General features: G+C 71.1%; 54 protein-coding genes (1 of these 54 cut by a window edge). 9 read left to right on the top strand and 45 right to left on the bottom strand.

The features are described from left to right. Positions 1-212 precede the first annotated feature (212 nt). Positions 213-1,910 carry a flavin monoamine oxidase family protein gene (locus QC385_RS39400; protein WP_279546223.1) on the bottom strand — a complete coding sequence of 566 codons (1,698 nt, stop codon included), beginning with the start codon at positions 1,908-1,910 and terminating at the stop codon, positions 213-215. Between the two features lie 46 nt (positions 1,911-1,956). Beyond that, positions 1,957-2,745 carry a carbon-nitrogen hydrolase family protein gene (locus QC385_RS39405; protein ID WP_279546224.1) on the bottom strand — a complete coding sequence of 263 codons (789 nt, stop codon included), beginning with the start codon at positions 2,743-2,745 and terminating at the stop codon, positions 1,957-1,959. A 308-nt stretch (positions 2,746-3,053) separates the two neighbouring features. Here QC385_RS39405 and QC385_RS39410 point away from each other — a divergent pair, with 308 nt between their 5' ends. Further along, positions 3,054-3,641 (top strand): Repetin, encoded by a 588-nt coding sequence (locus QC385_RS39410; protein WP_279546225.1) that lies wholly within the window; start codon positions 3,054-3,056, stop codon positions 3,639-3,641. On the opposite strand, the gene QC385_RS39415 is transcribed toward QC385_RS39410, so the two are convergent. Then, the gene (locus QC385_RS39415; RefSeq protein WP_279546226.1) at positions 3,610-4,806 is read right to left on the bottom strand and encodes an MFS transporter; all 1,197 of its coding nucleotides are present in this window, start codon (positions 4,804-4,806) and stop codon (positions 3,610-3,612) included. The two genes, QC385_RS39410 and QC385_RS39415, sit on opposite strands and share 32 nt — an antisense overlap. Positions 4,807-5,101: 295 nt before the next feature. On the opposite strand from QC385_RS39415, the gene QC385_RS39420 reads away from it, so the two are divergent. Then, entirely contained in the window at positions 5,102-5,575 is a 474-nt protein-coding gene (locus QC385_RS39420) for a hypothetical protein (RefSeq protein ID WP_279546227.1), read from the top strand. 198 nt (positions 5,576-5,773) lie between these two features. Here QC385_RS39420 and QC385_RS39425 read toward each other — a convergent pair whose 3' ends face one another. The 7 genes from QC385_RS39425 to rpe all read right to left on the bottom strand — a co-directional run bounded on the left by QC385_RS39425 (position 5,774) and on the right by rpe (position 12,256). Further along, positions 5,774-6,226 carry an Lrp/AsnC family transcriptional regulator gene (locus QC385_RS39425; RefSeq protein ID WP_279546228.1) on the bottom strand — a complete coding sequence of 151 codons (453 nt, stop codon included), beginning with the start codon at positions 6,224-6,226 and terminating at the stop codon, positions 5,774-5,776. Positions 6,227-6,236: 10 nt separating this feature from the next. Next, the gene (locus tag QC385_RS39430; RefSeq protein ID WP_279546229.1) at positions 6,237-7,706 is read right to left on the bottom strand and encodes an amino acid permease; all 1,470 of its coding nucleotides are present in this window, start codon (positions 7,704-7,706) and stop codon (positions 6,237-6,239) included. A gap of 167 nt (positions 7,707-7,873) precedes the next feature. Beyond that, complete coding sequence (locus QC385_RS39435) at positions 7,874-8,440, bottom strand: GNAT family N-acetyltransferase (RefSeq protein ID WP_279546230.1); 567 nt, start codon at positions 8,438-8,440, stop codon at positions 7,874-7,876. Between the two features lie 78 nt (positions 8,441-8,518). Then, a complete protein-coding gene (locus QC385_RS39440; RefSeq protein ID WP_279546231.1) occupies positions 8,519-9,961 on the bottom strand; it encodes a GuaB1 family IMP dehydrogenase-related protein in 1,443 nt (480 codons plus the stop codon). 132 nt (positions 9,962-10,093) lie between these two features. Continuing rightward, positions 10,094-10,423: a barstar family protein gene (locus tag QC385_RS39445; RefSeq protein ID WP_279546285.1), complete on the bottom strand. Its 330-nt coding sequence runs from the start codon at positions 10,421-10,423 to the stop codon at positions 10,094-10,096. Positions 10,424-10,447: 24 nt separating this feature from the next. After that, positions 10,448-11,491, bottom strand: a complete 1,044-nt coding sequence (locus QC385_RS39450; RefSeq protein ID WP_279546232.1) for a sugar-binding transcriptional regulator — start codon at positions 11,489-11,491, stop codon at positions 10,448-10,450. A gap of 78 nt (positions 11,492-11,569) precedes the next feature. Continuing rightward, on the bottom strand, positions 11,570-12,256 hold the full coding sequence (rpe, locus tag QC385_RS39455) for a ribulose-phosphate 3-epimerase (protein WP_031138926.1): 687 nt from the start codon (positions 12,254-12,256) through the stop codon (positions 11,570-11,572). Positions 12,257-12,321: 65 nt separating this feature from the next. On the opposite strand from rpe, the gene QC385_RS39460 reads away from it, so the two are divergent. Beyond that, positions 12,322-14,463 (top strand): MMPL family transporter, encoded by a 2,142-nt coding sequence (locus tag QC385_RS39460; protein ID WP_279546233.1) that lies wholly within the window; start codon positions 12,322-12,324, stop codon positions 14,461-14,463. Here QC385_RS39460 and QC385_RS39465 read toward each other — a convergent pair. Both QC385_RS39465 and fmt read right to left on the bottom strand, forming a co-directional pair. Further along, positions 14,444-15,871, bottom strand: coding sequence for an RsmB/NOP family class I SAM-dependent RNA methyltransferase (locus QC385_RS39465; protein WP_279546234.1), 1,428 nt, complete (start codon positions 15,869-15,871; stop codon positions 14,444-14,446). The genes QC385_RS39460 and QC385_RS39465 overlap by 20 nt on opposite strands. A gap of 69 nt (positions 15,872-15,940) precedes the next feature. Then, complete coding sequence (gene fmt / locus QC385_RS39470; protein WP_279546235.1) at positions 15,941-16,873, bottom strand: methionyl-tRNA formyltransferase; 933 nt, start codon at positions 16,871-16,873, stop codon at positions 15,941-15,943. A 323-nt stretch (positions 16,874-17,196) separates the two neighbouring features. On the opposite strand from fmt, the gene QC385_RS39475 reads away from it, so the two are divergent. Next, complete coding sequence (locus tag QC385_RS39475; protein WP_279546236.1) at positions 17,197-17,742, top strand: hypothetical protein; 546 nt, start codon at positions 17,197-17,199, stop codon at positions 17,740-17,742. Positions 17,743-17,856: 114 nt separating this feature from the next. Here the strand turns inward: QC385_RS39475 and QC385_RS39480 are convergent, their stop codons facing one another. The 14 genes from QC385_RS39480 to pyrR form a co-directional block, all read right to left on the bottom strand. Further along, complete coding sequence (locus QC385_RS39480; RefSeq protein WP_279546237.1) at positions 17,857-20,022, bottom strand: primosomal protein N'; 2,166 nt, start codon at positions 20,020-20,022, stop codon at positions 17,857-17,859. 157 nt (positions 20,023-20,179) lie between these two features. Next, positions 20,180-21,388 (bottom strand): methionine adenosyltransferase, encoded by a 1,209-nt coding sequence (gene metK, locus QC385_RS39485; RefSeq protein ID WP_086599754.1) that lies wholly within the window; start codon positions 21,386-21,388, stop codon positions 20,180-20,182. A 237-nt stretch (positions 21,389-21,625) separates the two neighbouring features. Then, positions 21,626-22,828, bottom strand: coding sequence for a bifunctional phosphopantothenoylcysteine decarboxylase/phosphopantothenate--cysteine ligase CoaBC (gene coaBC / locus QC385_RS39490; RefSeq protein ID WP_279546238.1), 1,203 nt, complete (start codon positions 22,826-22,828; stop codon positions 21,626-21,628). Positions 22,829-22,942: 114 nt separating this feature from the next. Beyond that, complete coding sequence (gene rpoZ, locus QC385_RS39495; RefSeq protein ID WP_030247008.1) at positions 22,943-23,215, bottom strand: DNA-directed RNA polymerase subunit omega; 273 nt, start codon at positions 23,213-23,215, stop codon at positions 22,943-22,945. A 71-nt stretch (positions 23,216-23,286) separates the two neighbouring features. Continuing rightward, positions 23,287-23,880, bottom strand: a complete 594-nt coding sequence (gene gmk, locus QC385_RS39500) for a guanylate kinase (RefSeq protein ID WP_150479760.1) — start codon at positions 23,878-23,880, stop codon at positions 23,287-23,289. A gap of 58 nt (positions 23,881-23,938) precedes the next feature. Beyond that, positions 23,939-24,262: an integration host factor gene (locus QC385_RS39505; protein WP_003977346.1), complete on the bottom strand. Its 324-nt coding sequence runs from the start codon at positions 24,260-24,262 to the stop codon at positions 23,939-23,941. 277 nt (positions 24,263-24,539) lie between these two features. Further along, complete coding sequence (gene pyrF / locus QC385_RS39510; RefSeq protein ID WP_279546239.1) at positions 24,540-25,385, bottom strand: orotidine-5'-phosphate decarboxylase; 846 nt, start codon at positions 25,383-25,385, stop codon at positions 24,540-24,542. After that, positions 25,382-26,488, bottom strand: coding sequence for a quinone-dependent dihydroorotate dehydrogenase (locus tag QC385_RS39515; RefSeq protein WP_279546240.1), 1,107 nt, complete (start codon positions 26,486-26,488; stop codon positions 25,382-25,384). The genes pyrF and QC385_RS39515 overlap by 4 nt, the downstream gene beginning before the upstream one ends. Before the next feature lie 71 nt (positions 26,489-26,559). Next, positions 26,560-29,868, bottom strand: coding sequence for a carbamoyl-phosphate synthase large subunit (carB, locus tag QC385_RS39520; protein ID WP_279546241.1), 3,309 nt, complete (start codon positions 29,866-29,868; stop codon positions 26,560-26,562). After that, positions 29,861-31,003, bottom strand: a complete 1,143-nt coding sequence (gene carA, locus QC385_RS39525) for a glutamine-hydrolyzing carbamoyl-phosphate synthase small subunit (RefSeq protein ID WP_279546242.1) — start codon at positions 31,001-31,003, stop codon at positions 29,861-29,863. Before carA ends, carB begins: the two co-directional genes overlap by 8 nt. Next, the gene (locus QC385_RS39530; RefSeq protein ID WP_279546243.1) at positions 31,000-31,569 is read right to left on the bottom strand and encodes a PH-like domain-containing protein; all 570 of its coding nucleotides are present in this window, start codon (positions 31,567-31,569) and stop codon (positions 31,000-31,002) included. The genes carA and QC385_RS39530 overlap by 4 nt, the downstream gene beginning before the upstream one ends. Next, positions 31,566-32,879, bottom strand: coding sequence for a dihydroorotase (locus QC385_RS39535; protein ID WP_279546244.1), 1,314 nt, complete (start codon positions 32,877-32,879; stop codon positions 31,566-31,568). The genes QC385_RS39530 and QC385_RS39535 overlap by 4 nt, the downstream gene beginning before the upstream one ends. A gap of 5 nt (positions 32,880-32,884) precedes the next feature. Continuing rightward, positions 32,885-33,862, bottom strand: a complete 978-nt coding sequence (locus QC385_RS39540; protein WP_279546245.1) for an aspartate carbamoyltransferase catalytic subunit — start codon at positions 33,860-33,862, stop codon at positions 32,885-32,887. Between the two features lie 100 nt (positions 33,863-33,962). After that, the gene (pyrR, locus tag QC385_RS39545; protein WP_059420843.1) at positions 33,963-34,529 is read right to left on the bottom strand and encodes a bifunctional pyr operon transcriptional regulator/uracil phosphoribosyltransferase PyrR; all 567 of its coding nucleotides are present in this window, start codon (positions 34,527-34,529) and stop codon (positions 33,963-33,965) included. 266 nt (positions 34,530-34,795) lie between these two features. Between pyrR and bldD the strand changes: the two genes are divergently transcribed. Next, on the top strand, positions 34,796-35,299 hold the full coding sequence (gene bldD / locus QC385_RS39550; RefSeq protein ID WP_014671524.1) for a transcriptional regulator BldD: 504 nt from the start codon (positions 34,796-34,798) through the stop codon (positions 35,297-35,299). 191 nt (positions 35,300-35,490) lie between these two features. Here the strand turns inward: bldD and nusB are convergent, their stop codons facing one another. The 17 genes from nusB to QC385_RS39635 all read right to left on the bottom strand — a co-directional run bounded on the left by nusB (position 35,491) and on the right by QC385_RS39635 (position 52,158). Next, positions 35,491-35,925: a transcription antitermination factor NusB gene (nusB, locus tag QC385_RS39555; protein ID WP_150479769.1), complete on the bottom strand. Its 435-nt coding sequence runs from the start codon at positions 35,923-35,925 to the stop codon at positions 35,491-35,493. A 2-nt stretch (positions 35,926-35,927) separates the two neighbouring features. Next, positions 35,928-36,494 carry an elongation factor P gene (gene efp / locus QC385_RS39560; protein WP_010046444.1) on the bottom strand — a complete coding sequence of 189 codons (567 nt, stop codon included), beginning with the start codon at positions 36,492-36,494 and terminating at the stop codon, positions 35,928-35,930. A gap of 49 nt (positions 36,495-36,543) precedes the next feature. Beyond that, positions 36,544-37,653, bottom strand: a complete 1,110-nt coding sequence (locus QC385_RS39565) for an aminopeptidase P family protein (RefSeq protein WP_279546246.1) — start codon at positions 37,651-37,653, stop codon at positions 36,544-36,546. A gap of 249 nt (positions 37,654-37,902) precedes the next feature. Beyond that, on the bottom strand, positions 37,903-38,766 hold the full coding sequence (locus QC385_RS39570; RefSeq protein WP_279546247.1) for a Pro-rich N-terminal domain-containing protein: 864 nt from the start codon (positions 38,764-38,766) through the stop codon (positions 37,903-37,905). Positions 38,767-38,931: 165 nt separating this feature from the next. Further along, a complete protein-coding gene (aroB, locus tag QC385_RS39575; protein ID WP_279546248.1) occupies positions 38,932-40,023 on the bottom strand; it encodes a 3-dehydroquinate synthase in 1,092 nt (363 codons plus the stop codon). Then, positions 40,020-40,532 (bottom strand): shikimate kinase, encoded by a 513-nt coding sequence (locus QC385_RS39580; RefSeq protein ID WP_279546249.1) that lies wholly within the window; start codon positions 40,530-40,532, stop codon positions 40,020-40,022. The genes aroB and QC385_RS39580 overlap by 4 nt, the downstream gene beginning before the upstream one ends. Continuing rightward, the gene (aroC, locus tag QC385_RS39585) at positions 40,529-41,713 is read right to left on the bottom strand and encodes a chorismate synthase (RefSeq protein WP_279546250.1); all 1,185 of its coding nucleotides are present in this window, start codon (positions 41,711-41,713) and stop codon (positions 40,529-40,531) included. Before aroC ends, QC385_RS39580 begins: the two co-directional genes overlap by 4 nt. Positions 41,714-41,856: 143 nt before the next feature. After that, a complete protein-coding gene (locus QC385_RS39590; protein ID WP_279546251.1) occupies positions 41,857-42,252 on the bottom strand; it encodes a hypothetical protein in 396 nt (131 codons plus the stop codon). 51 nt (positions 42,253-42,303) lie between these two features. Continuing rightward, complete coding sequence (locus tag QC385_RS39595; protein ID WP_279546252.1) at positions 42,304-43,131, bottom strand: shikimate dehydrogenase; 828 nt, start codon at positions 43,129-43,131, stop codon at positions 42,304-42,306. A gap of 25 nt (positions 43,132-43,156) precedes the next feature. Next, on the bottom strand, positions 43,157-44,902 hold the full coding sequence (mltG, locus tag QC385_RS39600; protein ID WP_279546253.1) for an endolytic transglycosylase MltG: 1,746 nt from the start codon (positions 44,900-44,902) through the stop codon (positions 43,157-43,159). Positions 44,903-45,023: 121 nt separating this feature from the next. Beyond that, a complete protein-coding gene (gene ruvX, locus QC385_RS39605) occupies positions 45,024-45,488 on the bottom strand; it encodes a Holliday junction resolvase RuvX (protein WP_086601147.1) in 465 nt (154 codons plus the stop codon). A 15-nt stretch (positions 45,489-45,503) separates the two neighbouring features. Further along, positions 45,504-48,176, bottom strand: a complete 2,673-nt coding sequence (gene alaS, locus QC385_RS39610; RefSeq protein WP_279546254.1) for an alanine--tRNA ligase — start codon at positions 48,174-48,176, stop codon at positions 45,504-45,506. Continuing rightward, positions 48,176-48,547, bottom strand: a complete 372-nt coding sequence (locus QC385_RS39615; RefSeq protein ID WP_279546255.1) for a hypothetical protein — start codon at positions 48,545-48,547, stop codon at positions 48,176-48,178. The genes alaS and QC385_RS39615 overlap by 1 nt, the downstream gene beginning before the upstream one ends. A 9-nt stretch (positions 48,548-48,556) precedes the next feature. Next, complete coding sequence (locus QC385_RS39620) at positions 48,557-48,997, bottom strand: DUF948 domain-containing protein (protein ID WP_086855479.1); 441 nt, start codon at positions 48,995-48,997, stop codon at positions 48,557-48,559. A 178-nt stretch (positions 48,998-49,175) separates the two neighbouring features. Continuing rightward, the gene (rpsD, locus tag QC385_RS39625; protein ID WP_010046470.1) at positions 49,176-49,790 is read right to left on the bottom strand and encodes a 30S ribosomal protein S4; all 615 of its coding nucleotides are present in this window, start codon (positions 49,788-49,790) and stop codon (positions 49,176-49,178) included. Positions 49,791-50,092: 302 nt separating this feature from the next. Then, on the bottom strand, positions 50,093-51,445 hold the full coding sequence (locus QC385_RS39630) for a replication-associated recombination protein A (RefSeq protein WP_279546256.1): 1,353 nt from the start codon (positions 51,443-51,445) through the stop codon (positions 50,093-50,095). 56 nt (positions 51,446-51,501) lie between these two features. Continuing rightward, positions 51,502-52,158: a vitamin K epoxide reductase family protein gene (locus tag QC385_RS39635; RefSeq protein ID WP_279546257.1), complete on the bottom strand. Its 657-nt coding sequence runs from the start codon at positions 52,156-52,158 to the stop codon at positions 51,502-51,504. 142 nt (positions 52,159-52,300) lie between these two features. On the opposite strand from QC385_RS39635, the gene QC385_RS39640 reads away from it, so the two are divergent. From QC385_RS39640 to QC385_RS39655, 4 genes are read left to right on the top strand one after another with little or no spacing between them, the layout of a single operon-like run. Beyond that, positions 52,301-53,173: an ABC transporter ATP-binding protein gene (locus QC385_RS39640; protein WP_279546258.1), complete on the top strand. Its 873-nt coding sequence runs from the start codon at positions 52,301-52,303 to the stop codon at positions 53,171-53,173. Continuing rightward, positions 53,170-54,015, top strand: coding sequence for an ABC transporter permease (locus QC385_RS39645; RefSeq protein ID WP_279546259.1), 846 nt, complete (start codon positions 53,170-53,172; stop codon positions 54,013-54,015). The genes QC385_RS39640 and QC385_RS39645 overlap by 4 nt, the downstream gene beginning before the upstream one ends. Beyond that, complete coding sequence (locus tag QC385_RS39650) at positions 54,012-55,199, top strand: sensor histidine kinase (RefSeq protein WP_279546260.1); 1,188 nt, start codon at positions 54,012-54,014, stop codon at positions 55,197-55,199. The genes QC385_RS39645 and QC385_RS39650 overlap by 4 nt, the downstream gene beginning before the upstream one ends. Then, a complete protein-coding gene (locus QC385_RS39655) occupies positions 55,196-55,822 on the top strand; it encodes a response regulator transcription factor (protein ID WP_279546261.1) in 627 nt (208 codons plus the stop codon). Before QC385_RS39650 ends, QC385_RS39655 begins: the two co-directional genes overlap by 4 nt. A 54-nt stretch (positions 55,823-55,876) precedes the next feature. Here QC385_RS39655 and hisS read toward each other — a convergent pair whose 3' ends face one another. Further along, positions 55,877-57,139: a histidine--tRNA ligase gene (gene hisS / locus QC385_RS39660; protein ID WP_279546262.1), complete on the bottom strand. Its 1,263-nt coding sequence runs from the start codon at positions 57,137-57,139 to the stop codon at positions 55,877-55,879. Between the two features lie 11 nt (positions 57,140-57,150). Beyond that, on the bottom strand, positions 57,151-57,343 hold the end of the coding sequence (locus QC385_RS39665) for an MBL fold metallo-hydrolase (RefSeq protein WP_279546263.1). The gene runs 515 nt beyond the window's last position; the window shows 193 of its 708 coding nt (coding positions 516-708); its start codon lies beyond the right edge, outside the window — the gene reads right to left on this strand; its stop codon occupies positions 57,151-57,153.

A 57,343-nucleotide genomic window follows, 5' to 3' on the forward strand; every position in this document is an offset into this window, starting at 1 on the left:
GGTGAGCGGGGCCTGGTGCGTGCGGCTGCAAGGCGGAGGAGGGAGTCAACGCGATGGGGGCACCGCCCGCGCGAGCGAAGCCGAGCGTGGGGGAGTTGGCGACTGACGACAACGCCGCAGATGCGCGCACCAGGCCCCGCGTCTGCGACCTGATCCAAACGACAGGCCCTAGGTGGGCGTGTCCGGACTTTATGGACACGCTCCAGGGGCCCTCAGTCCTCCGGCAGTTCGACGGGTGCGATCTCGTCGTAGACGTCGCCGGGCCCCGGGTTCGCCGGGTCGGTCGTGCCGCCGAAGTGGTGCATGACGCCCCAGACCGCGTTGAGGGCGGTCTGGACGGCGCCCTCGGCCCAGCCGGCCGTCCAGGAGATGTCGTCGCCGGCCAGGAAGATGCCGCGCTTGTCCTCGGGCAGCCGGTCCTGCATGAAGTGCGTGAACAGGCGCCGCTGGTAGCGGTAGTGGCCGGGCAGGTTGGCCTTGAACGCGCCCATGAAGTAGGGCTCGTTCTCCCAGGAGACGGTCACCGGGTTGCCGATGATGTGCTTGCGGATGTCGACCTTGGGATAGATCTCGCCGAGCGACTTCAGCATGACCTCCATCCGCTCGTTCGCGGACAGCGGCAGCCACTTGAGGCTGTCGTCGCACCAGGTGTAGGAGAGGCAAATGACGGCGGGCTGGTCCGGGCCGTTGTCGAGCAGGTAGGTCCCGCGCGTCATGCGGTCGGTGAGCGTCATCGACATGACGTCCCGCCCGGTCTCCTCGTCCTTGTCCAGCCAGAACGGCCGGTCGACCGGCACGAAGAGCTTGGAGCTCTCCATGTAGTGGGTGCGCTCGATGGCCGTCCAGTGGTCGATCGGGAAGAGCGAGTCGTCGCAGTCGATCTTCGACAGCAGCATCCAGGACTGTGCGGTGAAGATCGCCGCCGGGTAGGTGCGGATGTCGCCGTGGGCGTCGGTCACCGTGATGCGGTTGCCGGCGGTGCGGTGCAGTCGGGTGACGGCCGGGCGGGGCTGACGGTTGTCGTGGAGGCTCGCGAGCGAGGTCCCGTAGGCCCAGTGGACGATCTTCTCCGGCTCGCGCTCCCAGAGGCGGAGCGGCAGTTGCTGGGAGCCGCCGACGATGCCGCGGTGGTGGTCGTCGGCCTCCGTGTAGACGACGCGGAGGATCTCCAGGATGGAGTTCGGGAAGTCGGTGTCCCAGCCGCCCGTGCCGAAGCCGACCTGGCCGAAGATCTCGCGGTGCCGGAAGGACTTGAACGCCTCGGAGTCGCACAGGAAGCCGTAGAAGGTCTGGTTGTCGAGCTTCTCGACGAGCCGGGACCAGATCTCGCGGATGCGCGGCACGTCCCGCTCGCGCAGGGCGCGGTTCATGTCGGAGAAGTCGGCGCCCTCCTCCAGGCAGCGGTTCCAGGCCTCGGCGACGTCCCGGTAGACCTGGGGCAGGTCGGCGACCGTCTCGGCGTAGTGCGACTCGCCCTTGAGGTCGACGACGGTCGACGGGGTCGTCTCCGCCAGGGGGTTGGGGAAGGGCCGCGTCTGAAGGCCGGCCAGGTCGATGTAGTGCTGGAGGGCGGTGGAGGACGGCGGGAAGCGCATCGCGCCCATCTCGGCGGTGAGGGAGTCGTCGCACCCCTCGAAGCCCACCGTCCGCAGCCGGCCGCCGATCCGGTCGGCCTCGTACACGACCGGCTTGAGGCCCATCTTCATCAGCTCGTACGCGGCGACGATGCCGGACAGGCCGCCGCCGATGACCGCGACCTCCGTGCCGTGCTCGGTCGCGGGTATCTGCCCGAGGCCCGCCGGGTGGGCGAGGAAGTCGTCGTAGGCGTACGGGAAGTCCGGGCCGAACATGGTGATCGGCGGCTGCTGCGCGTCTGCGTGCTCGACGGCGTTGGGCACGGTGGACGTCATGGGGTACGGACTCCTTGCAGAAGAAACAGGCAGGTGCGGGGGGAGATCAGACGAGCGGCCCGTAGAGGCCCGGGCGCCGGTCCCGCAGATACGGATTGGCCTCGCGGGACGCGGCGAGGAAGGCGGGGTCGGCGTCGGCGAGGACGAGTTCCTCGGCGCGCCCGGCCCGGGTACGGGCGACCCCGTCGGGCCCGGCGAGCGTGGACAGCCCCACGAACTCGAACTCGCCCTCCCGGCCGACCCGGTTGACGTACGCGACGTACATCTGGTTCTCGAAGGCCCGCACCGGGATCATCGACTCGGCGACGAACTGGAACGGGTGCATCTGCGCGGTCGGGACGACCAGCAGGTCGGTGCCGGCGAGGGCGTGGGCGCGGACGTTCTCCGGGAACTCGACGTCGTAGCAGATCAGGAGCCCGACGCGCAGACCGTCGAGCTCCGCCTGGACGACCGGCTGGTCCCCGGCCGTGAAGTGATCGCGCTCGAAGCAGCCGAAGAGGTGCGTCTTGCGGTAGTTGGCGAGACGGGTGCCGTCGGCGGAGATCAGCTGGGCGGAGTTGAACACGGCGTCGCCGGCCCGCTCGGGGTAGCCGTAGGCGATCGCCAGTCCGTGCCTGGTCGCGGTCTCGGCGATGGTGTCCGCGCAGTCGCCGTCGGCGGGCTCGGCGAGCCGGGCGATGTCGTCGCCGATCGCGTACCCGGTCAGGAACATCTCCGGCGCGACCAGCAGCCCGGCGCCCGCGGCGGCGGCCCGGCCCGCGGCCTCGTCGAGGACCTTGAGGTTCTCGACGGTGGAGCCGGGTCGGCCGGAGCTCTGGAGCAGGGCGGTGCGCATGCGTGTTCCTCACCGGTACGCGGGGGTTTCGGGGGGCCTGATAGACGGTACGGTCGGCGGCTCCGGCCGGACAAGGAGCAGCCGTTGCGCGTCCGTGAGCGGATCATTGCGTTCGCCCCCGGATCCGCGGCGATTCGTTGCGGCACCTCCGGTCGTACGTCCGGTCCACCCGTAGGCGCAGGCCCGGGCGGGTTTCCCCGCCGGGCGGCGGAGACGGGGTCCCGTCCCCGGTGCGATGTGGTGCGGGAGCTGCGCCGGGACAGTGGTGAGCGTCCAGTTGACGTGCGTCACCTGCGGAAAGGACCGCCATGAACCGCCGTACGAGGACCGCCTTACTCGGCTCCGCGCTGCTGCTCACCCTCGCCGCCGCGGCCGGCTCCGCCGGAGCCTCCGCATCCGACGAGAGCAAGCGTGAAACCGTTCCCGCCGGAATGTCCGCCCCCGGCGAGAGCAAGCGTGAGGCCGCCGCCCTCACCGGCAAGGCCAAGCTGTACCGGTCGGCCGGGGACGACATCACCTTCTCCTTCGACGCCCACCTGGCCGCGAAGGACAAGGCCGACCCGATGAAGGCCACCGGCACCTTCGAGTTCAGCCACTACCTGAACGGCGAGGGCGCCCGGGCGAAGGCCAAGGTCGACTGCCTGTTGACCGGCGGGAAGGTGGCCGTCGTCTCCGGTGTGATCACCGACTCCGACCTGCCGGGCGCCGAGGGCAAGCGGGTCGGCATCACCGTCCACGACGCCGGCCGGCACGACCGCCTCGGCTACAGCTGGGCGTCCACGGGCAGCCCCGTCGAGACGAAGGACCTGCCCAAGTGCGTGGGCTCCGCCCCCTTCGAGAAGGTCAAGAAGGGGACGGGCGACTTCACGGTCGTGCCCTGGCAGCCCGAGCTCTAGCCAGCGCCAGCGCTGTCACCAGATAGGGGATCGCCAGCACGGCGAAGACGGTGCTGTGCGCCATGTCCGTGCCGAGCAGCGCGTACACGCCGAACGTGGCGACCGTCGCCAGCTCGGTGCCCAGGCTCGCCACGGAGGTGAGCGTGGCCCGGCGGGACTCGTCGATACGGTGCTGGAGGCGGGCGTCGGCCAGCACCTCCGCCAGCTGGAATCCGGCGAAGGCGAGGCTCACGAGAGCGATGCCGGCCAGTGAGCGGGCCGCGGCTCCCACGGCCAGGGCGAGTGCGGCGCCCGCGAGCAGCGTGGCGAGGCCGGCCGGGCCGAGGCGTTCGGCCGGCCCGGTCAGGAGGCTGCCGACGGTGACGCCCGCCCAGATCAGCATGATCAGGTAGGGCACCGTCGCCTCCGCGACGCCGATGTCCCGGACGAGCAGCGGGGTGTACTCGTCGAGCGCGCCCCACACCGCGGCCACGGCCGGGATCAGCAGCAGGGCGCCGCGCACCGCACGGTCCCGGCGGACCTCGGCGAGCCCGGTCCGCAGGGTCGTCGCCCAGCTGTCGCCTGCGTCGTCCGGCCGCGCCCGGTGCTCGGGGAACCGGGTCGCGGTGACGGCGGTCAGCACACAGGCCAGGAAGCTCGCGGCACCGACCGCGGCGTAACCGCCCTGGGCGAAGACGGGCCCCGCGAGGCCGAGGGAGGCCACGGTGCCCACCAGCCGCGCGGCCCGGGCCCGGCCCATGACCCGCGCGTACCGGCCGGCGGCGCCGAGCCGGTCCAGCTCGTCGTACACCAGCGCCTCCAGCGCACCGGAGCCGAGCGCCCCGCCCGCGCCCCACAGGACGAAGCCGGCCGCGAAGGCCCAGTACGACGGCACGATCACCCACAGCGCGAAGCCTGCGGCGGTGAGCAGCGGGCCGATCCACAGCAGCCTGCGGCGCGACATGGCGTCGGCCCAGGCACCGGAGGGCACTTCCAGCACCACCGAGGTGATCGACCACAGGGCGAACAGGGAGGAGATCTGCCAGAGCGACATGCCGGTGTCGGCGAACAGCAGCGCGTACACCGGGTAGAGCAGGACGAAGTCGTCGAGGAACGCGTAGCCGTACAGCGTGGTCGTCAGCCGCCGTACACCGGTGGCGGGCACGCGTGCAGGTGAGATTGTCATGAGGCCTTCCCGCAGGGACGGATCGGATGCCGGGGGTACGGCGTCCGAGGCGGTCCTCGGGAGGCGCGGCTGGTGGATCAATGTCGCCAGGTCATGACACCGATGGTAGGCGGGCCGGGGCCCGGAGCACAGCGAGAATGCGCTCGGGGGCGTCCTCCGCCGGGAGGAGGGCGGGCGCCGCCCGTCTCCGCCGAGCGGCGATGGATGTCCGCACGCCGCAGGAGGCCCCCGCACGGACGGCCGCGCGAGACTGGCTGGGCAGGCCGGACCCGACCGGCCGACGAAGGGGGTCTTCATGGGCGCCGCCGCACTGCTCTCCCTGCCGTACGTCGACGAGCACACGACGGTCGTCGACGCGGACGCCGAGGTCGTGTGGGGCGCGCTCGGTGAGGTTCTGGACCGCTCCTTCGGGGGTGGCCGAGCGGTCGCATACGCGCGCCTGGTCGGCTGCGCCGACCGCACGGCCTCCGGGCCCCGTCCCTTGGAGGAGGGCTCGACGATTCCCGGTTTCCGGGTGGCTTCCGCGGTTCCCGGAGCGGAGCTCGTCCTGATCGGGCGTCATCACTTCTCGACGTACGCCCTGCTCTTCCACCTGGACGAGGCCGGCCCGGGACGCACCCGGCTGCGCGCCGAGACCCGGGCGAGGTTCCCCGGCCCGGCCGGCGCCCTCTACGGTCGTCTCCTCATGACCACGGGCGGACATGCGCTCGGCGTTCAGCGCCTGCTGACGGCGGTGCGCAGAGTCGGCGACGCAGCCGGCACCCTCTAGGGGGTGTCCGCAAAGTCCCGTCGTCCGCCCGGAGGGCGGGCCTCGCGGCGTCCGGTGCGTGCTCTGGGGGTCCCCCCGGCCGAAGGCTGGGGGAGTGCCGGGCGGACGCCCGCGTACTGGTTGTACGTGGGTGTTCGCCCGGTGCGGCGAGAGGGCGTGCCGGGCGTCGCGGGGCAGGCGGGACTTTGCGGACACGCCCTAGGTCGGCGATCCCGACGAGAAGCGCCGCAGCAGCGGCGACAGTACGAGCACGGACTTGGTCCGCTCGACGAACGGCTCTCCGGCGATCCGCTCCAGGACCCGTTCGAAGTGCCGCATGTCGGAGGCGAAGACCTGGACGATCGCGTCCGCGTCCCCGGTGACGGTGGACGCGGCCACGACCTCCTGGTAGCGCTCCAGGCCCCGCTGGATGGTCTCCGGGGAGGTGTTGCCCCGGCAGTAGATCTCGACGAACCCCTCGGTCTGCCAGCCGAGGGCACCCGGGTCCACCCGTACGGTGAAGCCGGTGATGGCACCGGTGGCGCGCAGCCGGTCGACGCGCCGTTTCACGGCGGGCGCGGACAGGCCGACGATGTGGCCGATGTCGGCGTAGGAGCGGCGGGCGTCCTCGGCGAGGGCGTGCACGATGCGTTCGTCGAGATCGTTCAGCACAGTGGGTCGGTCACTTTTCGGATGGTGCGAGTCGGGAACGGCGATAGCCGTACACGAAGTAGAACACGAGCCCGGCGGCCATCCAGACACCGAAGACGACCCAGGTCACGGTCGGCAGGCTGCCCATCATCCAGACGCAGAAGGCGAAGCCCAGCGCGGGCAGGACCGGGGAGAGCGGCACCCGGAAGGTGCGGGGCATGTCCGGCCGGGTCCGGCGCAACACCACGACGGCCACGTTGACCAGCGCGAAGGCGAACAGGGTGCCGATGCTGGTGGCGTTGGCGAGCTCCCCGAGCGGGATCGCGGCGGCCAGGACACCGCAGAACAGGGAGACGATGAGGGTGTTGGCGCGGGGCGTGCCGGTCTTCGGGTGGACCTTGGCGAACACCTTCGGCACGAGGCCGTCACGGGACATGGCGAAGAGGATGCGGGTCTGGCCGTAGAGCACGGTCAGCACCACGCTCGCGATGGCGATGACGGCGCAGAAGGCAAGCAGCGTGCCCCAGAACGTCTGCCCGGTGACCTCGCGCATGATCTGGGCGAGGGCGGCCTCGGAGTCGGTGAAGTTCTCCCAGGGCTTGGCGCCGACCGCGACGGCGGCGACGAGGACGTACAGCGCCGTGACGATGACCAGTGACAGCATGATCGCCCGCGGCAGGTCGCGCTGGGCGTTCTTCGCCTCCTCGCCGGCGGTGGAGGCGGCGTCGAAGCCGATGTAGGAGAAGAACAGCGTGGCACCGGCGGCGCTGACACCGGCCATGCCGAGCGGCATGAAGTTCTCGTAGTTGCCGGAGCGGAAGCCCTGGACGCCGATGGCGCAGAACATCACCAGCGCGGCGATCTTCACGATGACCATGACCGTGTTGGCGCGGGCGGACTCGCGGGCGCCGCCCAGCAGGAACGCCATCGCGAGCAGGACGACGATCAGCGCGGGCAGGTTGAACACGCCGCCGCCGTCGCCGGGCGGTGCGGACAGGGCGGCCGGGATGGTGACGCCGACGGTCCCGTCGAGCAGTTCGTTGAGGTACTCGCCCCAGCCGACGGCGACGGCGGCGACCGACACGCCGTACTCCAGGACCAGGCACCAGCCGCAGATCCAGGCGATCAGCTCGCCCATCGTTGCGTACGCATACGAGTAGGAGGAGCCGGAGACCGGGATGGTGCCCGCCAGCTCGGCGTAGGACAGGGCCGAGAACAGGGCGGTCAGGCCGGCTATGACGAAGGAGAGCGTGACGGCCGGGCCCGCCTTGGGGACGGCCTCCCCGAGCACGACGAAGATGCCGGTGCCGAGGGTGGCACCGATGCTGATCATGGTGAGCTGCCACAGCCCGAGGGTGCGCCGCAGCGAGCCTCCCTCGCCCTGGCCACCCTCCGCGACCAGGTTCTCCACCGGCTTGCGACGCATGAGGCGCGCACCGGGACCGGGGGACGGCGGGGCGGTCTGACTACTGCTGTGCGGGGGTGCGCCTTGGTCGAGCACGCGCTGACTCCTTCGTCACTGCCGGTCTGGGGTGGCAGGGACGGCAGCGCCCCGCCCGACAGCCGGGACCCACCGAGCGGGGTCCCCGCCACGCCACGTACGAGGCGACAGCCTACGAGCAGGGACGTTGCCCGTGTAATGCAGCAACCTTGCGCGTGCCCGCAAGATCATTGCGTTCCTCGTGACTGGCCGGAGGTTCGTTGCACGGCTGCGTTCGTCCGTTGCACAGGACTTGTCCGGACCAGCTCTTTCACCAGAAACGTGAGCTCCTCGACACACTCGTGCGTGACGCCGTCGTGGTCCTCGTAGGACCAGCGGCCGACGTAGGGGGCGAGGGGCCGGTAGCCGAGCCGGGCGTAGAGGGCCGCGGCCCGCGGGTTGTCGTCGGCGACGCCGAGGCCGATGGCCGTGCGGCCCCGCTCCCGGGCGCGCTCCTCGGCTGCCCGGACCAGGGCGCTGCCGATGCCGCGCGAGCGCAGCGTCTCGGGCCACACGGAAAGCGCGTTGATCTCCGGGCAGCCGGGCCGTGCCGCCCGTACCGTCGCGTCGTCGCAGCCGCCCCAGCGCAGCTCCGCGTGCCCCACGGGCCATCCGTCGAGCCAGGCGACGAGATACGTGCTCTGCCCCCGCTCCTGGCGCTCGAAGCGGCGCGCGTGGAAGGAGGTGGCTCCCGGGGAGCCGATGTACTGGTCGAGCAGCGCCACATCGGCGGCCCGGCAGACTGTGATCTCCATGGCGTACGACGGTAGGGCGCCCGTACGCACGAGGCCCCCGATTTTTCATCGGGGGCCTGGGACGAGGCGTGGGGACTGTCAGTTCCAGCTGGCGTGCAGCGGCTTGCCCTCGGCGTAGCCGGCGGCGCTCTGGATGCCGACGATGGCCTTCTCGGCGAACTCCTCCAGGGAGCCCGCACCGGCGTACGTGCAGGAGGAGCGGACGCCGGCGATGATCGAGTCGATCAGGTCCTCGACGCCGGGGCGGGCCGGGTCGAGGAACATGCGGGAGGTGGAGATGCCTTCCTCGAACAGCGCCTTGCGGGCCCGGTCGTACGCCGACTCCTCGGACGTGCGGTTGCGCACGGCCCGGGCGGAGGCCATGCCGAAGGACTCCTTGTAGGCACGCCCCTGGGCGTCGTGCTGGAGGTCGCCCGGGGACTCGTAGGTGCCCGCGAACCAGGAGCCGACCATCACGTTGGACGCGCCGGCGGCGAGCGCCATGGCCACGTCGCGCGGGTGGCGGATGCCGCCGTCGGCCCACACGTGCTTGCCGTACTTCTTCGCCTCGGCGGCGCACTCCAGGACAGCGGAGAACTGCGGCCGGCCGACGCCGGTCATCATGCGCGTGGTGCACATGGCGCCGGGTCCGACACCGACCTTGACGATGTCCGCGCCCGCTTCGATCAGGTCGCGCACGCCCGCGGCGGCCACGACGTTGCCCGCGACGATCGGCACCTGCGGGTCGAGGTCGCGCACCAGCTTCAGTGCGCTGATCATCGATTCCTGGTGGCCGTGCGCGGTGTCGATGACGAGCGTGTCGACGCCCGCGTCCAGCAGCTGCTTGGCCTTGCCCGCGACGTCGCCGTTGATGCCGACGGCGGCGGCGATGCGCAGCCGCCCCCGCGCGTCCGTGGCCGGCGAGTAGAGCGTGGCGCGCAGGGCGCCCTTGCGGGTGAGGATGCCGGCGAGTGTGCCGTCCTTGTTGACCGCGGGGGCGTAGCGGCGGTTGGCGTGGTCGAGGGTGTCGAAGGCCTCGCCCGGGTCCATGTCCGCGTCGATGAGCAGCAGGTCCCGGGACATGACCTCGGCCAGCTGCGTGAAGCGGTCCACGCCGGACAGGTCGGATTCGGTGACCACGCCGACCGGCCGGTGGTTGTCGTCGACGACGACCCCGGCGTTGTGCGCGCGCTTGGGCAGCAGGGACAGCGCGTCCGCGACGGTCTGGTGGGGCACCAGCATGATCGGGGTGTCCAGGACCAGGTGCCGGCTCTTCACCCACGAGACGACGTCGGTGACCACGTCGATCGGGATGTCCTGCGGTATGACGACGAGGCCGCCGCGGCGGGCCACGGTCTCGGCCATGCGCCGCCCGGCGATGGCGGTCATGTTGGCGACGACGAGCGGGATGGTGGTGCCCGTGCCGTCCGGGGAGCTGAGGTCGACGGCCTGCCGCGAGCCCACCGAGGAGCGGCTCGGCACCATGAAGACGTCGTCGTACGTCAGGTCGTACCCGGGCTGGATGTCATTGAGGAAACGCACGTGCTGCACATCCCAGTCGATCAGAGGTGACCCCCCGACCGGCCGGCCAGGGGGAAAGAGCACGTACTTCATTGTCCCATGCCGGATGTGCGCACGTCCCCCAGCGGATCATCCAGGCTGGTCAGGGGCGCCTTAGGAGGATGCTCCAAGCCCCAGGGTCACGAAGAGACCCGGGCCCCGGTCCGTCGCCTCGGCGAAGATCTCCTCCGCGACCTGCCACTCCTCGGGCCGCTTCTCGGCGTATCCCCGCCAGCCCCGGACGACGACCAGCAGCCCCTGCTCAACGGCTCCCTCGGGCCACAGGCCGGGGTCGGCCAGGCAGTCGGCGAGGGCGTCCCAGTTGCGGCCGAACCACTCGGGCAGGGAGAGGTCACGGGCGCAGCGGTCCATGAGACCCGCCTTGTCCGTGACCCCCTCCAGGTCCAGCACGAGCACGATCCGGCCGGCCGGATCGTCCGGCACCTCCCGCGGCTCCCTGGCCATACGTCAGACTCCGTCCGGGTCGGTCCTGTTGAGCGCTGACTTCGGTGCCGGGCCCGCCGTCATCAGATAGTCCGCGGCCGAGGTGTCCGTCACCAGGCTGGTGACGAGCCCGGACCGCAGCACCGCGTCGATCGCGGGCCCCTTGCGCTGTCCGCCGGCGATCGCGACGACCTCGGGGATACGGCGGAGCTGGTCGGCCTTGACCGTGATGCACCGCTCGCCCAGGTCGCGGCCGACCCTTCGGCCTTCGGAGTCGAAGAGGTGCGCGGACATCTCGGCGGCGACACCGAGGGAGGCGTAGTGCGCGCGCTCCTCGTCGCTGAGCATGTCGTGCACCGTGGAGATGCCGGGCTCCCAGGAGCCGATGGAGACGCAGGCGACGGTGACCTTGTCGAAGTGCTCGAAGGCCCGGGCGATCCCGGTCTGGTTGCGCAGCGCCGTGGCCGTGGCCGCGTCGGGCAGCAGCATCGGCGCGTAGATGGGGTGCGCGTCACCGCCGGACACCTGGGCGGCACGGCGTACCGCCTCGACCGAGCCGCGCTCGGCGGTCCCGGCGTCGTACACGCCCGTCAGCTGCACCACCGTGCACGGCGGCAGCCGGTCGAGCGCCGCCGCCATGTGGATGGTGGAGCGGCCCCAGGCCAGGCCCAGCACATCGCCTTCGTTGACCAGTTCGCCGAGCAGGTCGGCGGCCACCTCTCCCAGGTTCTCGGGGTCGGGCGACTCCTCGGCGTCGGCCGGGGACTCGACCACGACAGCGTGCCTGAGGCCGTAGCGGGCGCGGAGCGCGTCCGAGCGGTCGGCGTCCAGCTCCGCAGGCACACGGATCTCGATACGTACGAGATCCCGTTCGAGGGCGGTCTCCAGGACCCGGGCCACCTTGAAGCGGCTGACGCCGAACTCCTCGGCGATCTGGATCTTGGACTTCCCCTCGAGGTAGAAGCGGCGGGCCATGGCCGCCGCCTGCACCAGCTCAGCGGGTCCCATCCGCATGGCTGACCGGCCCGCCGACATACCCGACACGGCGATCTCCTCACTGCTGTTCACACTCTGGATTCGCCGTTCATCCTTGCAGATCCGGCGCGGATGATCAGCCCTGATGAGAGCCGTTCACTTTGCTGTGGCTCAGTGGTCGCAGGCCCAGGAGGCCTTGGCGGTCGCCGCCTCCGCCTGCGTGCGTAGTGCACGTACCGCCTCTGCCGGGTCGTTTGCCCCGTAGACCGCCGATCCGGCCACGAAGACGTCGGCTCCGGCGTCCGCACACCGCTCGATCGTGGAAGCGGAGACTCCGCCGTCGACCTGGAGCCAGAGCTCCAGACCGTGCTTGCTGATCAACTCGCGGGTGCGGCGAATCTTCGGAAGCATGATGTCGAGGAAGGCCTGTCCCCCGAAGCCCGGTTCGACCGTCATGATCAGCAGCATGTCGAGCTCGGGGAGCAGGTCCTCGTACGGCTCGATCGGGGTCGCGGGCTTCAGCGCCATGGAGGCGCGGGCGCCCTTGGCACGGATCTCCCGGGCGAGCCGGACCGGGGCGGCGGCCGCCTCGACGTGGAAGGTGACGGAACCGGCCCCCGCCTCGACGTACTGGGGCGCCCACCGATCGGGGGCCTCGATCATCAGATGGCAGTCCAGCGGGGTGTCCGTCGCACGGGCGAGCGACTCTACGACCGGCACGCCGAGCGTGAGGTTCGGGACGAAATGGTTGTCCATGACGTCGACGTGGAGCCAGTCGGCTCCTTCCACGGCCTTCGCCTCGTCCGCGAGGCGGGCGAAATCGGCGGACAGGATGCTGGGGTTGATCTGCGCGGCCATGACCTAAGACTGCCATGCCCTCCGGGGGTTGTGGGCATCGGTCCCGGGTCACAGAGGGGGTTGCCATGAAACAGGGCGTCGGGCACCTCGTCTGCGGGCGGCGGGCCAAGTGGCTGGTGCTGGTGCTGTGGGTGGTGGTGCTGTTCGTCGCCGCGCCGTTCGCCATGAAGCTCACCGACGCGCAGGACAACGACGCGTCGTCCTGGCTGCCGGGGTCCGCGGAATCGACGCAGGTGCTGGAGATCTCCGAGGACTTCCGGCCGGAGCAGATCCCGGCGATCGTGATCTACGCCCGGGACGGCGGGCTGACGGCCCAGGACCGGGCGGAGATCGCCGAGGACGTGCGGCAGCTCAAGGAGCTGCGTGACCACGGCATCCGGGGCGCGGAGACCCGGGGACCGGTCTTCGACCGGCAGACCGATCCGCGGGCGGCGCAGGTCTTCGTGCCGATCACGATGGACGAGGAGGGCTGGGAGCGGATCTCGCCCGCCGTCGACTCCATCCGGGACGACGTCGGCGAGGGCGGCGGCGGGCCGGCCGTGCACATCACGGGCCCGGGCGGGACGTCGGCGGACTTCGCTGAGGCCTTCGAGGGCATCGATTCGACCCTGCTGTTCGCGGCGATGACCGTCGTCATCGTCATGCTGCTCATCACCTACCGCAGCCTGACCCTGCTGCTGGTCCCCCTGGTCTCGGTGGTCTGCGCGCTGTTCGCCTCCCAGGCGCTGATCTACCTGCTGGCCGAGCACGCGGGCCTGACGGTCAACGGCCAGAGCGCCGGCATCCTCACGGTGCTGGTCTTCGGCGCGGGGACGGACTACGCCCTGTTGCTGGTCGCCCGCTACCGGGAGGAGCTGCGCCGGCACGAGGACCGGCACGAGGCGATGGCCCTGGCGCTGCACCGCGCGGGCCCCGCGGTGCTCGCCTCCGGCGCGACGGTCGTGCTGAGCATGCTGGTGCTGCTGGCCGCCGAGATGAACTCCACCAGCGGCCTGGGCCCGGTGGCCGCGATCGGGGTCGCGGTCGCCCTGCTGGCGATGATGACCCTCTTCCCCGCGCTGCTGGTGATCTTCGGCCGGTGGATCTTCTGGCCGGTGATCCCGCACTACGGCACGCCCGACCCGACCGAGCGCGGCATCTGGGCGCGCATGGGCCGCCGTATCGCCCGCCGCCCGCGCATGACGTGGGCCGTCACGGCACTGGCCCTGGCGGTCTGTTCGCTGGGCCTGATCCAGCTGCGCGCGGAGGGCATCGGCAACGCGGACGCGTTCACCGGGAAACCGGACTCGATCACCGGCCAGGAGGTCTCGGCGCGCTACTTCCCGGCGGGCAGCGGCGATCCCCTGGTCATCATCAGCAACCAGGCGCAGGCCGAGCAGGTGGGCCGCGCGGTGGCGGCGACGCAGGGCGTGGTCCCGCAGTCCCTCGGGCTGCCGCCCGGCACGAAACCGGCCTTCGAGGGCAAGGTCCTCTTCGAGGCCACCATGACCGCCCCGGCGGACAGCGAGGCCGCCAAGCAGACGGTGGAGCGGGTGCGGGACACCGTGCACGCGGTGCCGGACGCCGACGCCCAGGTGGGCGGCGGTACGGCGGCCCTGCTCGACATGGACGAGGCGACCACGCACGACAACATGCTGATCATCCCACTGGTGCTGGTGGTCGTCCTGCTGATCCTGTGCGGCCTGCTGCGCGCCCTGATCGCCCCGCTGCTGCTGATCGGGACGGTGATCCTGTCGTTCACGGCGGCGCTCGGCATCAGCGCGCTCGCGTTCCGGTACGTCTTCGACTACGCGGGCGAGGCGACCGACTTCCCGCTGTTCGTCTTCGTCTTCCTGGTCGCCCTGGGCATCGACTACAACATCTTCCTCACCACGCGCATCCGCGAGGAGGCGGGCCGCCAGGGCACCAGAGCGGGCGTGGTCACCGGGCTCGCCACCACCGGAGCGGTCATCACCTCCGCCGGCCTGGTTCTCGCCGGCACCTTCGCCGCCCTCGGCACCCTCCCGATGGTCGCCTTCGCCGAGATCGGCTTCGCGGTCGCCCTCGGCGTCCTCATAGACACGTTCATCGTGCGCTCGGTCCTGGTGACGTCTCTGTTCCTGGACGTCGGTCCGAAGGTGTGGTGGCCGCACCGGCTGGCCAGGGAGGACGGCGGTGCGGCGGCCCGGGAGCGCGTCGGGGCGGGGGTCAGCCGGTCCGGCGAATGAGCGCCAGGTACATCGCGTCGGTCCCGTGCAGATGCGGCCACAGCTGCACGTCGGGCCCTTCACCGAGGTCCGGAACGCCGGGCAGCAGCGGCCGGGCGTCGAGGAGCTCGGTGTCCGGGTGCTGCTTGAGGACGTCGGCGACCACGGCCCGGGTCTCGGCGAGGTGCGGCGAGCAGGTCGCGTAGCCGACGACACCGCCGACCCGCACCGACTCCAGGGCGGTGCGCAGCAGGCCGCGCTGCAACGGCGCGAACCCCTCCAGGTCCTCCGGCCGGCGCCGCCAGCGTGCCTCGGGACGGCGCCGCAGGGCACCGAGCCCGGTGCACGGCACGTCGACCAGCACGCGGTCGAAGCTGCCGGGCCGCCACGCCGGACGCGTCCCGTCCGCGGCGATCACCTGGTACGGCCCGGGGTTCCCCTCCAGCGCCTTGGCCACGAGACCGGCGCGGTGGGTCTGCTTCTCGGAGGCGACGAGCAGCGCGCCCCGCTGGGCCGCGAGGGCGCCGAGCAGCGCGGCCTTGCCGCCGGGCCCCGCACACCCGTCCAGCCACCGCCGGTCGGGCCCGTCCAGCGGCGCGCCCGCGAGGGCGAGCGCCACGAGCTGGCTGCCCTCGTCCTGCACGCCCGCGCGTCCGTCCCGTACGGCCGCGACGGCGCCCGGCTCACCGCCCTCGGTCAACCGCACGGCATACGGCGACCAGTGCCCCGGCAGGGCGGCGTCCTCTTCGAGCAGTTCCTCGGCGGTGGCCCGTCCGGGCCGCGCCACCAGCGTCACCTCGGGCCGCTCGTTGTCGGCGCGCAGCAGGTCCTCGATGCCGGCGCGACCGCCGCCGAGGGAGTCCCACAGCGCCGACACGACCCACCGCGGATGCGAGTGGACGACGGCGAGGTGGTCCTCGGGATCCTCGTCGTAGGGCGGGGCGACCCGCTCCAGCCAGCCGTCCAGATCGTGCTGCGCGACCTTCCGCAGCACGGCGTTGACGAACTTGGCCCGCCCGTCGCCGAGCACGACCCGCGCCAGCTCGACGGTGGCGGACACGGCCGCGTGCGTCGGGATCCGCGTCCCGAGCAGCTGGTGCGCACCGAGGCTCAGCACATCCAGCACCGGCGGGTCGACCTCCCGCAGCGGCCGGTCCACGCAGGCCGAGATGACCGCGTCGTAGGTCCCTTGCCGCCGCAGCGTCCCGTACACCAGCTCGGTGGCGAGCGCGGCGTCCCGGGTGTCGAACGTCTCGGGTCCCTCCTTCTCCCGCGCCTTGCGCAACAGCGGCGGCAGAACGAGGTTGGCGTAGGCGTCCCGCTCGTCCACGGCCCTCAGCGCCTCGAAGGCGAGGATGCGGACGGGGTCCTTCTTGGGCCGGCGGTAGGGCTTGCCTGACGTACGGGGCCGACGGGGCTGGTCGCTCACGAAAAAGGTGCTCCGGGTGTGAGAAGAAGTGCGCCGTCCAGCCTACGCCGCCCCGGACGTGGCGCCGTGTCAGCCCCCGAGCCGCTCGCCCTCGGCGATCCGCACCCCGCGGGCCCAGTCCGCGGCCCGCATCGGCTTCTTGCCCTGGGCCTGCACCCAGACCAGCTCCACGGCGTACGAGCCGGTGCCGACGTAGACGTTGTTCTTCCCGGCGGAGATCTGCCCCGGGGCGAGATCCGTCCGGTCCGGCACGGGCGTGACCTGGATGAGCTTGAGCCGCTCACCGCGGAACGTGGTCCAAGCTCCGGGAGCCGGAGTGCAGCCCCGCACCATCCGGTCGACGCGCAGCGCGGGCGCGCTCCAGTCGATGCGGGCGTCCTCGACGTTGACCTTCGGGGCCAGGCTGATCCCCTCGGCCGGCTGCGGTACGGCCTTCAGCGTGCCGTCCTCGATCCCGTCCATGGTCGCCGCGAGCAGCCCGGCACCGGCGAACGCCAGCCGGGTCAGCAGGTCCCCGCTGGTGTCGGTGGACCGGATCTCCTCGGTGACCGTCCCGTAGACCGGCCCGGAGTCGAGCCCCTCCTCGATCAGGAACGTGGAAGCCCCGGTGATCTCGTCCCCGGCCATGATGGCGTGCTGCACGGGCGCGGCACCGCGCCAGGCCGGAAGCAGGGAGAAGTGCAGATTGACCCAGCCGTGTGCGGGGACGTCCAGGGCTACACGGGGCAGCAGGGCGCCGTAGGCGACGACGGGACAGCAGTCCGGCCCGATCTCCCGCAGCCGCTCCAGAAACTCGGGGTCCTTCGGCTTCGCGGGCTTCAGGACCTCGATCCCGGCCTCCTCCGCCCGCTCGGCGACGGGGGACGCGACGAGCCTGCGCCCCCGCCCGGCCGGCGCGTCGGGCCGCGTGACGACAGCGGCCACCTCGTGCCGCCCGGAGGCGAGAAGAGCGTCCAGAGCGGGAACGGCGACCTCGGGTGTACCGGCGAAGACGAGCTTCATGGGGTGGTGGGGGCCTCTCGGACGGGGTCGATGACGGGCAACGCAAGTCTATGAGCCCGCAACGGAAAGCCGCCGACGGCGCTCATCCCCCACGGGAGAGCCGGGCCACTCGACGGAGAGTTACGGGCGGTGCGCGGATGGGAGACCAGAGCCGACGGCCGAAGGCCGAGGCGCACGCCCCGCGCAAACGGGCGCACGCATCTGCCCCCGCGCCCCCACACCGTGACCCGCGGAGCGAATCCGCGTTGGTCAAGACAGAGTTGACCACAACGGGCCGCGATCGCGGCCCATTCCCTTTCAACGCCGGTTCGAGAGGCTTGTTCATGGCCGACCACGCAACCCACGACGCCCAGGCTCGGGCCAGCCTGCACTTGCTGGTGCGGGACATCGAGCGGGTCCGCCGGCAGGTGGACGCACTGCGCACACTCACCGCCCAGTTGGGCAACGTCTACCGCCCGCGCCGCTCCGGCCCCTCCACGGGTTTCGTCGTCTACGGACGTGCCCCCGCCCCGACGGTACGTCTCGCCCAGGAACTGCGGGACAGCGTCGAGACCCTGGTGACGGCGGCCGTGGACTTCGACCGCTCACTCGGCTTCTCGTGGGACGCGGTGGGCTCCGCGCTCGGAGTCACCAAACAGGCGGTCCACCGCCGTTACGGCGCACGCCGTGCCACGCCCCAGCCGGCCGCGGTCGAGGCGGAGCGCACACCGGAGCCGTCGGGCTCCCGCACGGTCAGTGTGAACACCGGCCTCCCCACGGTCCCGACGGTCCCGGCGGCCCGCTCCATGCCCACCCAGCCGACGGCGGGCAGCCCGGCACTCCGCGACGAGGCCAGGCCGACCGCTTTCCCCGGCCCGCGCAACGGCTGAGCCACCACCCTGCGCCCCTGCCCTCCCGGAGCGCCTCCGGGAGGGCAGCGACATATCCGGACGCTGCCGTCCCGGAGCCCCGCGAAAGCCACCCCGCCGAACCCTGGAAGTGGCTCACCCGATGTCCGCCGGATCGATCCGCACCCAGACCCCGCTCCCGCCGCCATTTCCGCTCCCACTCCCCCGAGCCATCCGCGCGGCCTGCGCGGCCTTCAGTGCGGCGGCCAGCGCGGCGCCCTTCCCCGGCGGCACCCGGATCAGCGCCCGCTCCCACTGCTCCCCCGGCGGCGGCGCCCCCGCCCGACGGGGTCGTCCCGCCACGGGGACGGGCAACGGCACCGGCCCCAGCACCTCGGCCTCCGCCGGCAGTTCTGCCGCACGGAGGAACTCGGCCACCGCTTCCGCCGGCCCCGACACCGCCGCCATCCGCGACACCGGCGGAAACCCCAGCTCGGCCCGCTCGGCGAGTTCCCGCACCGCGTGACCGACGGGGTCCCACCGTACGAGGGCCTGGACGGGCCGCAGGGTCGGCTCGGCCACGACCACCACCGTGCCGCCCGCCGGCTGCGGCCGGACGAGTGACCCGGCCGCGATCCACCGCCGCAGCGCGTCCTCCCCGGCGCGCAGATCGGGCCGCCCGAGCATGGCCCACCCGTCCAGCAGCAGCGCCGCCGCGTACCCGCCCTCCGCGACGGGCTCGGCCCCGGGCGTACTCACCACCAGCGCGGGCACCCCCGGCACCGTGTCGAGCACGTGTTCACGGCCCGAGGTACGCACCGGAACGGCGGGGAAGGCCCGTCCGAGCTCCTCGGCGGTCCGCCGTGCGCCCACCACCGAGGCACGCAGCCGGAAGGCACCGCACTCCGGGCAGTGCCAGCCGCTCTCCTCACGGCCGCACCACCCGCAGCACAACGCGCCGCCGTCCCGCGTCTCCAGCGGCCCGGCGCACTGCCGGCACCGCGCGGGCGCCCGGCAGTTGGCGCACGCCATGCGCGGCACGTATCCCCGCCGGGGCACCTGCACCAGCACCGGACCGTGCCGCAGACCGTCCCTGACGACCTGCCAGGCGAGAGTCGGCAGCCGTGCGGCCCGGGCGGCTTCGTCCCGTGCGAGGTCCCCGTCCCCGACGGTGCGGACGAGCGGAGCGGCGGCGCGCACCTGCTCACGCCCGGCGACCAGCGGGCGCGCCCACCCGCTTTCGACGAGCTGCGCGGCCTCCACCGTGCAGCCCCAGCTGCCCAGCAGGAAGCCGCACTTGTCCTGGGCGGCCCGCAGCAGCAGCACCTCGCGTGCGTGGGGCTGCGGGGCGTGCTGCTCGCTGTGGCTGTCGTCCCCGTCGTCCCAGAGGGCCACGAGCCCGAGGTCCTGGACCGGCGCGAACATCGCGGCCCGGGTCCCGATCACGGCCCGTACGGAGCCCCGCCGGACCGCGAGCCACTGCGCGTACCGCTTCTCGGGCCCCGCGTCGGCGGTGAGCACCGCGTGCCGCCCCTCCCCCAGCAGGGCGGTCAGGGCGGCGTCGACCCGCGCGACCGACCGCCCGTCGGGCAGGACGGCGAGGGCCCCGCGACCGGAGGCCAGCGTCGCCGCGACCGCCCGGGCCAGCTCCTCGCTCCACTCCGGGCCGGGCAGCGCGTTCCACACCGCCCGAGGCGCACCGCCGGAGGCCAGCGACTCCAGGAAGGCCGCTCCCCGCTCGTACCGCTGCCAGGAGCCCGCCTCGGGCGCCGGGGGCGACGGCAGCGGTGCGGGCGAGGGGCGCTGCTCCGCCCGGGCGTTGCGCGGCGGCACGGCGAGCTGGAGGACATCGGCGAGGCTGCCCGCGTACCGGTCGGCGACCGCCCGGGCCAGGCCCAGCAGTTCCTCGCTCAGCACCCGCTCGGGCGACACGACCTGGGCGAGGGCGGCCAGCGGCCCCGAGTAGTCGGACTCGGGCAGCCGCTCGACGAGGAACCCGTCGATCAGCCCGCCACCCTCACGCCGACCGTCCCGCACCCGGTGCCGCCCGGCCCCGAACCGCACCCGCACCCGCACGCCCGGCTGGGCCTGCTCGTCCAGCTCCTCGGGCACGGCGTAGTCGAAGTACCGGTCGAGATGGAGCACGCCCTTGTCGACGAGTACCCGCGCGACGGGCAGGTCCTTGGCGAGCGCGGCCCCCCGCCAGGTCCGCGGCTTGGCCCGGGGCGTCTTGGCCTGCCGCACACTCTCCCGGATGAGCGCGAGCTGCTCCGGCGGCGCACCCTCCGCGCCGCCGCCCGCCTGTTCGTTCTCGCTGCTCACGCTTGCATTCTTACCAAACGGCACTGACATCCGGCCGCGCCCGAGTACCCGTCGCGCGCACCCGGACGCACGACGAGGCCCGGCGCCCCGAAGGGTGCCGGGCCTCGCGAGGTACCTCGCCGGCGGCGGGGCCGCGGCCCCGCCGTCCTGCGGGGACTTACAGCCCCACGGCCTTGCGCAGCGCGTCCACGCGGTCCGTCCGCTCCCAGGTGAACTCGGGAAGCTCGCGGCCGAAGTGACCGTACGCCGCCGTCTGGGAGTAGATCGGGCGGAGCAGGTCGAGGTCGCGGATGATGGCGGCCGGACGGAGGTCGAAGACCTCGTCGATCGCCTTCTCGATCTTCTCCGTGTCGACCTTGGCGGTGCCGAAGGTCTCGACGAACAGACCGACCGGCTCGGCCTTGCCGATGGCGTACGCCACCTGGACCTCGCAGCGGGTGGCGAGACCCGCGGCGACCACGTTCTTGGCGACCCAGCGCATCGCGTACGCCGCCGAGCGGTCGACCTTGGACGGGTCCTTGCCGGAGAAGGCGCCGCCGCCGTGGCGGGCCATGCCGCCGTAGGTGTCGATGATGATCTTGCGGCCGGTCAGGCCGGCGTCGCCCATCGGGCCGCCGATCTCGAAGCGGCCGGTGGGGTTGACCAGGAGGCGGTAGTTCTCCGTGTCGAGCTTGATGCCCTCGTCGAGCAGCGCCTTGAGCTCCGGGTCGACGACGAACTCCTTGATGTCCGGAGCCAGGAGCGAGTCCAGGTCGATGTCCGAGGCGTGCTGCGAGGAGACCACGACGGTGTCGAGGCGGACCGCCTTGTCGCCGTCGTACTCGATGGTGACCTGCGTCTTGCCGTCCGGGCGCAGGTAGGGGATGGTGCCGTTCTTGCGCACGTCGGACAGGCGCTTCGACAGGCGGTGCGCCAGGAAGATCGGCAGCGGCATCAGCGTCGGCGTCTCGTCCGTCGCGTAGCCGAACATCAGGCCCTGGTCGCCCGCGCCCTGCTTGTCGAGTTCGTCCTCGTCGCCCTCGACACGGGACTCGTAAGCCGTGTCCACGCCCTGGGCGATGTCCGGGGACTGCGCGCCGATGGACACCGAGACGCCGCAGGAGGCGCCGTCGAAGCCCTTCTTCGAGGAGTCGTAGCCGATTTCGAGGATCTTGCTCCGGACCAGCGTCGCGATGTCCGCGTACGTCTTGGTCGTGACCTCGCCGGCCACGTGCACCAGGCCGGTCGTGATCAGGGTTTCGACGGCGACCCGGGAGGTCGGGTCCTCGCGGAGCAGCGCGTCGAGAATGGTGTCGCTGATCTGGTCAGCGATCTTGTCGGGGTGACCCTCGGTCACGGACTCCGAGGTGAACAGGCGACGGGACACAACGCTCCCTGGGGTTGCAGCGGCTGCTGGCTGATCATTTGGCGGACGGCGGGGGCTGCACCCGGCGCCGTCCGTGGAACAGCTTATCGGTCACGCTTGGGCCACGGTCTCCCTGTCTCGACACTCGGAAGCGCTGTGACCTGCGGCACAGGCATTCTGCCCAATGCCGTGCTGCGTTGGCCAGAGGCGCCACGCCCCGATCGGCGGGTTTCACGGGGGCGCAGGGGGACCGAAACATCAGCGAAGTCGCTCGGCCACCAGGTCCCAGACGGTTTCGGCCAGGGCTTCCTTGGGGCCGTGCGGCACCGGGGTCTCACTGCCGTCGGTGCCGAGGACGACGGCCTCGTTCTCCTCGGAGCCGAAGGTCCTGCTCTCTCCGACCTCGTTCACCACCAGCAGATCACAGCCCTTGCGCTTCAGTTTCGCGCGGCCGTTGGCGAGCACGTCGTCGGTCTCCGCCGCGAAGCCGACGATCACCTGTCCCGGGCGTACGCGGTCAGCGGAGATCTCCGCGAGGATGTCCGGATTCCGCACCAGGGTGATCGGCTCGGGTTCCTGGTCGTCCTTCTTCTTGATCTTCCCGGCCGCGTACACCGCCGGGCGGAAGTCCGCCACCGCCGCCGCCATGACCACCGCGTCCGCGTCGGCGGAGGCCTTCAGCACCGCCTCGCGCAGCTGCACGGCGGTGCCGACGGGGACGATGTCCACGCCGGCCGGGTCGGGCAGGGCGCTGTTGGCCGCGATCAGCGTGACGCGGGCGCCGCGGGCGGCCGCGGTGCGGGCGAGGGCGTAGCCCTGCTTGCCGGACGAGCGGTTGCCGAGGAACCGGACGGGGTCCAGGGGCTCGCGGGTGCCGCCGGCGCTGACCACGACATGCCGGCCCTTCAGGTCCGGCTCGGTCACGCCCCGGGCCAGCACCCGGCGGCAGACCTCGAAGATCTCGCCCGGGCCGGGCAGCCGGCCCTTGCCGGTGTCGACTCCGGTGAGACGGCCCACGGCCGGTTCGATGACGAGGGCGCCTCGGCGGCGCAGCGTCGCCACATTTTCCTGGGTGGCCGGGTGCTCCCACATCTCCGTGTGCATGGCGGGGGCGAAGACGACCGGGCAGCGGGCGGTGAGCAGCGTGTTGGTCAGGAGGTCGTCGGCGAGGCCGTGGGCCGCCTTGGCGAGCATGTCGGCGGTGGCGGGGGCGACGACGACCAGGTCGGCGTGCTGTCCGATGCGGACGTGCGGGACCTCCTGCACGTCGTCCCATACCTGCGTGGAGACCGGGTTCCCGGAGAGCGCGGACCAGGTGGCGGCGCCGACGAAGTGCAGTGCGGAGGCGGTGGGTACCACGCGCACGTCATGACCCGACTCCGTCAGCCGCCGCAGCAGCTCACAGGCCTTGTACGCGGCGATGCCGCCGCTGACCCCCAGAACGACCTTCGGCTTGTCCACGTCTCTCCCCGGACCTCGGCAACCGGCACAACGTACGACTCCATGACACACCACAGGCCCGGCAGTCGGCCTGCCGGGCCTGTGGAAAAGTCAGCGTCGAGCTGCAAATAGTACTTACTGCGCCGGACCCTCGACGGCCTCGGACGTCAGCAGCCCCGCGTTGATCTCGCGAAGGGAGATCGAGAGCGGCTTCTCGTGGACGTGGGTGTCGACGAGAGGACCGACGTACTCGAGGAGACCCTCGCCGAGCTGCGAGTAGTACGCGTTGATCTGGCGGGCCCGCTTGGCCGCGTAGATCACGAGGCTGTACTTCGAGTCGGTGGCCTCGAGGAGCTCGTCGATCGGCGGGTTGATGATGCCCTCGGGCGCGGAGATGGAAGAGGACACGCTCTACCTTCCGATGGATGGGAAAGATTCTGTCGGGGTGATCAGCGAGACCCGGAATCGATCAGCGATGGTCACACGACGTCCACCAAGGCTAGCAGCTCGCGAGCCACGTCCTCGACGGAGGTGTTGACCAGGGTCGTATCGAACTCCGGCTCGGCGGCCAGTTCGGTCTTCGCCGCCTGGAGCCGGCGCTCGATCACCTCGGGCGGTTCGGTGCCCCGCCCGGTGAGTCTGCGCACCAGCTCCTCCCAGGAGGGGGGAGCCAGGAACACCAGCCGGGCCTCGGGCATCGACTCCCGGACCAGACGGGCGCCCTGGAGGTCGATCTCGAGGAGGACGGGCTCGCCCTTCTCCAGACGCTCCTGCACGGCCGCACGCGGCGTGCCGTAGCGGTTGCCGGCGAACTCGGCCCACTCCAGCAGTTCGCCGTTGGCGATCAGCTTGTCCATCTCGTCGTCGGTGACGAAGAAATAGTGGACCCCGTGCTTCTCACCGGGGCGGGGCTTGCGGGTCGTCGCCGACACCGAGAGCCAGACCTCGGGGTGTTCCTTGCGCATATGGGCGACGACCGTGCTCTTGCCGACCCCGGAGGGGCCGGAGAGCACGGTCAGCCGCGGACGTACGTCCGGGGGTACGGGGGTCGTCCCCCGGGGTGTTGCAGCCATGCAGCGATTATCCAGCAATCCCGGAGTGCCCGGGACTCGCTTCCCCGGAAGGACCGGTTCAGGAGCCGGTGCTGCCGAACTCGCGCTCCAAGGAGGCGATCTGGTTGGAACCGAGGCCGCGCACACGACGGCTCTCGGAGATACCGAGTCGCTCCATGATCTGCTTGGCGCGGACCTTGCCCACGCCCGGGAGCGACTCGAGGAGGGCGGAGACCTTCATCTTGCCGATGACGTCGTTCTCCTGGCCCTGCTTGATGACCTCGTGAAGGGAGGCGCCGGAGTGCTTGAGTCGATTCTTGACCTCGGCCCGCTCCCGGCGAGCCGCGGCGGCCTTTTCGAGCGCGGCTGCGCGCTGTTCAGGGGTAAGGGGCGGAAGAGCCACGCCTACGTCACCTCGGATGTCGAACTGTCGGATACGGACCGGTGAGGAACCTAGTCGCCCCACACCTGGGGAGCTACGAGCAACACGCTTGCCCGTTCACTCTCGTCGGAGACTAGCGGGCAAGTCCGCCAGAGTCAGCGAGAACAGCGGAAAAGTCCTGGTCAGCCTTCATCTGAAGGGACATTTAGGACATACTGCCCCGGATTTGAGGATGTATTCAGACTCAAGCCTCCCCCGGAGCACTCATCGGAGGACTCCGGAAGAGGTCGGGAGGACGTCAGGAGGAGGTCACGGTGTGACGGATCTCCTCCGCGAAGCGCTCCGCGGCATCACGCAGCGTGACCGCGTCGGGACCGTGGCGTAGCACTCCCCGGCTGACGTTCGGCACGACATTGCGCACCGCCGTCCCGAAGACCCGGGGAAGATCGGCCGACGTGGCCCCCTGGGCACCGATGCCGGGCGCGAGGAGCGGGCCGTTGATGTCCAGGTCGTACGACGACAGGTCACCGAGCGTCGCGCCGACGACCGCGCCGAAGGACCCCAGGGGCTCCTCCCCCGCGTTCTCGGCGGACAGGTGCGCGAGCATGGTCGCTCCGATGTTCCGGCCGTCGGAGCGCACGGCGTGCTGGACCTCGCCGCCCTCCGGGTTGGAGGTGAGCGCCAGCACGAACAGCCCGGCGCCGCTCTCCCGCGCCAGCGCGACGGCCGGGCTCAGCGAGCCGTAGCCGAGGTAGGGCGAGACGGTCAGCGCGTCGGAGAACAGCGGGGCGTCCTTGTGCAGGAAGGACTCGGCGTACGCGGCCATGGTCGAGCCGATGTCGCCGCGCTTGGCGTCCATCACGACCAGCGCGCCCGCGGCCCGCGCCTCGGCCACCGACTTCTCCAGGACGGCGACGCCGCGCGAGCCGAACCGCTCGAAGAACGCGCTCTGCGGCTTGAGCACGGCGACCCGGTCGGCCAGCGCCTCGACGACCGTGTGGCTGAACCGCTCCAGTCCTGCCACGTCGTCGTCGAGGCCCCACTCGGCGAGCAGGGAGGCGTGCGGGTCGATGCCGACGCACAGCGGGCCGCGCTCGTCCATGGCGCGGCGCAGACGGGCGCCGAAGGGTTCGAGACCGGTCATGCCGTCTTCCTCACGTCGGCGCCCACCGCGTCGGCGAGCGTGGCGTAGGGGCTGGTGCGCAGGCGCGCGGCGAGCCCCTTGTGGAGGGCGCGAGCGTAGAGCGGCCCCTCGTAGATGAAGGCGCTGTAGCCCTGGACCAGCGTGGCGCCGGCCAGGATGCGCTGCCAGGCGTCCTCGGCGTTCTCCACGCCCCCGACGCCCACCAGGGTGATCCGGTCGCCCACGCGCGCGTAGAGACGGCGCAGGACCTCCAGGGAGCGTTCCTTCAGGGGTGCTCCGGACAGGCCGCCGGTCTCCTTGACCAGGGAGGGGTCGGACTTCAGGCCGAGTCCCTCGCGCGCGATGGTGGTGTTCGTGGCGATGATCCCGTCCAGGCCGAGTTCCACGGCGAGGTCGGCGACGGCGTCGATGTCCTCGTCGGCGAGGTCCGGCGCGATCTTGACCAGGAGGGGGACGCGACGCGCGGGCACCGCGCGGTCGGCGGCCTCGCGGACCGCGCTCAGCAGGGGGCGCAGCGCCTGAGTGGCCTGGAGGTTGCGCAGCCCGGGCGTGTTCGGGGAGGAGACGTTGACCACGAGGTAGTCGGCGTAGGGCGCCAGCCGCTCGGCGGACTTCACGTAGTCCGCGACGGCCTCCTCCTCGGGTACGGCCTTGGTCTTGCCGATGTTGACGCCGACGACGGTCTTGAAGACGGGCGTCCGGGAGGCCAGGCGGGCGGCGACGCGGAGCGACCCGTCGTTGTTGAAGCCCATGCGGTTGATCAGCGCCCGGTCCTTGACCAGGCGAAACAGCCGCTGCTTGGGGTTGCCGGGCTGGGGCTCGCCGGTGACCGTGCCGATCTCGACGTGGTCGAAGCCGAGCATGGCCATGCCGTCGATGCCTACGGCGTTCTTGTCGAAGCCCGCGGCGAGACCGAAGGGGCCGTGCATGCGCAGCCCGAAGGCCTCCGTGCGCAGCTCCTTGTGGCGGGGCGCGAGGGCGGCCGCGAGGAAGGTGCGCAGGACGGGGACGCGGGCGGCCAGCCGGACCCAGCGGAAGGCGAGGTGGTGGGCCTGCTCCGGGTCCATCCGCTTGAAGAGCAGACTGAAAAAGATCTTGTACATGGTGTCCTCACGAAGACATGGGCGTCCTCACGAAGAGGGGGACACCGTTTCCGGTGTCCCCCTCGGGGCTGCTAGTCGCGGGCCGCGGTCAGGTGTTCCGCGTGTTCCTGGAGCGATCGGACGCTCACGTCGCCGCGGTTGAGGGCGTCGATGCCCTGGACCGCCGCCGCGAGCGCCTGGACCGTCGTCAGGCACGGCACGGAGCGGGCCACGGCCGCCGTACGGATGTCGTAGCCGTCGAGGCGCCCGCCGGTGCCGTACGGGGTGTTGACGATGAGGTCGACCTCGCCGTCGTGGATGAGCTGGACGATGGTCTTCTCGCCGTTCGGGCCGGTGCCCTCGGACTGCTTGCGCACGATCGTGGCGTTGATGCCGTTGCGCTTGAGCACCTCGGCCGTGCCGGACGTGGCGAGAAGCTCGAAGCCGTGGGCGACCAGCTCGCGGGCCGGGAAGATCATGGAGCGCTTGTCGCGGTTGGCGACCGAGATGAACGCGCGGCCCTTGGTGGGCAGCGGGCCGTAGGCGCCCGCCTGCGACTTGGCGTACGCCGTGCCGAAGACGGAGTCGATACCCATGACCTCACCGGTGGAGCGCATCTCCGGGCCGAGGACCGTGTCGACGCCGCGGCCGTGGATGTCGCGGAAGCGCGACCACGGCATGACGGCCTCCTTGACGGAGATCGGCGCGTCGAACGGCAGCTCGCCGCCGTCGCCGTCGGCCGGCAGCAGGCCCTCGGCGCGCAGCTCGGCGATCGTGGCGCCCAGCGAGATCCGGGCGGCGGCCTTCGCCAGCGGCACCGCGGTCGCCTTCGAGGTGAAGGGGACGGTCCGGGAGGCGCGCGGGTTGGCCTCCAGGACGTAGAGGATGTCGCCCGCGAGCGCGAACTGGATGTTGATCAGGCCGCGCACCCCGACGCCCTTGGCGATGCCCTCCGTGGAGGCGCGCAGGCGTTTGATGTCGAAGCCGCCGAGCGTGATCGGGGGCAGGGCGCACGCCGAGTCGCCGGAGTGGATGCCGGCCTCCTCGATGTGCTCCATGACGCCGCCGAGGTAGAGCTCCTCGCCGTCGTAGAGCGCGTCGACGTCGATCTCGATCGCGTCGTCGAGGAACCGGTCGACCAGGACCGGCCGGGAGGGGCTGATCTCGGTCGACTCGGCGATGTACGCCTCCAGGCGCGTCTCGTCGTAGACGATCTCCATGCCGCGCCCGCCGAGGACGTACGACGGGCGGACCAGGACCGGATAGCCGATCTCGTCGGCGATGGCCTTGGCCTCGGAGAAAGTGGTGGCGGTGCCGTGCTTGGGTGCCGGGAGGCCGGCCTCCTTGAGGACCCGGCCGAAGGCGCCCCGGTCCTCGGCGGCGTGGATGGCCTCCGGGGACGTGCCGACGATCGGCACGCCGTTGTCCTTCAGCGCCTGCGACAGGCCCAGCGGGGTCTGGCCGCCGAGCTGGACGATGACGCCCGCGACCGGGCCGGCCTGCTGCTCGGCGTGGACGATCTCCAGCACGTCTTCCAGCGTCAGCGGCTCGAAGTACAGACGGTCGGAGGTGTCGTAGTCCGTCGAGACGGTCTCCGGGTTGCAGTTGACCATCACGGTCTCGTAGCCGGCGTCGCTCAGCGCGAAGGAGGCGTGGACGCAGGAGTAGTCGAACTCGATGCCCTGGCCGATGCGGTTCGGGCCGGAGCCCAGGATGATGACGGCGGCCTTCTCGCGGGGCGCGACCTCGGTCTCCTCGTCGTAGGAGGAGTAGAAGTACGGCGTCTTCGCGGCGAACTCGGCGGCGCAGGTGTCGACCGTCTTGTAGACCGGGCGGATGCCGAGCGCGTGCCGGACCTCGCGGACGACGTCCTCGCGCAGGCCGCGGATCTCGCCGATCTGCGTGTCGGAGAAGCCGTGCCGCTTGGCCTCGGCGAGCAGGCCGGTGGTCAGCTCGGGGGCCTCGGCCAGCTCGTCCGCGATCTCCTTGATCAGGAAGAGCTGGTCGACGAACCAGGGGTCGATCTTCGTGTACTCGAAGACCTCCTCGGGCGTGGCGCCCGCGCGGATGGCCTGCATGACGGTGTTGATACGGCCGTCGGTGGGACGCACCGCCTCGCGGAGCAGCTCCTCCTTGTCGCCGGGCTCCCCGACGAAGGTGAACTGGCTGCCCTTCTTCTCCAGCGAGCGCAGGGCCTTCTGGAAGGCCTCGGTGAAGTTGCGGCCGATGGCCATGGCCTCGCCGACCGACTTCATGGTGGTGGTCAGGGTGGAGTCCGCGCTCGGGAACTTCTCGAAGGCGAAGCGCGGGGCCTTCACGACCACGTAGTCGAGCGTCGGCTCGAAGGAGGCGGGGGTCTCCTGCGTGATGTCGTTCGGGATCTCGTCCAGCGTGTAGCCGACGGCGAGCTTGGCGGCGATCTTGGCGATCGGGAAGCCGGTCGCCTTGGAGGCGAGCGCCGAGGACCGGGACACGCGCGGGTTCATCTCGATGACGATGACGCGGCCGTCCTCGGGGTTCACCGCGAACTGGATGTTGCAGCCGCCGGTGTCGACGCCGACCTCGCGGATGACGGCGATGCCGATGTCGCGGAGGGTCTGGTACTCGCGGTCCGTCAGCGTCATCGCGGGCGCGACGGTGATGGAGTCGCCGGTGTGCACGCCCATGGGGTCGAAGTTCTCGATGGAGCAGACCACCACGACGTTGTCGTGCTTGTCGCGCATCAGCTCCAGCTCGTACTCCTTCCAGCCGAGGATGGACTCCTCCAGGAGCACCTCGGTGGTCGGCGAGAGCGTGAGGCCCTGCCCGGCGATGCGGCGCAGTTCCTCCTCGTCGTGCGCGAAGCCGGAGCCGGCGCCGCCCATGGTGAAGGACGGGCGGACGACGACCGGGTAGCCGCCGAGCTCCTCGACGCCGTTGAGGACGTCGTCCATGGAGTGGCAGATGTAGGACCGGGCGGACTCGCCGTGGCCGATCTTCTTGCGGACCTCCTCGACGACCTCCTTGAACAGGTCGCGGTCCTCGCCCTTGTTGATGGCCTCCACATTGGCGCCGATCAGCTCGACGCCGTACTTCTCCAGGACGCCGTTGCCGTGCAGCGAGATCGCGGTGTTCAGCGCCGTCTGGCCGCCCAGGGTGGGCAGCAGCGCGTCCGGGCGCTCCTTGGCGATGATCTTCTCGACGAACTCGGGGGTGATCGGCTCGACGTAGGTGGCGTCCGCGATCTCCGGGTCGGTCATGATCGTCGCCGGGTTGGAGTTCACCAGGACGACCCGCAGGCCCTCGGCCTTCAGGACGCGGCAAGCCTGGGTGCCGGAGTAGTCGAACTCGGCGGCCTGGCCGATGACGATCGGGCCGGAGCCGATGACCAGGACGGACTGGATATCGGTGCGCTTAGGCACGCTGGCCCTCCATCAGGGATACGAAGCGGTCGAACAGGTAGGCGGCGTCGTGCGGGCCGGCTGCCGCTTCGGGGTGGTACTGGACGCTGAACGCGGGGCGGTCGAGGAGCTGGAGCCCCTCCACCACGTTGTCGTTCAGGCAGACGTGGGACACCTCGGCGCGGCCGAACGGGGTCTCGGAGACCTGGTCGAGCGGGGCGTCGACGGCGAAGCCGTGGTTGTGCGCGGTGACCTCGACCTTGCCGGTCGTCCGGTCCTGCACCGGCTGGTTGATGCCGCGGTGGCCGTACTTCAGCTTGTAGGTGCCGAAGCCGAGCGCGCGGCCCAGGATCTGGTTGCCGAAGCAGATGCCGAACAGCGGGGTGCCGCGCTCCAGGACGCCCCGCATGACGGAGACGGGGTGGTCGGCGGTGGCCGGGTCGCCCGGGCCGTTGGAGAAGAACACGCCGTCCGGGTTGACCGCGTAGACGTCCTCGACGGTCGCGGTCGCCGGGAGCACGTGCACCTCGATGCCGCGCTCGGCCATGCGGTGCGGGGTCATGCCCTTGATGCCGAGGTCGACGGCGGCGACGGTGAACTTCTTCTCGCCGATCGCGGGGACGACGTACGGCTCGGTGGTGGCGACCTCGGCGGAGAGGTTCGCGCCCTTCATCTGCGGGGCTTCCTGCACGCGCGCGAGGAGTGCGCTGTCGTCCCTGACGGCGTCGCCGCTGAAGATGCCGACGCGCATCGCGCCGCGCTCGCGCAGGTGGCGGGTGAGGGCGCGGGTGTCGATGCCGGAGATGCCGACGACGCCCTGCGCGGCCAGCTCCTCGTCCAGCGAGCGCCGGGAGCGCCAGTTGGACGGCACGCGCGCGGGGTCGCGCACGACGTAGCCGGAGACCCAGATCCTCTTGGACTCCATGTCCTCGTCGTTGACTCCGGTGTTGCCGACGTGCGGGGCGGTCATCACCACGACCTGGCGGTGGTACGACGGGTCGGTGAGGGTCTCCTGGTAGCCGGTCATGCCGGTGGAGAACACCGCTTCGCCGAAGGTCTCCCCCACGGCCCCGTAGGCACGGCCGCGGAAGACCCGGCCGTCCTCCAGGACGAGTACGGCGGGAGTTTTGGCGGCTCCCCTGGTGGAGGTGGTCATCGTTCGGCGCCTTCCCTGCTGTTTGTTTCGATCATGGAGTTGATGGCCTCGACCCACTCGTTGTGTTCGGCCGCGTGGTCGGAGCGGAAGCCGGAGTCGATCAGCTTGTCTCCGTGCTCCCAGGTGACGACGAGCAGGCCGCCCTCGGTGAGCACCTTGCCGGCGATGCCCTTGTCGAGCCGGGCCTCGCGCAGCTGTGCGGCCGGGACGAAGAAGTCGCTCGCCCCGGGGCGTACGACGTCCAGTCCGGCGTCCGTGAGAGTCAGCTCGACGCGGCTGCGGGTGCCCAGGCCGTGCGCGACGATGCGGTCGAGCCACTGTCCGGCGGTGGTGGAGCCGTGGTAGCGGCCGCTCGTCGTCAGGACCGCCGGGCCCGTCTCGTCCGGGGTCGTGGGCAGCTCGGGCAGGTCGCCCTGGAGCGTGCCGCGCCACTTCCAGCCCTCGCGCATCAGCCAGTAAATGAGCGCGACGAACAGGGCGAGGCCGACGACCCAGCCGATGCGGGCGGCCCAGTCGGTCACTTGCGCCGATTCCTTCTCGGCGGCCAGCAGGAGTACAGGTGTCACGTGAGCTTCCCGTCGACGAGCGTGGCCTGGCCCCGCAGCCACGTGTGCGTCACACGGCCCGGCAGCTCACGACCCTCGTAGGGGGTGTTGCGGCTGCGCGAGGCGAAGCCCGCGGGGTCCACAGAGCCACGGTATGCCGTGTCGACGAGGGTGAGGTTGGCGGGCTCACCTGCCGAGACGGGACGGCCGTGCCCCTTGGCCTGTCCGATCCGCGCGGGCTTGAAGGACATGCGGTCGGCGACGCCGGCCCAGTCCAGCAAGCCCGTGTCGACCATGGTCTCCTGCACCACTGACAACGCGGTCTCCAGGCCGACCATGCCCATGGCGGCCGCGGCCCACTCGCAGTCCTTGTCCTCGTGCGGGTGCGGGGCGTGGTCGGTGGCGACGATGTCGATCGTGCCGTCGGCGAGCGCCTCGCGCAGGGCCATCACGTCGCGCTCGGTGCGCAGCGGCGGGTTGACCTTGTAGACGGGGTTGTACGTGCGGACCAGCTCGTCGGTGAGGAGCAGGTGGTGCGGGGTGACCTCGGCGGTGACGTCGATGCCGCGGGACTTGGCCCAGCGGACGATCTCGACGGACCCGGCGGTCGACAGGTGGCAGATGTGCACGCGGGAGCCGACGTGGTCGGCGAGCAGGACATCCCGGGCGATGATCGATTCTTCGGCCACCGCCGGCCAGCCCCCGAGCCCCAGTTGCGCGGAGACCACGCCCTCGTTCATCTCGGCGCCCTCGGTCAGCCGCGGCTCCTGCGCGTGCTGCGCGACGACACCGCCGAACGCCTTCACGTACTCCAGGGCCCGGCGCATGATCACCGCGTCGTGGACGCACTTGCCGTCGTCGGAGAAGACGGTGACCCCGGCGGCCGACTCGTGCATGGCGCCCAGCTCGGCAAGCTTGCGGCCCTCCAGGCCGACGGTGACGGCACCGATCGGCTGGACGTCGCAGTAGCCGTGCTCCTTGCCGAGCCGCCAGACCTGCTCGACGACACCGGCGGTGTCGGCGACCGGGAAGGTGTTGGCCATGGCGAACACGGTGGTGTAGCCGCCGCTCGCCGCCGCACGCGTACCGGTGAGGACGGTCTCGGAGTCCTCGCGGCCCGGCTCCCGCAGATGCGTGTGCAGGTCGACCAGGCCCGGCAGCAGCACCTTGCCCTCGGCCTCGACGACCTCCGCGCCCTCGGCGGACAGCCCGCTGCCGCTCCAGTCGATTTCGCCCTGCCGGGCGGTGGCCGCGATCGTCCCGCCGTCGATCAGCACGTCCTGCGGCTCGCCGCCCAGCACCTTCGCACCACGGATCAGGATCTTGCTCATCTGTCTTACTTCTCCTCGGTACGGGTCTGGGTGACGGCGGGCTCGTTTCCGCCCAGCAGCAGGTACAGGACGGCCATCCGGATGGAGACTCCGTTCGCGACCTGCTCGACGACGGTGCAGCGGTCGGAGTCGGCGACCTCGGCGGTGATCTCCATGCCGCGGACCATCGGGCCGGGGTGCATCACGACGGCGTGCTCGGGCATCCGCGCCATGCGGTCGCCGTCGAGGCCGTAGCGCCGGGAGTACTCGCGCTCGGTCGGGAAGAAGGCGGCGTTCATGCGCTCGCGCTGGACGCGCAGCATCATCACCGCGTCGGACTTGGGCAGCGTGCTGTCGAGGTCGTACGACACCTGGCAGGGCCAGCTCTCGATGCCGACGGGCACCAGCGTCGGCGGGGCGACGAGGGTGACCTCGGCGCCGAGGGTGTGCAGCAGGTCGACGTTGGAGCGGGCGACCCGGCTGTGCAGGACGTCGCCGACTATGGTGATGCGCTTGCCTTCGAGGTCCTGTCCGATCCCGGCGTCCGGGCCGATCAGGCGGCGGCGCATGGTGAAGGCGTCCAGCAGGGCCTGGGTGGGGTGCTGGTGGGTGCCGTCGCCGGCGTTGACGACGGCCGCGTCGATCCAGCCGGAGTTCGCCAGGCGGTACGGGGCTCCTGAGGCGCCGTGCCGGATGACCACGGCGTCGACGCCCATGGCCTCCAGGGTCTGGGCGGTGTCCTTCAGGGACTCGCCCTTGGACACGCTCGAACCCTTGGCGGAGAAGTTGATGACGTCCGCGGACAGCCGCTTCTCGGCGGCCTCGAAGGAGATCCGGGTCCGGGTGGAGTCCTCGAAGAAGAGGTTGACGATCGTGCGGCCGCGCAGGGTCGGCAGCTTCTTGATCGGCCGGTCGGCGACCCGGGCCATCTCCTCGGCGGTGTCGAGGATCAGGACGGCGTCGTCGCGGGTGAGGTCGGCGGCCGAGATGAGATGACGCTGCATCTGTCAGGCTCCGTAAGGCAGTTCAAGCTGGAGAAATGGGGCAGACGGGCGCGCGAGGGCGCACCGAGCCGGCGTACGACGGCGGCGTACGCCTGGAGCGCTACTGGGCGGTCTGCTTGGCGCCGAGCAGCACGGTGTCGCGACCGTCCTCCTCGGCGAGCTGGACCTTGACCGTCTCCCGCAACGACGTGGGGAGGTTCTTGCCGACGTAGTCGGCGCGGATGGGCAGTTCGCGGTGGCCGCGGTCGACGAGGACCGCGAGCTGTACCGCGCGGGGGCGCCCGATGTCGTTCAGGGCGTCGAGGGCGGCGCGGATGGTGCGGCCGGAGAAGAGGACGTCGTCGACGAGGACGACGAGCTTGCCGTCGATGCCGTCACCGGGGATCTCGGTGCGGGCCAGCGCACGCGGCGGGTGCATGCGCAGGTCGTCGCGGTACATGGTGATGTCCAGCGAGCCGCACGGAACCTTGCGTTCGGTGATCTGCTCGAGCTTGTCGGCGATCCGCCGGGCGAGGAAGACGCCCCGGGTCGGAATGCCGAGGAGCACCACGTCGTCGGCGCCTTTCGCGCGTTCGACGATCTCGTGGGCGATGCGGGTCAGTACCCGCGCGATGTCGGGCCCCTCGAGAACGGGCCGGGCATCGGACTGCGAGTCGTGCGTGTCCATATGAAACGGACCTCCTTCTCCGCCTCACGGGACGGACGTTAAAGGACGTCGGGATTGCGCCACCCACGGTAGCAGGCCCTCACTGCCGCCCGGACGGCCCCCTCGGATCACCCACTCGGCCTAACAGAGTGCCGATACCACGGAAGAGTCGGTGCGGACCATTCGGCTTGACGCGGCAGAGTAACGCTGCGTAACCTCACAGTGAGTTACCAGCCGCGCGGCCTGGCACCCACGCCAGACGCGTCGACACAGTGCCGGGGAGCTATATGTCCAGCGAATACGCCAAACAGCTCGGGGCCAAGCTCCGGGCGATCCGCACCCAGCAGGGCCTTTCCCTCCACGGTGTCGAGGAGAAGTCCCAGGGACGCTGGAAGGCGGTCGTGGTCGGTTCGTACGAGCGCGGCGACCGTGCCGTGACCGTGCAGCGCCTTGCCGAGCTGGCGGATTTCTACGGCGTTCCGGTGCAGGAGCTGCTCCCGGGCACGACCCCGGGCGGCGCCGCCGAGCCGCCGCCGAAGCTGGTCCTGGACCTGGAGCGGCTGGCCACGGTGCCGGCCGAGAAGGCGGGCCCCCTTCAGCGCTACGCGGCCACGATCCAGTCGCAGCGCGGTGACTACAACGGCAAGGTGCTCTCGATCCGCCAGGACGACCTGCGCACGCTCGCCGTCATCTACGACCAGTCGCCCTCGGTGCTCACCGAGCAGCTGATCAGCTGGGGCGTCCTGGACGCGGACGCGCGCCGCGCGGTGGCCACCCACGAGGAGGCCTGACCGCTTCGGGGGGACAGCAGAAACGTGCCGCCGGGGTGGCCGGAACCATACGGTTTCGGCCACCCCGGCGGCGTTCTGAGGGCCTGGCAGCCCTCGAAGGTACGGGAACGCCGGAGGGCCCGCGGCAGTCACGCTGCGGGCCCTCCGGCGTTCTGTGCGTCTCAGACCTCGTCGTCTCAGACTTCGTCGTCTCAGACTTCGTCGCGGCGGAGCGAGGGCTTGAGCTCCTTCAGCCGTCCGAGCAGGCCGTTCACGAACGAGGGCGACTCGTCCGTGGAGAATTCCTTCGCCAGCTGCACCATCTCGTCGAGGACGACGGCGTCCGGGGTCTCGTCGACCCAGATCAGCTCATAGGCGCCGAGCCGCAGGATGTTGCGGTCGACGACCGGCATCCTGTCGAGCGTCCAGCCGACCGAGTACTGGGCGAGCAGCTCGTCGATGCGCTTCGCGCGCTGCGCGTAGCCCTCGACCAGCTCCATCGTGTACTCGCTCACCGGCGGCTGCCGGGTGTCGGCCCGGGAGAGCCGGACCCAGTCGGCGAGGACGGTCAGGACCTCGGCGCCGCGCTGGTCACCCTCGAAGAGGATCTGGAAGGCGCGCTTGCGGGCCGTGTTGCGGGCAGCCACGGTTAGCTGTTCACCCGGCCGAGGTAGTCGCTGGTGCGGGTGTCGACCTTGATCTTCTCACCGGTGGTGATGAAGAGCGGGACCTGGATCTGGTGACCGGTCTCCAGCGTGGCGGGCTTGGTGCCGCCGGTGGAGCGGTCGCCCTGGACGCCCGGCTCGGTCTCCTGGACGGTCAGCTCGACGGCGGCCGGCAGCTCGACGAAGAGCACCTCGCCCTCGTGCTGGGCGACCGTGGCCGTGAAGCCCTCGACGAGGAAGTTGGCGGCGTCGCCGACGGCCTTGCGGTCGACCATGAGCTGGTCGTAGGTCTCCATGTCCATGAAGACGAAGTACTCGCCGTCCATGTAGGAGAACTGCATGTCGCGCTTGTCGACGGTGGCCGTTTCGACCTTGACGCCGGCGTTGAAGGTCTTGTCGACGACCTTGCCGGAGAGCACGTTCTTGAGCTTGGTGCGCACGAAGGCCGGGCCCTTGCCGGGCTTGACGTGCTGGAACTCGACGACGGACCAGAGCTGGCCGCCTTCGAGCTTGAGCACCATGCCGTTCTTGAGGTCGTTCGTGGAAGCCACGGTTGCGGAATCTCCTGGACTGACGTACGACCCCGGGGCACGCACCTGCCTACAGGGCGAGCAGCTCCTTGGTCGTGATGGTGAGTAGCTCGGGTCCGCCGTCCGCCTCGGGGCGGACGACGAGCGTGTCATCGATCCGGACACCGCCCCGTCCCGGGAGGTGGACCCCAGGTTCGACGGTGACCGGCACGCAAGCGTCCAGTTTACCCATGGCCGCGGGACTCAATTGAGGGTCCTCGTCGATTTCGAGCCCCACCCCGTGTCCGGTCAGGGCCGTGAGGCCCTCCGTGTACCCCGCGGAGTCCAGCACCTGGCGGGCCGCACGGTCGACGTCCCGGCAGGCGGCACCGGGTACCAGGCTCTCACGTCCGGCGCGCTGCGCCGCGAAGACCAGGTCGTACAGCTCGATCTGCCAGTCCGCGGGAGCGGTGCCGATGACGAACGTCCGGCCGATCTCACAGCGGTAGCCGCGGTACGTCGCGCCGAGGCAGACGGAGAGGAAGTCGCCCTCCTCGACACGGCGGTCGGTGGGCCGGTGCCCGGGCCGTCCGGCGTTCGGCCCCGTGGCGACGGAGGTGGGGAAGGCCGGGCCGTCGGCCCCGTGATCCACGAGGCGTCTTTCGAGCTCCAGGGCGAGATGGCGCTCGGTCCGCCCGACGAGGATGGACTCCAGCAGTTCGCCGAGGGCCTGGTCGGTGATCTCGGCGCCGATGCGGAGGCAGGAGATCTCCTCCTCGTCCTTCACGACCCTGAGCTGCTCGACCGAGCCGCCGAGGTTGGCCAGGCGCAGCCCGGGGGCGACCGAGCCGAGGGCGCGGTGCCGGGCCACGGTGAGGTGGTGCTCCTCCACGGCGAGGGAGTCGGCACCCTGGCCCGCGGCGAGGCCGGCGGCCGCGACGGCCGGGTCGCCTCCGCCGACACCGGGCAGGGTCTGTACGCGCAGGGCCTCGTCGGGGCGCTCCTGCGTGGAGCGGTCGGCCGTCGGGCCGGCACACACCAGGAGGTCCTCGGTCTTGCCCAGCAGGAGAACGGCGCCGTGCGGGGCGGCGCCCGCGAGATAGCGCACATTGGCGGGGCGGGAGACCAGCGCCGCCGCGCTGCCGCCCGCGTTGCAGTATTCCCTCAGACGCGTCCGGCGGGCCGCGTACACCTCTGACATGACCCGAGCCTATGAGCGCCGGGGGGATACCGCCGGTCGGGAGGGCCGAGTGGGGGTTGTCCGCGGCTGCTGGGGGCTGAGCTGCGGGCAGTCGTGCCTCCCCAGTGCCTTAAGGGCCTGGGAGGTGCCCCCAGGCGGCACGGGTGGGCGCAGCGGCACCCCGCTCCGCCGGGCTGCGGACCCACCCGGCCTCAGCGACAACGCCCCAGGGCACCGGAACGCCGAGTTATCGCACCGCCCCCACGCCGACTACCACTGCGGCGGACTCGCGATGGACCGAGCCAGCACATCGTCCAGCACCCGGGCCGTCTCCGGCACATCCAGCTGCGAGTTGTCGATGATCGGCAGACCGGACCCGTACCACCCGGCCATCCGCCCGTGGATCCGGGCGACCTCCTCGTCCGTCAGCCGCCGGTTGCCCGTGCGCTCCGCGTTGCGTTCGAGGACGATGTCCAGCCCGGGAAGGAGGACGACCGGCAGCAGGCCCGGCCCGACGTGCCGCTTCCAGCCGCCGAGGCCGACGACGGGCCGGTCGGGGAAGACTGCGTCGTCGAGGATGCAGGAGATGCCGTTGGCCAGGAAGTTCCGCGCGGCGAAACCGCAGGTGCGGCGGGCCAGGCGGTACTGCGCCTCGGAGTTGTCGTTCCACCCGGACTGAGGGTCGGCGAAGCCCGAGCGGACCCACTCGCGTACGTCGTCGAGGCTGATGTGCGCCGTCGGGACCCGGCGATGGTCCGCCCAGTACTTGGCGACGCTGGTCTTCCCGGCGCCCGCGGGCCCTATGAGCAGCACGGCGAGCGTCGTACCCGCCGGGTCGGGGACGGCCGTCGCGGGCGGGGGGCTGGGCATGGCGACCGGACCGCCGGGCGGCAGCGGCACATGGCCGGTGGTGTCCGGCGGCGGAGGGACGGAGGCCTGCGGCGGGGGCGCGGCCGGCCCGGGCGGGGGCACGGGATAACCGGGCGCCGGGGGCGGCGGGGGCACGGGCGCGGAGCCCTGATGCGCACCCGGGTGGTGCGACCCCGGGTGGTGTGCGGCCGGCGACCAGCCGACGGCCGGTCCGTGCCCCGGCTGATGGGGCGGCGGCAGCGGAGAACCCACTGCGTGCTGCATCCGGTGCCACTCCGTCTCGTACAGGCGATGGGCGCTGAACAGCGGGGGCGGAACCCGCTGCTACCGAACGGTACCGCCCCCGGCCGGTGTTGTGTGAACGGCCGGGGGTGGTCCGAAGTGCCCGGCCCCGTAAGGCGATTTCGGGCGGAAGGCGCGCCCGGGTACTTACTGTCCGACTTCGCCGTACGCGGCGAGCAGCACGGCCGGGTCGGGTCCCTCCAGAACGGTGGGCTTGGCCAGACCGTCGAGGACGATGAAGCGCAGCAGGTCGCCGCGGGACTTCTTGTCGACCTTCATGGTCTCCAGCAGCTTGGGCCACTGGTCGTGCCGGTAGTACAGCGGCAGCCCGACGGCTTCGAGGACGGTGCGGTGGCGGTCGGCCGTGGCGTCGTCCAACCGGCCTGCCAGACGGCCGAGTTCGGCGGCGAAGTGCATGCCCACCGAGACCGCCGCGCCGTGCCGCCACTTGTAGCGCTCGTTCTTCTCGATGGCGTGACCGAGCGTGTGGCCGTAGTTGAGGATCTCGCGCAGGCCCGACTCCTTCAGGTCGGACGACACCACGTCGGCCTTGACCCGGATGGAGCGCTCGATGAGCTCGGCGGTGTGCGGGCCGGCCGGGGTGCGGGCCGCCTCGGGGTCGGACTCGATCAGGTCGAGGATCACCGGGTCGGCGATGAAGCCGGCCTTGATGACCTCCGCGAGCCCGGAGACGTAGTCGTTGACCGGGAGGGAGTCCAGCGCGGCGAGGTCGCAGAGCACACCGGCGGGCGGGTGGAAGGCACCGACCAGGTTCTTGCCCTCGGCGGTGTTGATGCCGGTCTTGCCGCCGACGGCCGCGTCCACCATGGCGAGCACCGTGGTCGGGATGGCGATCCAGCGCACCCCGCGCAGCCAGGTGGCGGCCACGAATCCGGCCAGGTCCGTGGTCGCGCCGCCGCCGACACCGACGATGACGTCCGTCCGGGTGAACCCGGACTGGCCCAGCGCCTTCCAGCAGTAGGCGGCGACCTCGGCGGTCTTGGCCTCCTCGGCGTTGGGCACCTGGATGGCGACCGCCTCGTAGCCCTGCCCGGCCAGGTCGGCGCGCAGGGCGTCACCGGTATCGGCCAGCGCCTCGGGGTGGACGATCGCGACCCGCTTGGTCCTGCCGCCGATCAACCCGGGCAGTTCACCGAGGAGTTGCCGGCCCACAAGGACCTCGTAGGGCTCGGTGCCCGCCGTGCCGCCGACCTGGATCCGGGTCACTGCCTCAGTCATGCTTCCTTCAACTCCAGTGCGTCCAGGGCGGCTCGGGTGACCCCTTCGGGGGTGCGGCCGTCGGTGGCGACCACGGCCGTGGCGACCTCCTCGTAGAGGTGCCGGCGGGCCTCCATCAGCTCGCGCCACTGCTTGCGCGGATTGATGGCGAGCAGCGGCCGGGCCGCGTTGAGGCCGGTGCGCTTGACCGCTTCTTCGACGTCCATCGACAGGTACACCACCCGCTGCCCGGCGAGCAGCGCGCGGGTGTCCGGGTCGAGGACGGCGCCGCCGCCCAGCGCCAGCACACCGTCGTGCCCGGCCAGTGCCTCGCGCACGGCCTGCTTCTCGATCGCGCGGAAGGCGGACTCGCCCTCCTCGACGAAGATCTCGGCGATCGTCCGGCCCTGCGCGGCGACGATGTCGTCGTCGGTGTCCCGGTAGCCGGTCCCGAGCCGCTCGGCCAGCAGCTGCCCGACGGTGGACTTGCCCACGCCCATCGGGCCGACCAGCACGATCAGCGGGCTCATCGGATGGCCAGGTTGTCGAGGTAGGACCGGACGTTGCGGCGGGTCTCGGCCACGTTGTCGCCGCCGAACTTCTCCGCGACCGCGTCCGCGAGGACCAGGGCGACCATCGCCTCGGCGACGATGCCGGCGGCCGGCACCGCGCACACGTCGGAACGCTGGTGGTGGGCGGCCGTGGCCTCGCCGGTGACGACGTCCACCGTCTTCAGCGCCCGCGGCACGGTCGCGATCGGCTTCATCGCGGCCCGCACGCGCAGCAGCTCACCCGTGGACAGCCCGCCCTCGGTGCCGCCGGAGCGGCCGGTGGTCCGCTTGATGCCCTCGTCGGTCGCGACGATCTCGTCGTGCGCCTTGGAGCCGGGGACGCGGGCCAGGTCGAAGCCGTCGCCGACCTCGACTCCCTTGATCGCCTGGATGCCCATCAGGGCGGCGGCCAGACGGGCGTCCAGGCGGCGGTCCCAGTGCACGTGCGAACCCAGGCCCACCGGCACCTCGTACGCCAGCACCTCGACCACGCCGCCGAGGGTGTCGCCGTCCTTGTGGGCCTGGTCGATCTCGGCGACCATCGCCTTCGACGCGTCGGCGTCCAGGCAGCGCACCGGGTCCGCGTCCAGCTTCTCCACGTCCGCGGGCGTCGGGTACACGCCGTACGGCGCCTTCGCTGCCGCGAGCTCCACCACGTGGGAGACGATCTCGATGCCGGTCGTCTCCTTCAGGTACGACCGGGCCACCGCGCCGAGGGCCACCCGGGCCGCGGTCTCCCGAGCGGAGGCGCGCTCCAGGATCGGCCGGGCCTCGTCGAAGCCGTACTTCTGCATCCCGGCGAGGTCGGCGTGGCCGGGCCGGGGCCGGGTCAGCGGCGCGTTGCGGGCGAGGCCGTCGAGGATCTCCGGGTCGACCGGGTCGGCCGCCATGACCTGTTCCCACTTCGGCCACTCGGTGTTGCCCACCATGATCGCGACCGGGGAGCCGAGGCTGAGGCCGTGCCGGACGCCGCCGAGGAAGGTGATCTCGTCCCGCTCGAACTTCATCCGGGCACCGCGCCCATAGCCCAGGCGCCGCCTCGCGAGATGGTCCGCCACCATGTCCGTGGTGATCGGCACGCCGGCGGGAAGCCCCTCCAGCGTCGCGACGAGTGCGGGACCGTGGGATTCCCCCGCGGTCAGCCAGCGCAACCTGCTCAACGGTGCTCCTCAGTGTTCGCGGCGTGCTTACTGCCCAGCGTACGCACCTCATCGCGTACGGCGACGGCCCGACCGGGTGCGCGGCCCCGATCCGCCACCCACGATCCTGCCACGTCCGGAGCGTGGACTCGGCCGCCGGTCCATCAGGCGGACGAGGCCGGGCCGCCGGTCTGCCGCTGCGGCGCGTACGCGCCCAGGAAGTCCGCGCCGCTCTGCGCTTGCGCGGTCTGCGTCTGCTGCGGTGCGTACGTGCCCAGATGGTCGGCTCCGCCGCCCTGCTGCTGCGCCTGCTGCGGTGCGTACTCCCCCAGGTAGTCCGCTCCGCGTCCCTGCCCGTACTGAGCCGCCGCGTGGACGGGCACGCCGCTGCGCACGGCCCGCCGGTAGGCGATCTTGCGCTTGATCTTGACCGCCCAGGTCGCGAGGACGGCGAGCACGACCAGGGCGAGCACCGTGATCTGCACCCAGTCGGGCAGGAATCCCAGCAGGGACTCGAATATCTGGGACTTGACGGACGCCTGAGACATACCGGTGGACATGGCTGGTTCTCCCCTCCCCTGTTCCGCCCCCTGCGGAACCGAGAGCGGATCTTATCGGGCCGCCAGAGCGCGCTCGCCCGCTTTTCGCATGGCGTCCAGCGGGGCCGGGGCCCGCCCCGTCATCTGCTCGACCTGCAGCACGGCTTGGTGCACCAGCAGATCGAGGCCGCTGACGACCGCTCCGCCGTACGCCGACCAGCGGGCGGCGAGGGCGGTCGGCCAGGGGTCGTAGAGCACGTCGAACAGGGCCGTCGGGCGCTCCGGGACGGATCGGGCGAGGGCGTCGGTGGCACCCGCCGGCGTGGTGCTGATCACCAGCGGGGCGTGCAGGGCCTGTTCGGCGTCCGCCCAGTCGGCGATGCGCACCGAGACCTCCAGCCGTTCGGCCCACTGCCGCATCTCGGCGGCCCGGGCCTCGCTGCGCACGTACACGGCGATCTCGCCCGGGCAGACCCGGGACAGCGCGGCCAGTGCGGACGAGGCGGTGGCGCCCGCGCCCAGGATGGCGGCGGCCTCGACCTTGTCGATGCCGTGCTCGCGCAAAGCCGCGACCATGCCGGGGACGTCGGTGTTGTCGCCGGTCCGGCGGCCGTCCTGGGTGAGGACGACCGTGTTGACGGCGTCGACGGAGGCCGCGGTCTCGCTGATCCCGTCGAGCAGCGGGATCACGGCCCGCTTCAGCGGCATGGTCAGCGACAGCCCCGCCCATTCGGCACCGAGCGTCTCGAAGAACCCGGGCAGCGCGGCCTCGTCGACCTCGAACCGGTCGTACGTCCAGCCGGTCAGCCCCAGCTCTTCGTAGGCCGCGCGGTGCAGGACCGGGGAGAGCGAGTGCGCGATCGGGGAGCCGAGAACGGCGGCTCGGCGTGGTGCGGCCATCAGGTCTTCCTCAGTCGTTCCGCGATCAGTTGTTCCGCGAGGCGTTGAACTTCTCGACCAGCTTCTGGTGCTCCGCGTTGGTCTTGGTGAACTGGCTGGTCTTGCCGTCCAGCGAGATGAAGTAGTACCAGCCGTCCTTCGTCGGGTTGAGGGCGCCCTTGAGCGCGGCCTCGCCCGGGTTGTCGATCGGTCCGGGCGGCAGGCCCTTGTGGAAGTACGTGTTGTACGGGTTGTCGTAGTTCCGCAGCTCGCTCAGACTCAGATCGATCTTGCTCTGGTTCTTGATGTAGTTGTAGGTCGAGTCGAACTCCAGCATGCCGTTGGTCTGCGGGTTCCCCGGCTTCATGCGGTTGTAGACGACCTCGGCCATCTTGCGGAAGTCGTCGTGGCTCGTGCCCTCGGCCTGGGCCAGGCTCGCGACGGTGATCAGCTGCCACGGGTCTTCGAGTCCGAGGCTCTGGGCCTTCTTCTCCACGCCGAGCTTCTCGTACGTCCGGGTGGCCCGGGTCACCATGTCCTTCAGCACGTCCTCGGGCTTCTCGCCCTTGGCGATGCCGTAGCTGGAGGGGTAGAGGAACCCTTCCAGCGGGTCCTTGACGTTCTCGTGGCCGAGCGCCCAGTCGGGCAGGCCGAGCTTCTTCCAGTCCTTCTTGGCGACCGCGGCGGTGGTGCCGTCCTTGACCTCGAGCCGCTTGTCGATGAGCCGGTAGATGTCGGCGTTGCGCTTGCCCTCGGCGATGATCAGGTTGTCGCGGCTCTCCGGGCTGAGCATCATTTCGACCGCACTGTCGGCCGACATTTGCTTTTGCAGCGTGTACACGCCGTCCTGGATGGTCTTGCCCTGCGGATTGCTCTCCTGGGCGGCGACGAACGCGTCGACGCTCTTGACGACCCCTGCGTTCTTCAGCACCTGGCCGATCTTGTAGCCGAGCGCTCCCTCGGGGATCTCGACGGACACCTCCTGCCCGTTGCCGTCACCCGCGTAGTCCGGCGCGTCGCCGAAACGATCCTGGAAGAACTGGTAGCCGAAGTAGCTGACGCCCGCCAGGCCGCCGCCGAGGACCAGGACGACCACCAGACAGGCCGTTCCGTTGCGGCGCTTCTTGGGCTTGCCGCCGCGTCCTCGCTGGTCGTCGCGTCGGCGACGGCCGCCCGGCTCGTCGCCGTCGTCATCGTCGTCACCGCCCGCGAAGAAGGCGTGCTCGCCCTGGTCGGGGCCGGGGTCCCAGTCGGTCTCCGGCTCCTGCTCGGCCCGCCGCCGCCCGGGCGGCTCCGGTGGCGGATACGCCTCGGGCGTGCCGTAGTGGTCGGACTGCCCCTGGTCGTACGCACCGGTTTGCTGACCGTACGGGTCGGTGGGGTCGCCGGGATACGGGACCTGCTGGTGCGGGCCGGGGGCCCAGCCGCCGTCGTCGTACTGCTGCTGGTGGTACCCCTGATCCTGCTGGTACCCCTGATCCTGGTACCCCTGATCCTGCTGATGCCCCTGGTTCCCCTGCCCCGGGTACTGCTGGTGGCCGTGGGCCTGTGCCGCGTACTGCTGCTGGTCGTACGGGTACTGCTGCTGCGCCTGACCGTATCCGGCCTGCTCACCGGTGCCCCAGTCGCCGTACTGCGGCTGCTGCGGCTGCTCTGGATGGTGCTGTGGCTGACCGCCGTAGGGGGACTGCTGACCCTGGTGGGCCTGCTCTCCTCCCCATCCGCCGTCCCCGTACAACGGGTCCTCCGGATGCCACGGTTCGGAGCCTTGGCCCCGGCCATACTCAGTCATCGATCCCCTAGAGCCGCGAGGCGGCGGTCACGCGGCTTCCGGCTCGGCTTCCGTCCCGCCTCTTGCTGTGCGGTGGCTGTTCGAATGCCGCCGCATCGCGCGGAACGTTACCGTATCGCGATCAGATGACCACTTCGACGCCTTCGCCGGGTGCTTTACCTGACACCCGTTCGGATTCCAGCGCCTGTTGCAGGATGACCACCGCTGCCGCCTGGTCGATGACGGACCGCCCCTTCTTGGTCTTCACGCCCGAGGCGCGCAGTCCCTGACTGGCCGTCACCGTCGTCATGCGTTCGTCCAGGAGTCTCACCGGAACCGGGGCGATCATGCGTGCCAGTTCCTGGGCGAAGCCGCGGACCTTGACCGCGGCCGGGCCCTCGCCGCCCTTGAGGGAGCGCGGGAGACCGACCACGATCTCGATGGGCTCGTACTCCTCGACGAGTTGCTTCAACCGTCGCTGAGCTGCGGGGATGTCACGCCCGGGGACCGTCTCCACCGGAGTGGCGAGGATCCCGTCGGGGTCGCACGAGGCGACCCCGATGCGGGCGTCCCCGACGTCGATCGCGAGTCGACGTCCTCTGCGCATTTCCGGACCCGTTTCTTACTTGGCCGTCTCGGCGACCAGACGCTCCACGGCGTCCACGGCGTCGCCGATCGCGGCCGGGTTCTGGCCGCCGCCCTGGGCGACGTCCGGCTTGCCGCCACCGCCGCCGCCGAGGGTCTTGGCGGCCGTACGGACCAGGTCGCCGGCCTTCAGGCCGCGCTCGCGGGCGGCCTCGTTGGTGGCGATGACCGTCAGCGGCTTGCCGTTCGCCACCGTGAACAGGGCGACCACGGCGGCCCGTCCGCCCTGGATGCGTCCGCGCACGTCGAGCACCAGCTTGCGCAGGTCGTCGGCGGTGATGCCGTCCGGGACCTGACCGGTCACGACAGCAACGCCACGGACGTCCTTGGCGGACTCCACGAGACCGGCGGCGGCCTGGAGGACCTTCTCGGCGCGGAACTTCTCGATCTCCTTCTCGGCGTCCTTCAGCTTGCCGAGCATGGCGGAGACCTTCTCCGGGAGCTCCTCCGGGCGGCCCTTGATCAGCTCCTGGAGCTGGGCGACGACCGTGTGCTCCCGGGCGAGGAAGTTGTACGCGTCGACACCGACCAGGGCCTCGATGCGGCGGACACCGGAGCCGATGGACGACTCGCCGAGCAGCTTCACCAGGCCCAGCTGGGCGGTGTTGTGCACGTGCGTGCCGCCGCACAGCTCCTTGGAGAAGTCGCCGATGGTCACGACGCGCACGCGTTCGCCGTACTTCTCGCCGAACTCGGCGATGGCGCCCTGCTTCTTGGCCTCGTCGATGCCCATGACGTCGGCGCGGACGTCCAGGTCGCGGGCGAGCACCTCGTTGATCTTCTGCTCGACGTCGGTCATGACGGCCGTCGGGACGGCGGCCGGGGAGCCGAAGTCGAAGCGGAAGCGGCCGGGCTGGTTCTCGGAACCGGCCTGGGCGGCCGTCGGGCCGAGGGCGTCGCGCAGGGCCTGGTGGGTCAGGTGCGTGGCCGAGTGGGCGCGGGCGATGGCCTTGCGGCGGCGGTCGTCGATGGAGGCATGGGACTTGGCGCCGACGGTGATCTCGCCGACCTGGACGACACCCTTGTGCACGTAGACACCCGGGACCGGCTTCTGGCAGTCGCGGACCTCGATGACGGCACCGGAGTCGGTCTTGATCTTGCCGGTGTCGCCGATCTGGCCGCCGCCCTCGGCGTAGAACGGGGTACGGTCGAGGACGATCTCGACCTCGTCGCCCTCGGTGGCGGCCGGGGAGGAGACGCCGTCGACCAGGATGCCGACGACGGTGGACTCGCCCTCGGTGTCGGTGTAGCCGATGAAGTCGGTGGCACCGGCCCGGTCGGCGATCTCGCGGTAGGCACCGAGGTCGGCGTGGCCAGTCTTCTTGGACTGGGCGTCGGCCTTGGCGCGCTCCCGCTGCTCCTTCATCAGGCGGCGGAAGCCCTCCTCGTCCACGGAGAGGCCCTGCTCGGCGGCCATCTCCAGGGTGAGGTCGATCGGGAAGCCCCAGGTGTCGTGGAGCAGGAAGGCCTTGTCGCCGGGCAGCACGGTGGAGCCGGCGGCCTTGGTGTCGCTGACGGCCGTGTCGAGGATGTTGGTGCCGGCCTTCAGCGTCTTGAGGAAGGCGTTCTCCTCGGCGATGGCGACCTTCTCGATGCGCTCGCGGTCGGTGATGAGCTCGGGGTACTGCTGGCCCATCATGCCGATGACGACGTCGATCAGGTCCTTGACGACCGGGCCGGTGGCGCCGAGCAGGCGCATGTTGCGGATGGCGCGACGCATGATGCGGCGCAGCACGTAACCGCGGCCCTCGTTGCCCGGGGTGACGCCGTCGCCGATGAGCATGGTGGCGGTGCGCATGTGGTCGGTGACCACGCGCAGGGACACGTCCGAGGAGTGGGCGTCGCCGTAGCGGACGCCGGTCAGCTCGGTGGCCTTGTCGATGACGGCCATCGAGGTGTCGATCTCGTACATGTTCTGCACGCCCTGCAGAATCATGGCGAGACGCTCGAGGCCGAGGCCGGTGTCGATGTTCTTGCTGGGCAGGTCTCCGAGAATCTCGAAGTTGTCCTTGCCGGTGCCCTCGCCCCGCTCGTACTGCATGAAGACGAGGTTCCAGATCTCCACGTACCGCTCGTCGTTGACGGCGGGGCCGCCCTCGGCGCCGAACTCGGGGCCGCGGTCGTAGTTGATCTCGGAGCAGGGGCCGCACGGGCCGGGGACGCCCATGGACCAGTAGTTGTCCTTCATGCCGAGGCGCTGGATGCGCTCCTTCGGCACGCCGACGACCTCGTGCCAGATGCGCTCGGCCTCGTCGTCGTCCTTGTAGACGGTGATCCACAGGCGCTCGGGGTCGAGGCCGTAACCGCCCTTGTCCTGGGGGCTGGTGAGCAGCTCCCAGGCGAGCTTGATGGCGCCTTCCTTGAAGTAGTCGCCGAAGGAGAAGTTGCCGCACATCTGGAAGAACGTGCCGTGGCGCGTGGTCTTGCCGACCTCTTCGATGTCGGGCGTACGCACGCACTTCTGCACGCTCGTGGCGCGGGCGAAGGGCGGCTTGACCTCACCCAGGAAGTAGGGCTTGAAGGGCACCATGCCGGCGGGGACGAGGAGCAGAGTCGGGTCGTCCGCGATGAGCGACGCCGAAGGGACGACGGTGTGACCGCGCTCCTCGAAGAAGCTCAACCAGCGGCGGCGAATCTCAGCCGACTCCATCAGTGGTCCTCATTCCGGTTGTACGAATTCTTCTTGTACGTGGACGACGTGGTGTCGATGACGTACGTCTTCGGCTCTGTGCGGTTCTCGATGGCGGCGTGCCGCCGGGGCGCGGGGAGTTCGGGGTCGACGGGGGCGTTGAGCCCGAGCGCGTCGCCCAGTTCGGCCTCCCGCTGGGCCATGTTGTCGCGGACGTCGAGCGCGAAGTCGACCGCGCGGTCCTTGAGCCGGTGGCCGGCCTCGATCGCCTTGTTCCCCGCGGTTCTGGCGAGGCTCTCGGGCGTCAGCTGCTTCAGCTTCCGGTTGACCTTGGTGGTGGCCCACACTCCGGCGGCGACGCCGGTGGTGAACCAGAACGTACGGCGGAACATCGCTGGCTCTCAGTCCCTCTTCCCTCGGGCGCTGCGCCGAGAGACCGTGCGGCCCACGATCACGGTACGCCTCGGCGCCTTGCCGGGCACGTCCTCCTTGCGGCCGCCGAGGGCCCGGCGCACGCCGTAGCCGAAGGCGGCGACCTTGACCAGGGGGCCGCCGAAGGTGGAGGCGACGGTGGTCGACAGCGCGGAGGCGTTCGACGTGACCTCCTGGACGTCGGAGGCGATCGAGTCGACCCGGTCGATCTGGGTCTGCGCGGAGCGCACCGCCGCGGAGGCGTCGGCCAGCAGCGGGACGGCCTGATCGGTCACTTCCGCCACGAGCTTGGTGGTCGCCCTGAGCGTCTGGGCCAGCCTCGCCAGCGCGACGGCGAGGAAGGAAACCAGGATCGCCCAGAAGACGGCCACCAGGATTCCGGCCACCTCTCCACCGGACACTGTGTGCACCCGCTCCCTGAAAACGTGCCTGAACATCGAAAAAGTCGTGCGACGAGCCTATCGCGCCGGGGCTGCGGCTCCGTACCGGATTACCGCCGGGCGACGGCGGATTCGCGAAAGCCCGCCGCCTCGCCCGCCCGGAAGGGCGGGGAGACGACGGGCTGAAGTACCGCGTGCCTGCCGGGGATCAGCGGGCGTAGTACTCGACGACGAGCTGCTCGTCGCAGATCACCGGGATCTCCTTGCGGTTCGGCTCGCGGTCCAGGCGGAACGCCAGGGCCTTGAGGTTCACCTGGAGGTAGCGCGGGGTCTCACCGTCGGGGGCGAAGCCACCCTCACGAGCGATCGTGAAGAGCGTCTTCTCCTTGGAGCGCTCGCGGACCTGCACGACGTCGTCCGGACGGACACGGAAGGAGGGCTTGTCGACCTTCTTGCCGTTGACCGCGATGTGGCCGTGGACGACCATCTGGCGGGCCTGGTAGATCGTGCGGGCGATGCCCGAACGCAGGACCAGGGCGTCGAGACGGCGCTCCAGCTCGATGATCAGGGCCTCACCGGTCTTGCCCTGGACCTTGGAGGCACGCTCGTAGGCGCGGACGAGCTGGCGCTCGGACACGTCGTACTGCGCGCGCAGGCGCTGCTTCTCGAGCAGACGGACCTTGTAGTCCGAGTTCTGCTTGCGGCCACGGCCGTGCTCACCGGGCGGGTACGGACGGGCCTCGAAGTACTTGACGGCCTTCGGGGTGAGCGCGATGCCGAGGGCACGCGACTTCTTGACCTTGGGGCGGGACTGGTTCGCCACTGTTTCTCGTTTCCTAGTGTCGGCTTGTCAGGGTTGTGGGAGGTCGCATCCGCAGCCGGGGAAACCCTCCTCGTCCCTGCGGACGGGGCGGGCAGCCGCTCCCCTGGTCTGGGCACATACGTGCAGCACGCGAGTGGCCCACCGACCGGTCCCGTCCGCAGGACGAGGGGTGGTGGGCTGCCCGCGACACCTTCGACGGTGCGCGACGCTCCTGGAGCCGATCCCCGGGGGGACCGGGCTCCGGCCGACTGTCCCGTTCTGACTGCACGGGACGCGGCACTCCGAATGAGTTTACAGGGTGCTCAGGACCGCTTTCGACCGAGGTTCTTCCGGGTCCACTCGACCGCGTCCGCGTAGCGGGCCTCCGCGCCGTGCCGGGTCGGCTCGTAGTACTCGCGGTCCTTGAGGGCGTCCGGGGCGTACCGCTGGGCGGCGATGCCCTCGGGCAGGTCGTGCGGGTAGACGTAGCCCTGGCCGTGGCCGAGCTTGGTGGCGCCCTTGTAGTGGCTGTCGCGCAGGTGCGCGGGGACGGGGCCGGCCAGTCCCTTGCGTACGTCCTCGAGGGCGGCGCCGATCGCGGTCGTCGCGGCGTTGGACTTGGGAGCCAGGGCGAGGGCGATGGTGGCGTGGCTGAGGGTGAGGGCGGCCTCCGGGAAGCCGATCATGGCGACGGCCTGGGCGGCGGCGACCGCGATCGGCAGCGCGTTCGGGTCGGCGAGGCCGATGTCCTCGCTGGCGGAGATCATCAGGCGGCGGGCGATGAAGCGGGGGTCCTCACCGGCCTCGATCATCCGGGCCAGGTAATGCAGGGCGGCGTCGACGTCGGAGCCGCGGATGGACTTGATCAGGGCGCTGGCCACGTCGTAGTGCTGGTCGCCGTCGCGGTCGTACTTCACGGCCGCCCGGTCGACCGTCTCCTCCAGCGTCGTCAGGCCGATCTCCGCCTCGCCCTTGTCGAGTGCGGCTCCGGCGGCCGCCTCCAGGGCGGTCAGGGCCCGGCGGGCGTCGCCGCCGGCGATGCGCAGGAGGTGGCTCTCGGTCTCCTCGGGGAGGGCGACGGCGCCCTTGAGGCCGCGCTCGTCGGTCAGGGCCCGCCGGACGAGGTCCTTGATGTCGTCGTCCGTGAGCGGTTCCAGCGTGAGCAGCAGGGAGCGGGACAGCAGGGGCGAGATCACCGAGAAGTACGGGTTCTCCGTCGTCGCCGCGATCAGTGTCACCCAGCGGTTCTCGACGGCCGGGAGGAGGGAGTCCTGCTGGGCCTTGCTGAAGCGGTGGATCTCGTCGAGGAAGAGGACGGTCTCCTTGCCGTATCCGCCGGAGGCCCGGCGGGCGCCATCGATGACCGAGCGGACCTCCTTGACGCCCGCGGTGATCGCCGACAGTTCGACGAAGCGGGCGTCGGTGGCCTTGGAGACGACGTACGCCAGGGTGGTCTTGCCGGTGCCGGGCGGGCCCCAGAGGATCACCGAGGAGGGACCGGCCGGGCCGGAGGCCTCGCCGACCAGTCTGCGCAGGGGCGAGCCCGGCTTCAGCAGATGCCGCTGGCCCACGACCTCGTCGAGGGTGCGCGGGCGCATCCGCACCGCCAGGGGGCTGCTGGACGGCTCCTTCTCCTGGCGTTCTTCTGCTGCGGCGGTGAACAGGTCGGGCTCCACGTCAGAAACCCTAAATCACGGCACTGACAATCCCTCCGGGCCCTGCTGCTCCCGGCTCAGCTCATCCAGAAGTCCCACCAGCGGGTCAGGATCAGCATGCCGATGATGCCGATGTGCAGCACGGGCATGACCCAGGTGAACTCGCCGAAGAAACCCTTGAGCCAGGTGGGGGCGGGCAGGAAGCCCTTGCGGATGTTGAACGACGTCACGTACCAGAACATGAGGATCGTCGCGACCCAGGCCAGGCAGCACCACAGGCACAGCGCGTTGATCCGGTACAGGGACTGGAACATCAGCCAGGCGCAGAAGCCGACGCCGAACAGGCAGCCGGCGTTGAAGGTGAGCCAGTACCAGCGCGGGAAGCGGGCACCGGCGAGCAGGCTCACGCCGACGCCGATGACGATGCCGTAGGTGACGAGGCCGAGCATCGGGTTCGGGAAACCGAAGACGGCGGCCTGCTTGCTCTCCATGACGCTGCCGCAGGAGACGACGGGGTTGAAGCTGCACCCGGGGGTGAACGTCGTGCCCTCGACCTTGGCTTCGAGGATCTTGAACTTGTCGATCGTGATGATCCACGCGGCGAGCAGTCCGGCCGCGCCGGTGATCACCAGGAGCAGGGCGAGGGCCCGGCTGCCGCCCTCGGCGCGGGGCGCGATCCCGGCGCGCTCCGGCTCGGGCTCCGTGGAGACGTCCTTGACTGTCGTCTTGCTCATCACGCCGATTCCGTCACTTGAGACCTGGACAACGTCGGGCAGGACCATTGTGCCGCACAGGTACGTCCGTCCACCGTTCAGTGGACATAAGCATGGCCGCACGGTCGTCCCTGAGGGTTGCGTTCCGGCCGACGCTCGTCCCATGACAGCACACGGGTACGACCTCGCCGTCGAGGTGCGGGGACTGTGCAAGCGGTACGGGGACGTGACCGCCGTCGACGGCATCGATCTGGGCATCCGCCGGGGCGAGGTGTTCGGCCTGCTCGGGCCCAACGGCGCCGGCAAGAGCACCACGGTGGAGATCCTCCAGGGCAACCGGGACCGGGACGCCGGAGAGGTGTCCGTGCTCGGGTCGGACCCGGCGACCGGCACGCGCGCGTGGCGCTCACGCGTCGGGATCGTCTGGCAGGACGAATCGGCGCCCGCGGAGTTGACGGTCCGGGAGACCGTGCGGCACTTCGCCGGCTACTACCCACGGCCGCGCGACCCGGAGGAGGTCATCGGCCTGGTCGGTCTGGAGGCGAAGGGGGACAGCCGGATCAAGGCGCTGTCGGGGGGCCAGCGCCGGCGACTCGACGTGGCGCTCGGCGTGATCGGCGGCCCGGACCTGCTGCTTCTGGACGAGCCGACGACCGGGTTCGACCCGGCGGCCCGGCGGCAGTTCTGGTCACTGATCCGCGCCCTGGCCGACGAGGGCACGACCATCCTGCTGACCACCCACTACCTGGAGGAGGCGGAGGCCCTCGCGCACCGGCTGGCCGTCGTCGCGAAGGGCCGGATCGTGGCCGAGGGCGAGCCCGCGGCGTTGCGGGAGCGGTACGGCACCGAGGTCCTCGTCGAGTGGACCGAGCCGGACGGCACCCCGCGCAGGGAGCGCACGGGCACGCCGACCAGGACGATCGCCGGGCTCATGCACCGCTTCGACGGTGAGATCCCGGGGCTGGCGGTGAGCCGCCCCACGCTGGAGGACGTCTACCTCCGGCTGACCGGACAGCGGCAGGAGGACGCGCGATGACCACGACCGCCGTACGGGACCGCGGTGCGGTCGGCGCCGAGGGGCTGCCCGGCGTCTGGGGGCTGGGGCTGCGGCGGGGTGCCCTGGAGATCAGGCAGTTCTTCCGGCAGCGCGACCAAGTGGTGTTCACGTTCGCCTTCCCGGTCGTCTTCCTGTTCCTGTTCGCGTCGATCTTCCGGGACGATGTGGCGGGCGCGGGCATCACCGCCTCGCAGCTGTACGTCCCGGCGATGATGGCCGCCGGCATCATGTCGACGAGCTTCCAGGCGCTCGGCATCTCGATCGCCGTGGAGCGGGAGGAGAGGGTGCTGCGCCGGCTGCGGGGCACGCCGATGCCGCCGACTGCGTACTTCCTCGGCAAGATCTGGCTGGTTCTGTTCACCGGCCTGCTGGAGACGGTGATCCTGCTCCTCGTCGGCACGACCGTGTACGACGTGGACCTGCCGTCCGATGCGGGCCGCTGGTTCGACCTGGCGTGGATCTTCGTCCTCGGGATCACGGCCTGCGCCCTGCTCGGCATCGCGATCAGCTCGGTGCCGAAGTCCGCCAGCAGCGCGAGTTCCGTGGTCGTGCTGCCCTTCCTGGTGCTCCAGTTCATCTCCGGGGTGTACATCGCCATCGGCGCCATTCCGGACTGGATGCTGACCATCGGTGCGCTGTTCCCGCTGAAGTGGATGTGCCAGGGGCTGCGCGGGGTGTTCCTGCCGGAGTCGGCGCAGGTGCTGGAGCAGGCGGGGAGCTGGGAACTCGGGCGCGTGGCCCTGGTGCTCGCCGCGTGGTGCGTCGGAGGATTGGTGCTGTGTCTGCTGACGTTCCGCTGGAAGGACCGGCGCACCGGATGAGTGATGCCGCGAGCGCCTACCACTGGGAGCGCTCGTTCCGGCTCTGGGACACGTACTTCGCGCTGATCTGGGTCGCCACGGTGGCCTACGTGCTCGCCGCGGAGCAGCCCGGCTGGCCGCTCCGCGCGGTCGCGGCGGCCCTGCTCGTGCCGCTCGTCCCGCTGTACGTCGGGGCCGGGCGGCGTCTGATCCGGGGCGATCCGCCCGACCAGTGGCAGGCGATCGCCTATCTGGCGGCTGCGTTGGCGCTGTTCCTTCCGTCGGCGGTGCTCGCCGGGGAGACGCGGGTGCTGACCTTCGCGCTGATCCCGCAGTGCTTCATGACGCTGCGGCTGCGGTCGGCTCTGGTGGCGGTGGCCGTGGTCAACCTGGTGCCGGTGGCGGGCTGGGCGCTGCTGTGGCGCCCGGAAGCCCGGGACCTGGTCTTCAACGCCCTGTTCTGCTTGGTCACGCTGGTGTTCTCGGTGGCGCTCGGGATCTGGACCATCCGGATCATCGAGCAGAGCCAGGGGCGGGCCGAGCTGATCGCGGAGCTGGACGCGAGCCGGCACGAGATCGGGCGGCTGTCCGAGGCCCACGGTGCGCTGGCCGAACGGGAGCGGCTGGCCCGGGAGATCCACGACACGCTCGCGCAGGGGTTCACGAGTCTGGTGATGCTGATCCAGGCGGTCGAGGCGGAGCTGGACCACGACCTGCCCGAGGCCCGGCGTCATCTGCGCCTGATGGACGAGACGGCCCGGCAGAACCTCGCCGAGGCCCGGGCGTTGGTCGCCGGGGGTGCGCCCGCCGACCTGGACGGCGCTTCCCTTCCGGACGCGCTGGGCCGGCTCGCCGCGCGCCATGACGCGGCCCTGGCGGTGACCGGCCCGGTCCGCACGCTGCCCGCCGGTCCCGAGGTGGTGGCCCTGCGCGCCTGCCAGGAGGCGCTGGCCAACGCCCGTAAGCACGCGGGGAGTTCCGTGGCGGTCGGTGTCTCGCTGGCGTACGCCGACGACACGCTGACCGTGTCCGTACGGGACGACGGGCCCGGCTTCGATCCGGGTGCCGTGCGCGGTGGGTACGGTCTGGCGGGGCTGCGGGCCCGGGCCGTCGAGGTGGGCGGAACCGCCGAGGTGCGCAGTTCGCCCGGTGACGGCACGGTGGTGACCGTCCGGCTGCCGGTCGTGAGGAGGGAGACGCCGTGATCCGGATCGTCCTGGCCGACGACCATCCCGTCGTGCGGGAGGGGCTGCGGGCGATGCTCAGTGCGGAGTCCGATCTGGAGGTCGTCGCCGACGCGTCCAGCGGGCCGCAGGCGGAGGCGCTGGCGGCTGAGTTGCGGCCCGACATCGTGCTGATGGACCTGCGGATGCCGGGTGGCGGGGGCGTGGACTCCATCGTGCGGATGACGCGGGCCGGGCTGCCGTGCCGGGTGGTCGTGCTGACGACGTACGAGACGGACCGGGACATCCTGCGGGCGGTGGAGGCCGGGGCGGCGGGTTATCTGCTGAAGGATCTGCCCCGTGCGGAACTCGCGGAGGCCGTGCGGGCGGCGGCGCGCGGTGAGACGGTCCTGGCCCCGTCCGTCGCGGCGCGGCTGGTGGACCAGCTGCGGACGAAGCCGGAGCGGCCGCGGCTGTCGGAGCGCGAGACAGCCGTGCTGCGGCTGGTCGCCGAGGGCTGCACGAACGCGGAGATCGGGCGTCGGCTCTTCATCGGGGAGTCGACCGTGAAGACGTATCTGCTGCGCGTCTTCGGCAAGTTGGGGGTGGACGACCGGACTGCGGCGGTGACGAGCGCGATGCGGTACGGGCTGCTGGAGCAGTGACGAAGGCGCCGGGCACCTCGGCAGGTGTCCGGCGCCTGTGCTCCTGGTCCGCTGTCAGCCCAGTCGCGCTTCCAGCTCCGCCACGATCTCGTTCACGCCCACCGCCGTCTGCTCGCCCGACTCCATGTCCTTGAGCTGGACGACGCCCTCGGCGAGGTCGCGTTCGCCGGCGACGATCGCGTAGCGGGCGCCGCTGCGGTTGGCGTTCTTCATCGCGCCCTTGAGACCCTTGCCGCCGTAGGAGAAGTCGGCCGCGATGCCGTTCTTGCGCAGCTCCGTGACCTTGGCGAACAGGACCCGGCGGGCCTCCTCGCCGAGCGGGACGGCGAACACGCTGGTGCTGGCGGGGAGTTCGAGCTCGACGCCCTCGGCCTCCAGCGCGAGGACCGTGCGGTCGACGCCGAGGGCCCAGCCGACGGACGGCAGCGCGGGGCCGCCGATCATCTCGGACAGGCCGTCGTAGCGCCCGCCGCCGCCGACGGCGGACTGGGAGCCCAGGCCGTCGTGGACGAACTCGAACGTCGTGCGGGTGTAGTAGTCCAGGCCGCGGACCAGCTTCGGGTCGTCCTCGAAGGCGACGCCGGCCGCCGTGATCAGCTCGCGGACCTCCTCGTGGTACGCCTTGCAGGCGTCGCAGAGGTAGTCGCGCAGCAGCGGGGCGTCCCCCAGCTGCTTCTGGACCGACTCGCGCTTGTCGTCCAGGACGCGCAGCGGGTTGATCTCCGCCCGGCGCAGGGTGTCCTCGTCCAGGTCCAGGCCGCGCAGGAAGTCCTGGAGTGCCGTCCGGTACACCGGGCGGCACTCCTTGTCGCCCAGGCTGTTGAGCAGGATCCGGAAGTTGCCGAGACCCAGCGAGCGGTACGCCTGGTCGGCCAGGATGATCAGCTCGGCGTCCAGCGCCGGGTCCTCGGCACCGATCGCCTCGGCACCGACCTGGGAGAAGTGGCGGTAGCGGCCCTTCTGGGGGCGCTCGTAGCGGTAGTAAGAGCCGGAGTACCAGAGCTTGACCGGGAGGTTGCCCGCCTTGTGCAGGTTGGCCTCCAGCGCGGCACGCAGGACGGAGGCCGTGCCTTCGGGGCGCAGGGCCAGCCTGTCGCCGCCCTTGGTCTCGAAGGCGTACATCTCCTTCGTCACGATGTCGGTCGACTCGCCGACGCCGCGCGCGAAGAGTTCGACGTTCTCGAAGCCGGGTGTCTCGATGTAGCCGTAGCCGGAGTTGCGCAGCGGTGCGGCGATCGCCTCACGGACCGCCAGGAACGTCGCGGAGTCCGGCGGGATCAGGTCGTACGTGCCCTTGGGGGCCTTGAAGGTGCTCACGGAAGGTCTCGTCACATTCCTCGTCGGGGAGCCGGAGATGCTCCCTGGCCGGCCGCCACCTGCCGCAGATACGGGTTGGTGGCGCGCTCCTGGCCGATGGTCGTCTGGGGGCCGTGGCCGGACAGCACCACGGTCGAGTCGTCGAGCGGCAGGCACACGCGGGCCAGCGAGTCGAGCATCTCGGCCATGTCACCGCCGGGCAGG

It is taken from the genome of Streptomyces sp. DH10 (genome assembly GCF_029813805.1).
In the GTDB taxonomy this organism is placed as follows: domain Bacteria; phylum Actinomycetota; class Actinomycetes; order Streptomycetales; family Streptomycetaceae; genus Streptomyces; species Streptomyces coeruleofuscus.

Coding starts and splice junctions, on each gene's coding strand:
- pyrF (WP_279546239.1), bottom strand. CDS start 25,385: ATGACCGGTCTCGAACCCTTCGGCGCCCGTCTGCGCCGCGCCATGGAC.
- QC385_RS39565 (WP_279546246.1), bottom strand. CDS start 37,653: ATGTCAGAGGTGTACGCGGCCCGCCGGACGCGTCTGAGGGAATACTGC.
- QC385_RS39405 (WP_279546224.1), bottom strand. CDS start 2,745: ATGCGCACCGCCCTGCTCCAGAGCTCCGGCCGACCCGGCTCCACCGTC.
- QC385_RS39615 (WP_279546255.1), bottom strand. CDS start 48,547: ATGTTCCGCCGTACGTTCTGGTTCACCACCGGCGTCGCCGCCGGAGTG.
- QC385_RS39635 (WP_279546257.1), bottom strand. CDS start 52,158: ATGAGCAAGACGACAGTCAAGGACGTCTCCACGGAGCCCGAGCCGGAG.
- ruvX (WP_086601147.1), bottom strand. CDS start 45,488: ATGCGCAGAGGACGTCGACTCGCGATCGACGTCGGGGACGCCCGCATC.
- rpe (WP_031138926.1), bottom strand. CDS start 12,256: ATGGCCGCGCAGATCAACCCCAGCATCCTGTCCGCCGATTTCGCCCGC.
- aroB (WP_279546248.1), bottom strand. CDS start 40,023: ATGACTGAGGCAGTGACCCGGATCCAGGTCGGCGGCACGGCGGGCACC.
- QC385_RS39410 (WP_279546225.1), top strand. CDS start 3,054: ATGAACCGCCGTACGAGGACCGCCTTACTCGGCTCCGCGCTGCTGCTC.
- pyrR (WP_059420843.1), bottom strand. CDS start 34,529: ATGGACACGCACGACTCGCAGTCCGATGCCCGGCCCGTTCTCGAGGGG.
- QC385_RS39580 (WP_279546249.1), bottom strand. CDS start 40,532: ATGAGCCCGCTGATCGTGCTGGTCGGCCCGATGGGCGTGGGCAAGTCC.
- QC385_RS39645 (WP_279546259.1), top strand. CDS start 53,170: ATGACCACGACCGCCGTACGGGACCGCGGTGCGGTCGGCGCCGAGGGG.
- gmk (WP_150479760.1), bottom strand. CDS start 23,880: ATGGCTGCAACACCCCGGGGGACGACCCCCGTACCCCCGGACGTACGT.
- QC385_RS39535 (WP_279546244.1), bottom strand. CDS start 32,879: ATGAGCAAGATCCTGATCCGTGGTGCGAAGGTGCTGGGCGGCGAGCCG.
- QC385_RS39400 (WP_279546223.1), bottom strand. CDS start 1,910: ATGACGTCCACCGTGCCCAACGCCGTCGAGCACGCAGACGCGCAGCAG.
- fmt (WP_279546235.1), bottom strand. CDS start 16,873: ATGAAGCTCGTCTTCGCCGGTACACCCGAGGTCGCCGTTCCCGCTCTG.
- QC385_RS39515 (WP_279546240.1), bottom strand. CDS start 26,488: ATGTACAAGATCTTTTTCAGTCTGCTCTTCAAGCGGATGGACCCGGAG.
- alaS (WP_279546254.1), bottom strand. CDS start 48,176: ATGGAGTCGGCTGAGATTCGCCGCCGCTGGTTGAGCTTCTTCGAGGAG.
- carA (WP_279546242.1), bottom strand. CDS start 31,003: ATGACCACCTCCACCAGGGGAGCCGCCAAAACTCCCGCCGTACTCGTC.
- QC385_RS39415 (WP_279546226.1), bottom strand. CDS start 4,806: ATGACAATCTCACCTGCACGCGTGCCCGCCACCGGTGTACGGCGGCTG.
- bldD (WP_014671524.1), top strand. CDS start 34,796: ATGTCCAGCGAATACGCCAAACAGCTCGGGGCCAAGCTCCGGGCGATC.
- QC385_RS39590 (WP_279546251.1), bottom strand. CDS start 42,252: ATGTCCACCGGTATGTCTCAGGCGTCCGTCAAGTCCCAGATATTCGAG.
- QC385_RS39475 (WP_279546236.1), top strand. CDS start 17,197: ATGGCCGACCACGCAACCCACGACGCCCAGGCTCGGGCCAGCCTGCAC.
- mltG (WP_279546253.1), bottom strand. CDS start 44,902: ATGACTGAGTATGGCCGGGGCCAAGGCTCCGAACCGTGGCATCCGGAG.
- QC385_RS39595 (WP_279546252.1), bottom strand. CDS start 43,131: ATGGCCGCACCACGCCGAGCCGCCGTTCTCGGCTCCCCGATCGCGCAC.
- QC385_RS39650 (WP_279546260.1), top strand. CDS start 54,012: ATGAGTGATGCCGCGAGCGCCTACCACTGGGAGCGCTCGTTCCGGCTC.
- QC385_RS39460 (WP_279546233.1), top strand. CDS start 12,322: ATGAAACAGGGCGTCGGGCACCTCGTCTGCGGGCGGCGGGCCAAGTGG.
- QC385_RS39420 (WP_279546227.1), top strand. CDS start 5,102: ATGGGCGCCGCCGCACTGCTCTCCCTGCCGTACGTCGACGAGCACACG.
- QC385_RS39570 (WP_279546247.1), bottom strand. CDS start 38,766: ATGCAGCACGCAGTGGGTTCTCCGCTGCCGCCGCCCCATCAGCCGGGG.
- QC385_RS39540 (WP_279546245.1), bottom strand. CDS start 33,862: ATGCAGCGTCATCTCATCTCGGCCGCCGACCTCACCCGCGACGACGCC.
- QC385_RS39435 (WP_279546230.1), bottom strand. CDS start 8,440: ATGGAGATCACAGTCTGCCGGGCCGCCGATGTGGCGCTGCTCGACCAG.
- QC385_RS39640 (WP_279546258.1), top strand. CDS start 52,301: ATGACAGCACACGGGTACGACCTCGCCGTCGAGGTGCGGGGACTGTGC.